General features: G+C 69.7%; 57 protein-coding genes, 1 tRNA gene and 1 pseudogene (1 of these 59 cut by a window edge). 30 read left to right on the top strand and 29 right to left on the bottom strand.

What is annotated here, in order from left to right:
- Window positions 1–686, bottom strand: the 5' portion of a protein-coding gene (locus Ahu01nite_RS28915) for a FadR/GntR family transcriptional regulator (protein ID WP_203839807.1). Its footprint begins 10 nt before the window's first position; 686 of the gene's 696 nt are visible here — the first part of the coding sequence; its start codon is at window positions 684–686; its stop codon lies beyond the left edge, outside the window.
- Window positions 687–749: 63 nt separating this feature from the next.
- Complete coding sequence (locus tag Ahu01nite_RS28910; RefSeq protein ID WP_239159222.1) at window positions 750–1139, bottom strand: hypothetical protein; 390 nt, start codon at window positions 1137–1139, stop codon at window positions 750–752.
- 53 nt (window positions 1140–1192) lie between these two features.
- On the opposite strand from Ahu01nite_RS28910, the gene Ahu01nite_RS28905 reads away from it, so the two are divergent.
- Window positions 1193–2143: a diacylglycerol/lipid kinase family protein gene (locus tag Ahu01nite_RS28905; RefSeq protein ID WP_203839806.1), complete on the top strand. Its 951-nt coding sequence runs from the start codon at window positions 1193–1195 to the stop codon at window positions 2141–2143.
- 430 nt (window positions 2144–2573) lie between these two features.
- Entirely contained in the window at window positions 2574–2828 is a 255-nt protein-coding gene (locus Ahu01nite_RS28900; protein WP_203839805.1) for a WhiB family transcriptional regulator, read from the top strand.
- A 244-nt stretch (window positions 2829–3072) separates the two neighbouring features.
- Here the strand turns inward: Ahu01nite_RS28900 and Ahu01nite_RS28895 are convergent, their stop codons facing one another.
- Window positions 3073–3645, bottom strand: a complete 573-nt coding sequence (locus Ahu01nite_RS28895; protein WP_239159221.1) for a TetR/AcrR family transcriptional regulator C-terminal domain-containing protein — start codon at window positions 3643–3645, stop codon at window positions 3073–3075.
- A 51-nt stretch (window positions 3646–3696) separates the two neighbouring features.
- Between Ahu01nite_RS28895 and Ahu01nite_RS28890 the strand changes: the two genes are divergently transcribed.
- Window positions 3697–4950 carry an FAD-dependent monooxygenase gene (locus Ahu01nite_RS28890; protein ID WP_203839804.1) on the top strand — a complete coding sequence of 418 codons (1254 nt, stop codon included), beginning with the start codon at window positions 3697–3699 and terminating at the stop codon, window positions 4948–4950.
- Here Ahu01nite_RS28890 and Ahu01nite_RS28885 read toward each other — a convergent pair.
- From Ahu01nite_RS28885 to Ahu01nite_RS28870, 3 genes are all read right to left on the bottom strand, one after another.
- The gene (locus tag Ahu01nite_RS28885) at window positions 4892–5740 is read right to left on the bottom strand and encodes a sirohydrochlorin chelatase (protein ID WP_203839803.1); all 849 of its coding nucleotides are present in this window, start codon (window positions 5738–5740) and stop codon (window positions 4892–4894) included. The two genes, Ahu01nite_RS28890 and Ahu01nite_RS28885, sit on opposite strands and share 59 nt — an antisense overlap.
- Complete coding sequence (locus tag Ahu01nite_RS28880) at window positions 5722–6486, bottom strand: phosphoadenylyl-sulfate reductase (protein WP_203839802.1); 765 nt, start codon at window positions 6484–6486, stop codon at window positions 5722–5724. Before Ahu01nite_RS28880 ends, Ahu01nite_RS28885 begins: the two co-directional genes overlap by 19 nt.
- A 151-nt stretch (window positions 6487–6637) precedes the next feature.
- Window positions 6638–8329: a nitrite/sulfite reductase gene (locus Ahu01nite_RS28870; RefSeq protein ID WP_203839801.1), complete on the bottom strand. Its 1692-nt coding sequence runs from the start codon at window positions 8327–8329 to the stop codon at window positions 6638–6640.
- Between the two features lie 438 nt (window positions 8330–8767).
- Here Ahu01nite_RS28870 and Ahu01nite_RS28865 point away from each other — a divergent pair, with 438 nt between their 5' ends.
- Together Ahu01nite_RS28865 and Ahu01nite_RS28860 are read left to right on the top strand one after the other, a co-directional pair.
- Window positions 8768–10138, top strand: a complete 1371-nt coding sequence (locus tag Ahu01nite_RS28865) for a glycosyltransferase family 39 protein (protein WP_203839800.1) — start codon at window positions 8768–8770, stop codon at window positions 10136–10138.
- Window positions 10139–10155: 17 nt separating this feature from the next.
- On the top strand, window positions 10156–11544 hold the full coding sequence (locus Ahu01nite_RS28860) for a glycosyltransferase family 39 protein (protein ID WP_203839799.1): 1389 nt from the start codon (window positions 10156–10158) through the stop codon (window positions 11542–11544).
- Here Ahu01nite_RS28860 and Ahu01nite_RS28855 read toward each other — a convergent pair.
- Both Ahu01nite_RS28855 and Ahu01nite_RS28850 read right to left on the bottom strand, forming a co-directional pair.
- The gene (locus Ahu01nite_RS28855) at window positions 11541–13088 is read right to left on the bottom strand and encodes a sensor histidine kinase (RefSeq protein WP_203839798.1); all 1548 of its coding nucleotides are present in this window, start codon (window positions 13086–13088) and stop codon (window positions 11541–11543) included. The genes Ahu01nite_RS28860 and Ahu01nite_RS28855 overlap by 4 nt on opposite strands.
- A 27-nt stretch (window positions 13089–13115) precedes the next feature.
- The gene (locus tag Ahu01nite_RS28850; protein ID WP_203839797.1) at window positions 13116–14150 is read right to left on the bottom strand and encodes an SIS domain-containing protein; all 1035 of its coding nucleotides are present in this window, start codon (window positions 14148–14150) and stop codon (window positions 13116–13118) included.
- 263 nt (window positions 14151–14413) lie between these two features.
- Here Ahu01nite_RS28850 and Ahu01nite_RS28845 point away from each other — a divergent pair, with 263 nt between their 5' ends.
- Entirely contained in the window at window positions 14414–16054 is a 1641-nt protein-coding gene (locus tag Ahu01nite_RS28845; protein WP_203839796.1) for a tetratricopeptide repeat protein, read from the top strand.
- A 5-nt stretch (window positions 16055–16059) separates the two neighbouring features.
- Here the strand turns inward: Ahu01nite_RS28845 and Ahu01nite_RS28840 are convergent, their stop codons facing one another.
- Complete coding sequence (locus tag Ahu01nite_RS28840; protein ID WP_203839795.1) at window positions 16060–16275, bottom strand: biotin/lipoyl-binding carrier protein; 216 nt, start codon at window positions 16273–16275, stop codon at window positions 16060–16062.
- Between the two features lie 117 nt (window positions 16276–16392).
- Between Ahu01nite_RS28840 and Ahu01nite_RS52060 the strand changes: the two genes are divergently transcribed.
- Window positions 16393–16467 carry a 50S ribosomal protein bL37 gene (locus tag Ahu01nite_RS52060; RefSeq protein ID WP_369814844.1) on the top strand — a complete coding sequence of 25 codons (75 nt, stop codon included), beginning with the start codon at window positions 16393–16395 and terminating at the stop codon, window positions 16465–16467.
- A gap of 67 nt (window positions 16468–16534) precedes the next feature.
- Here the strand turns inward: Ahu01nite_RS52060 and rsrA are convergent, their stop codons facing one another.
- The 5 genes from rsrA to Ahu01nite_RS28815 form a co-directional block, all read right to left on the bottom strand.
- Window positions 16535–16819 (bottom strand): mycothiol system anti-sigma-R factor, encoded by a 285-nt coding sequence (gene rsrA / locus Ahu01nite_RS28835; protein ID WP_203839794.1) that lies wholly within the window; start codon window positions 16817–16819, stop codon window positions 16535–16537.
- Window positions 16816–17649: a sigma-70 family RNA polymerase sigma factor gene (locus Ahu01nite_RS28830; protein ID WP_203839793.1), complete on the bottom strand. Its 834-nt coding sequence runs from the start codon at window positions 17647–17649 to the stop codon at window positions 16816–16818. The genes rsrA and Ahu01nite_RS28830 overlap by 4 nt, the downstream gene beginning before the upstream one ends.
- Before the next feature lie 70 nt (window positions 17650–17719).
- Window positions 17720–18328: an alpha/beta hydrolase family protein gene (locus Ahu01nite_RS28825; RefSeq protein WP_438874836.1), complete on the bottom strand. Its 609-nt coding sequence runs from the start codon at window positions 18326–18328 to the stop codon at window positions 17720–17722.
- Window positions 18329–18519: 191 nt separating this feature from the next.
- A complete protein-coding gene (locus Ahu01nite_RS28820) occupies window positions 18520–18915 on the bottom strand; it encodes a WhiB family transcriptional regulator (protein WP_203839792.1) in 396 nt (131 codons plus the stop codon).
- 756 nt (window positions 18916–19671) lie between these two features.
- Window positions 19672–20508, bottom strand: coding sequence for an SOS response-associated peptidase (locus Ahu01nite_RS28815; RefSeq protein WP_203839791.1), 837 nt, complete (start codon window positions 20506–20508; stop codon window positions 19672–19674).
- An 86-nt stretch (window positions 20509–20594) separates the two neighbouring features.
- Between Ahu01nite_RS28815 and aroA the strand changes: the two genes are divergently transcribed.
- The 6 genes from aroA to Ahu01nite_RS28785 all read left to right on the top strand — a co-directional run bounded on the left by aroA (window position 20595) and on the right by Ahu01nite_RS28785 (window position 26209).
- Window positions 20595–21962 carry a 3-phosphoshikimate 1-carboxyvinyltransferase gene (gene aroA, locus Ahu01nite_RS28810; RefSeq protein ID WP_203839790.1) on the top strand — a complete coding sequence of 456 codons (1368 nt, stop codon included), beginning with the start codon at window positions 20595–20597 and terminating at the stop codon, window positions 21960–21962.
- Window positions 21963–21964: 2 nt separating this feature from the next.
- Complete coding sequence (gene rsgA, locus Ahu01nite_RS28805; protein ID WP_203839818.1) at window positions 21965–23017, top strand: ribosome small subunit-dependent GTPase A; 1053 nt, start codon at window positions 21965–21967, stop codon at window positions 23015–23017.
- Between the two features lie 8 nt (window positions 23018–23025).
- Window positions 23026–23841, top strand: coding sequence for a histidinol-phosphatase (hisN, locus tag Ahu01nite_RS28800; RefSeq protein ID WP_203839816.1), 816 nt, complete (start codon window positions 23026–23028; stop codon window positions 23839–23841).
- A gap of 29 nt (window positions 23842–23870) precedes the next feature.
- Window positions 23871–24722, top strand: a complete 852-nt coding sequence (locus Ahu01nite_RS28795) for a hypothetical protein (protein ID WP_203839817.1) — start codon at window positions 23871–23873, stop codon at window positions 24720–24722.
- A gap of 147 nt (window positions 24723–24869) precedes the next feature.
- On the top strand, window positions 24870–25610 hold the full coding sequence (locus Ahu01nite_RS28790) for an ATP-binding protein (protein ID WP_239159220.1): 741 nt from the start codon (window positions 24870–24872) through the stop codon (window positions 25608–25610).
- A gap of 50 nt (window positions 25611–25660) precedes the next feature.
- Window positions 25661–26209 (top strand): DUF5709 domain-containing protein, encoded by a 549-nt coding sequence (locus Ahu01nite_RS28785; protein ID WP_203839788.1) that lies wholly within the window; start codon window positions 25661–25663, stop codon window positions 26207–26209.
- Here the strand turns inward: Ahu01nite_RS28785 and Ahu01nite_RS28780 are convergent.
- Window positions 26206–26835 (bottom strand): response regulator, encoded by a 630-nt coding sequence (locus Ahu01nite_RS28780; protein WP_203839815.1) that lies wholly within the window; start codon window positions 26833–26835, stop codon window positions 26206–26208. The two genes, Ahu01nite_RS28785 and Ahu01nite_RS28780, sit on opposite strands and share 4 nt — an antisense overlap.
- A 27-nt stretch (window positions 26836–26862) precedes the next feature.
- The gene (macS, locus tag Ahu01nite_RS28775; RefSeq protein ID WP_203839787.1) at window positions 26863–27963 is read right to left on the bottom strand and encodes a MacS family sensor histidine kinase; all 1101 of its coding nucleotides are present in this window, start codon (window positions 27961–27963) and stop codon (window positions 26863–26865) included.
- Window positions 27964–28028: 65 nt separating this feature from the next.
- Between macS and Ahu01nite_RS28770 the strand changes: the two genes are divergently transcribed.
- The 3 genes from Ahu01nite_RS28770 (at window position 28029) to Ahu01nite_RS28760 (ending at window position 30957) form a co-directional block, all read left to right on the top strand.
- The gene (locus Ahu01nite_RS28770; protein WP_239159219.1) at window positions 28029–28403 is read left to right on the top strand and encodes an ATP-binding protein; all 375 of its coding nucleotides are present in this window, start codon (window positions 28029–28031) and stop codon (window positions 28401–28403) included.
- 207 nt (window positions 28404–28610) lie between these two features.
- The gene (locus tag Ahu01nite_RS28765) at window positions 28611–29606 is read left to right on the top strand and encodes a carbohydrate-binding protein (protein WP_203839786.1); all 996 of its coding nucleotides are present in this window, start codon (window positions 28611–28613) and stop codon (window positions 29604–29606) included.
- Between the two features lie 109 nt (window positions 29607–29715).
- Window positions 29716–30957, top strand: coding sequence for a family 16 glycosylhydrolase (locus Ahu01nite_RS28760; protein ID WP_203839785.1), 1242 nt, complete (start codon window positions 29716–29718; stop codon window positions 30955–30957).
- Between the two features lie 10 nt (window positions 30958–30967).
- Here Ahu01nite_RS28760 and Ahu01nite_RS51440 read toward each other — a convergent pair whose 3' ends face one another.
- Window positions 30968–32200, bottom strand: coding sequence for a chitosanase (locus Ahu01nite_RS51440; RefSeq protein ID WP_275411787.1), 1233 nt, complete (start codon window positions 32198–32200; stop codon window positions 30968–30970).
- A gap of 24 nt (window positions 32201–32224) precedes the next feature.
- Entirely contained in the window at window positions 32225–32476 is a 252-nt protein-coding gene (locus Ahu01nite_RS28750; protein WP_203839784.1) for a hypothetical protein, read from the bottom strand.
- Between the two features lie 100 nt (window positions 32477–32576).
- On the opposite strand from Ahu01nite_RS28750, the gene malQ reads away from it, so the two are divergent.
- Together malQ and Ahu01nite_RS28740 are read left to right on the top strand one after the other, a co-directional pair.
- The gene (gene malQ, locus Ahu01nite_RS28745) at window positions 32577–34526 is read left to right on the top strand and encodes a 4-alpha-glucanotransferase (RefSeq protein ID WP_203839783.1); all 1950 of its coding nucleotides are present in this window, start codon (window positions 32577–32579) and stop codon (window positions 34524–34526) included.
- Window positions 34523–34702 (top strand): antitoxin, encoded by a 180-nt coding sequence (locus Ahu01nite_RS28740; protein WP_203839782.1) that lies wholly within the window; start codon window positions 34523–34525, stop codon window positions 34700–34702. The genes malQ and Ahu01nite_RS28740 overlap by 4 nt, the downstream gene beginning before the upstream one ends.
- Before the next feature lie 30 nt (window positions 34703–34732).
- Here the strand turns inward: Ahu01nite_RS28740 and Ahu01nite_RS28735 are convergent, their stop codons facing one another.
- Window positions 34733–35119 (bottom strand): hypothetical protein, encoded by a 387-nt coding sequence (locus Ahu01nite_RS28735; RefSeq protein ID WP_239159218.1) that lies wholly within the window; start codon window positions 35117–35119, stop codon window positions 34733–34735.
- Between the two features lie 180 nt (window positions 35120–35299).
- Here Ahu01nite_RS28735 and Ahu01nite_RS28730 point away from each other — a divergent pair, with 180 nt between their 5' ends.
- A complete protein-coding gene (locus Ahu01nite_RS28730) occupies window positions 35300–36253 on the top strand; it encodes an anti-sigma factor RsbA family regulatory protein (RefSeq protein ID WP_203839781.1) in 954 nt (317 codons plus the stop codon).
- Here the strand turns inward: Ahu01nite_RS28730 and Ahu01nite_RS28725 are convergent.
- The gene (locus tag Ahu01nite_RS28725; protein WP_239159217.1) at window positions 36216–37469 is read right to left on the bottom strand and encodes a DUF1501 domain-containing protein; all 1254 of its coding nucleotides are present in this window, start codon (window positions 37467–37469) and stop codon (window positions 36216–36218) included. The genes Ahu01nite_RS28730 and Ahu01nite_RS28725 overlap by 38 nt on opposite strands.
- 2 nt (window positions 37470–37471) lie before the next feature.
- The gene (locus tag Ahu01nite_RS28720; RefSeq protein WP_239159216.1) at window positions 37472–38917 is read right to left on the bottom strand and encodes a DUF1800 domain-containing protein; all 1446 of its coding nucleotides are present in this window, start codon (window positions 38915–38917) and stop codon (window positions 37472–37474) included.
- A gap of 83 nt (window positions 38918–39000) precedes the next feature.
- On the opposite strand from Ahu01nite_RS28720, the gene Ahu01nite_RS28715 reads away from it, so the two are divergent.
- The 3 genes from Ahu01nite_RS28715 to Ahu01nite_RS28705 all read left to right on the top strand — a co-directional run bounded on the left by Ahu01nite_RS28715 (window position 39001) and on the right by Ahu01nite_RS28705 (window position 43419).
- Complete coding sequence (locus Ahu01nite_RS28715) at window positions 39001–39852, top strand: spermidine synthase (RefSeq protein ID WP_203839778.1); 852 nt, start codon at window positions 39001–39003, stop codon at window positions 39850–39852.
- Window positions 39853–39911: 59 nt separating this feature from the next.
- Window positions 39912–41342, top strand: a complete 1431-nt coding sequence (locus Ahu01nite_RS28710; RefSeq protein WP_203839777.1) for a hypothetical protein — start codon at window positions 39912–39914, stop codon at window positions 41340–41342.
- Window positions 41343–41403: 61 nt separating this feature from the next.
- On the top strand, window positions 41404–43419 hold the full coding sequence (locus tag Ahu01nite_RS28705) for an MMPL family transporter (protein WP_203839776.1): 2016 nt from the start codon (window positions 41404–41406) through the stop codon (window positions 43417–43419).
- Window positions 43420–43663: 244 nt separating this feature from the next.
- Here the strand turns inward: Ahu01nite_RS28705 and Ahu01nite_RS28700 are convergent.
- A pseudogene (locus Ahu01nite_RS28700) lies at window positions 43664–44614 on the bottom strand (TerC/Alx family metal homeostasis membrane protein); the annotation flags it as partial.
- A 48-nt stretch (window positions 44615–44662) separates the two neighbouring features.
- Complete coding sequence (locus tag Ahu01nite_RS28695) at window positions 44663–45325, bottom strand: pentapeptide repeat-containing protein (RefSeq protein ID WP_239159215.1); 663 nt, start codon at window positions 45323–45325, stop codon at window positions 44663–44665.
- A 214-nt stretch (window positions 45326–45539) separates the two neighbouring features.
- On the opposite strand from Ahu01nite_RS28695, the gene Ahu01nite_RS28690 reads away from it, so the two are divergent.
- Window positions 45540–46535 carry a lamin tail domain-containing protein gene (locus tag Ahu01nite_RS28690; protein ID WP_203839773.1) on the top strand — a complete coding sequence of 332 codons (996 nt, stop codon included), beginning with the start codon at window positions 45540–45542 and terminating at the stop codon, window positions 46533–46535.
- Window positions 46536–46587: 52 nt separating this feature from the next.
- A tRNA-Met gene (locus tag Ahu01nite_RS28685) sits at window positions 46588–46661 on the top strand.
- A gap of 343 nt (window positions 46662–47004) precedes the next feature.
- On the opposite strand, the gene Ahu01nite_RS28680 is transcribed toward Ahu01nite_RS28685, so the two are convergent.
- The gene (locus Ahu01nite_RS28680; RefSeq protein WP_203839772.1) at window positions 47005–47214 is read right to left on the bottom strand and encodes a hypothetical protein; all 210 of its coding nucleotides are present in this window, start codon (window positions 47212–47214) and stop codon (window positions 47005–47007) included.
- An 88-nt stretch (window positions 47215–47302) separates the two neighbouring features.
- Here Ahu01nite_RS28680 and Ahu01nite_RS28675 point away from each other — a divergent pair, with 88 nt between their 5' ends.
- Window positions 47303–48115 (top strand): alpha/beta fold hydrolase, encoded by an 813-nt coding sequence (locus Ahu01nite_RS28675; protein ID WP_203839771.1) that lies wholly within the window; start codon window positions 47303–47305, stop codon window positions 48113–48115.
- A gap of 6 nt (window positions 48116–48121) precedes the next feature.
- Here the strand turns inward: Ahu01nite_RS28675 and Ahu01nite_RS28670 are convergent, their stop codons facing one another.
- A complete protein-coding gene (locus Ahu01nite_RS28670; protein ID WP_203839770.1) occupies window positions 48122–48646 on the bottom strand; it encodes a hypothetical protein in 525 nt (174 codons plus the stop codon).
- A 43-nt stretch (window positions 48647–48689) separates the two neighbouring features.
- Window positions 48690–49073 carry a helix-turn-helix domain-containing protein gene (locus Ahu01nite_RS28665; protein ID WP_203839769.1) on the bottom strand — a complete coding sequence of 128 codons (384 nt, stop codon included), beginning with the start codon at window positions 49071–49073 and terminating at the stop codon, window positions 48690–48692.
- Between the two features lie 136 nt (window positions 49074–49209).
- Here Ahu01nite_RS28665 and Ahu01nite_RS28660 point away from each other — a divergent pair, with 136 nt between their 5' ends.
- Window positions 49210–49554, top strand: a complete 345-nt coding sequence (locus tag Ahu01nite_RS28660; RefSeq protein WP_203839768.1) for a hypothetical protein — start codon at window positions 49210–49212, stop codon at window positions 49552–49554.
- Here the strand turns inward: Ahu01nite_RS28660 and Ahu01nite_RS28655 are convergent.
- Complete coding sequence (locus Ahu01nite_RS28655) at window positions 49512–50126, bottom strand: TetR/AcrR family transcriptional regulator (RefSeq protein WP_203839767.1); 615 nt, start codon at window positions 50124–50126, stop codon at window positions 49512–49514. The genes Ahu01nite_RS28660 and Ahu01nite_RS28655 overlap by 43 nt on opposite strands.
- Before the next feature lie 73 nt (window positions 50127–50199).
- Between Ahu01nite_RS28655 and Ahu01nite_RS28650 the strand changes: the two genes are divergently transcribed.
- The 3 genes from Ahu01nite_RS28650 (at window position 50200) to Ahu01nite_RS28640 (ending at window position 51612) form a co-directional block, all read left to right on the top strand.
- Complete coding sequence (locus tag Ahu01nite_RS28650; RefSeq protein ID WP_203839766.1) at window positions 50200–50670, top strand: GNAT family N-acetyltransferase; 471 nt, start codon at window positions 50200–50202, stop codon at window positions 50668–50670.
- Window positions 50671–50830: 160 nt separating this feature from the next.
- On the top strand, window positions 50831–51154 hold the full coding sequence (locus Ahu01nite_RS28645) for a zinc-binding dehydrogenase (RefSeq protein WP_203839765.1): 324 nt from the start codon (window positions 50831–50833) through the stop codon (window positions 51152–51154).
- A gap of 206 nt (window positions 51155–51360) precedes the next feature.
- A complete protein-coding gene (locus Ahu01nite_RS28640) occupies window positions 51361–51612 on the top strand; it encodes a MerR family DNA-binding transcriptional regulator (RefSeq protein ID WP_203839764.1) in 252 nt (83 codons plus the stop codon).
- A gap of 29 nt (window positions 51613–51641) precedes the next feature.
- Here the strand turns inward: Ahu01nite_RS28640 and Ahu01nite_RS28635 are convergent, their stop codons facing one another.
- Entirely contained in the window at window positions 51642–52064 is a 423-nt protein-coding gene (locus tag Ahu01nite_RS28635) for a hypothetical protein (RefSeq protein ID WP_203839763.1), read from the bottom strand.
- Window positions 52065–52261: 197 nt separating this feature from the next.
- On the bottom strand, window positions 52262–52477 hold the full coding sequence (locus Ahu01nite_RS28630) for a hypothetical protein (protein ID WP_203839762.1): 216 nt from the start codon (window positions 52475–52477) through the stop codon (window positions 52262–52264).
- A gap of 169 nt (window positions 52478–52646) precedes the next feature.
- Between Ahu01nite_RS28630 and Ahu01nite_RS28625 the strand changes: the two genes are divergently transcribed.
- Window positions 52647–54467, top strand: a complete 1821-nt coding sequence (locus Ahu01nite_RS28625) for a magnesium transporter MgtE N-terminal domain-containing protein (protein WP_203839761.1) — start codon at window positions 52647–52649, stop codon at window positions 54465–54467.
- Window positions 54468–54640 lie beyond the last annotated feature (173 nt).

Below are 54640 nucleotides of genomic sequence, written 5' to 3'. Positions count from 1 at the left end.
TTGGCCGCGGCGATGTAGTCGAGATGCCGGCGACTGGCCCCGACAGCACCCGCGGAATCCCGGTTCCGCACGCAGGCGAGCAGCTCACGATGGTCGGTGTCGATCCGCTCCCAGTAGCCCTCCGGCAGCGCCTCGACCACTTCCTCGCCGTAGGTGACGTGATAGAGCGGCCGCGTGACCAGCTCGAACAGCGGATTGTTGGTAGCCGACGCCATCACCGAGTGAAAAGCCGCATGCGCGCTGAGCATCGTCGTCAGCTCGTCCAGATGCGGGTCGAAGAGCGTGCCCCGCATCTCGGTGAGCTGAGCATCCGACCTCCGCTCGGCGGCCAGCCCGGCAGCGGGCACTTCGAGGGCGCGTCGCAGCTCGAGCAGGTCGGCGAAACCGATCTCGGCGGAGTTGGTGAGCAGGGTGAGCCCGGTGGATAGTGCCTCGGAGAGCTGTTCGGCGTCAGGATGCGCGACGAAGCTACCGCCCGTGACGCCGCGGGTGGTGACGATCAGGTGCTGGCTGGCGAGCAGACGGAGCGCTTCGCGGACGGTGCTGCGGCTGACCCCGGAGCGGACGCACAGCTCGGGTTCGGGTGGCAGTCGCTCGCCGGGTTGCAGCCGTCCGGACGTGATCTCCAGGCGCAGTTCGTCCGCGAGGAGCTGGTATGCCGGTGGGCGTACCGTCGATCCTGGCACTGCCCTCACCCCCTTGTGATCCGGCTCTCAGGGTAGGCCTTCCGGCAAGGGCGGGCAGCGTTGTCAGTCGAGACCAAGTGCCTTGTTGGTCGGCGGGAGTACGCACAGCAGCCCCACAAGGGCACTGATGGCCATCAACAGGACACCGAGCCAGACCGGTCCGACGTTGAGCAGAAAGCCGCCGGTGGCGAGGATGAAGAGCTGGATGACGACCGCGGGCCCGCGCGCCCGGCCGGCCCGGCGGGCCAGGGCACGGGCGACGAGATAGACCGCACCCGCGCCGAGGGCGGCGAAGACCGTGAGAGAGATCGCAACCCCGAGGGCATCCGGCGCCGCGGTCAGGTCCAGATATATGAGGTACGCGGTAAGCGCCGCCAACGCCGTGGCCTGCGCAAACAGCAGGCGAACCGCCCACAGCAAAGTCACGGGGGAAGCTACGTCAGCAGGGGTCACCGCTGTACGATACCGGCCAGCTCGCGGCGCTTCTGCGAGGTACAGTGCCGCCCATGCGAGCGTTACTGGTGGTGAACCCCAAGGCCACCACGACCACCGAGCGCAGCCGGGACGTGCTGGTCCGGGCGCTTGGCAGCCAGATCGACCTGTCGGTGGAGTACACCCTGAAGCGCGGGCACGCCGCGGCGCTGGCCCGCGAGGCCGCGGAGACCGGGGTGGATCTCGTGGTTTCGCTGGGCGGTGACGGGACGGTCAACGAGGTTGTCAACGGCCTGATGACCGCCGCGCCGGGTCTGGCGTCGCAGGGCACCTCGCCCGCGTTCCGATTGCCGGCGCTCGCGGTGGTGCCGGGCGGTTCCACCAATGTCTTCGCGCGGGCGCTGGGGTTGCCGCGGGACTGGGTCGAGGGCACCGGCGTGATCCTGGACGGGCTCCGCTCGGGACGGCACCGGGTGATCGGTCTCGGCCGCGCCGACGATCGCTACTTCACTTTCACCGCCGGGATGGGGCTCGACGCCGCCGTGACACGCCGGGTCGAACAGGCGCGGTTGCGCGGGCGTACGTCCACTCCGGCCCTTTATCTTCGTTCAGTCGTGGGTCAGGTGTTTTCGGGCGAAGACCGTAAGGCGCCACCGCTCTCGATCGAGCGCCCGGGTGAAGAACCAGAGGTCGGACTCGGCACCGTCATCATCCAGAACACAGCGCCTTGGACCTATGTGGGCGATCGTCCGATCAACCCCAATCCCCAGGCGTCCTTCGACCGGGGGCTTGACCTCCTGGCACTTCGCAGCCTAGGTGTGGCTAGCACAACACGCACAGTGACACAGATGGCATCCCGCAACGCCGACCCGCATGGGAAAAATGTGCTGCGCCTGCACGACCAGGCGGAGTTCACCGTAGTCGCCAGCAGGCCCCAATCGTTCCAGCTCGACGGGGACTACCTGGGTGAACGCCAGAAGGTGCACTTTCTGTCCGTTCCCGAGGCGCTGCGTGTGATCTGCTGAAGTCTGGGTACGCCGTTCGATGCACCCTTACGATCCGTCACAAAATCCCGGCCAAAAGCTCGGCAAAGCGGTCGGCACCGTACTACATTGATGGGAGCGTTCTTCCGCCGGTGTCGGGAAGTCCCCCGAAACCGGACAAAGGGGTCGTGAGCTAGCTCACCCGCCGGGAGAAAGTCCCAGCGCTACCCTTGACATCACGGGAGTTCGTGAAAGCATTCACAAGCGATATGAAGTAACCGGATGCCGCTCGCCCGCGTTCCTTATCAAGAAGGCGCTGAACGGCTTCCCGAACAAAAAGCTTGCTCACGCACTGGTGACCGGACGTTCGCTGTCCGTCTGTCATCACGCTGATGCAGATAAAAAGTATTAGTAGTTAGTAGTTAGTCCGCACCATTTCGTTACCCCATCCGAAACAAGGAGTGTTGCCGCCATGGACTGGCGCCACGATGCGATCTGCCGCGACGAGGACCCTGAGCTGTTCTTCCCGATCGGGACGTCCGGCCCCGCGCTCCTGCAGGTTGAGCAGGCCAAGGCCGTGTGCCGCCGGTGCCCCGTGACCGAGTCCTGCCTGCAGTGGGCACTCGAGTCCGGTCAGGACGCCGGCGTATGGGGCGGTATGAGCGAGGACGAGCGCCGCGCGGTCAAGCGCCGTGGCGGTCTGCGAATCACAGCTCCTATCGCCTGAACAATCCCTCACAGCATTCGCGCCCCGGGCCCTAGATCGGTGCCGGGGCGTTGTGCTGTCCGCTATCGATCTCCTGTTAACGCCCGATTACGGCGCGCGATGATCGCGGCAGCACTCGCACCCATTGATCACACACAGCTTGAATGAGATCACCGAGCACCCATCGGTGCCACGAAATGATCTCGAAATCAACGTCAACGTTGACACCATTGGTCGCTGAGTGCCCACGCTCCGTTGTGGACGGTCATAGCCCGAGAAGGCGTGACACACCGAACTCGAAGCGCTCATCGAAGGAATCGGCGAGAAGCGTGGACGCGACCCGCCGCAGCGCCGGCCGCTCCCCCAGATCGATGTCACCTTCGAAGCGTTCCGGCAACGACTGCTCCTCCTGCGTAAGCCCGAGCGCGAGATAGATGAGGCTCCAGCAGGTCCACGCCGCCTCCCGCGCGGGCAGGCCGGCATCGAGCAGCGCGTCCACCAGAGCCTCGGCCAGGTCCAGCGTCGCCGGCTCGGCCGCGTATGTCCCGGCCACCACCGCCGCGCCGTCGCGATGCGCCAGCAGGGCACCCCGGTAGCGCCGCACGATCTCCGCCGCCCGCTCCCGCCCCGGCGCAGGCAGCCCGTCGAGCGACGCACCGCCGATGATGGCGTCGGCCATCAACTCCTCCAGCCGGGCCCGCGACTTCGCGTGCCACTGGACCGTGTTCATCCGTACGCCCAGCCGCTCGGCGATCGTGCGCATCGACACTGCCGCGGCACCTCGCTCGTCCAGGATCTCGAGCGCGGTCCACACCACATCCACTTGACTCTTGGTCACTGACCTAGTCTACTAGTTCTACGTTTATTGGTCAGTGACCAAGGAGGCTTCATGGGCGACGTCCTCATCGTCGGTGCCGGGCCGACCGGGCTGTGGCTCGCCGCCGAGCTGAGACTGGGCGGGGCGAGTGTCACCGTCCTGGAAGCCCGCCAGGAAAGAGACCCGCACTCGAAGGCGCTCACGATCCACCCGCGCACGATCGAGCTGCTCGACTGCCGGGGGCTTCTGGAGCCGTTTCTCGCCGCGGGCCTGCGGATCCCGAGCGGCCACTTCGGCGGGCTGCCGGACCGGATGGACTTCTCGGTGCTCGACACGCCGTTCCCGTTCACGCTCGCGGTGCTCCAGGCGCGCACCGAAGAGTTACTGGAAGCCCACGCGATCGCCCAGGGCGCGACCGTCCGCCGGGGTTGCGCGGTCACGGGGCTCACCGCCACCGGAGTGGAGCTGGAGGACGGCGAGGTCGTCGAGGCGCGTTACGTCGTCGGATGTGACGGCACACGCAGCACCGTGCGCACCGCGGCCGGCATCGACTTCCCGGGCACCGACGCCACGACATGGGGCTGGCTCGGCGATGTCGTGCTCGACTCGCCACCAGCACCCGGGCAGGCGAACATCTCCGGGCCGGACGGTGGGCTCATGATCGTGCCGCTGCCCGGTGGCATCCATCGGCTCGTCGGCTCGGACCCCGGCTCGGACCGGCCCGGGACGCTGACCTTCGAGGAGTTCCGCGACGCCGTCTCCCGGATCGCCGGCACCGACTTCGGGATGCGGGACCCGGTGTGGCTCTCGCGGTTCGGCAACGCGACACGGCAGGCCACGGCTTACAGGAAAGGGAGGGTTCTGCTTGCCGGGGATGCCGCGCACATGCACTTCCCGGCCGGCGGGGTCGGGATGAACGTCGGGATCCAGGACGCGCACAACCTCGGGTGGAAGCTCGCCGCGGTCTGCGCCGGGCAGGCGGACGACACGCTGCTCGACACGTACCACGAGGAGCGGCATCCGGTCGGCGCCGAGCTGCTCCGGCATACGAGGGCGCAGACCGCGCTGCTCACGGCGTATTCAGCGGAGGGGCTGGCTTTGCGGCAGGTGCTCAGCGGTCTGATCGCGACCGCGCCCGACATGTCCCGGGAGCTGGCCGAGCGGCTGTCAGGGTTGAGCGTTGCCTACCCGACCGGCCGCCGGGTCGCCGATCACCGGCTCCCCGACGGCAGCACGCTGTTCCACCGGCTCCGGGGCGGCGGGCACGTCAGGACGGAACGAGGACTCGTGCGTCCGGACGGGCACCTCGCAGCAGAGCAGCCGTGACCCGGGAGGCGACCAGCGAAACGAGCGCGGGCGTGTCCGTGAGCGGCTCGGCGACCACCTGGACACCGGCCTCGCGTGCGGAGGCGACCGTCGCGTCCCAGAGCAGGCCGGGGGCGAGGAAGTAGGAAGCGAGCCCGATCCGTTCGTGGCCCGCGGCCCGGAGAGCACGCACGGCGTCACCCGAAAGGGGTGGGGCGGCCGAGGCGTAGGCCACCCGGCACGGCAGCCCCAGACGCGCGCTGAGAGCCGCTGCCGACTGCTCCACAGTCACCCGGGCGCCGGCATCACGTGTGCCGGCTGCGGCGAGCACCAGCGCGTCGAGGTCGCCGACCGCGTTCAGCGGCGTCACGAGCCCGTCGAGGTCGCCGACCGCGTCCAGTGGGGTCACGAGCCCGTCGAGGTCGCCGACCGCGTCCAGCCGGGTCACGAGCCCGTCGAGGAGCAGGTCGGGGACAGCCCCGCTGACCGGGCCCAGGACGTCGGCGAGCTCTACGTCGAGGCGGACGCCCGCGGCTCGGGCCGCGCTGATCTCCCCCGGCACGTCGACGCGCCCGTGGTAGGCGGCGGTCAGCAACAGCGGGACCAGCACCGCCCGCCGGTGCCCCTCGTCGTCGAACGACGCGAGCACCTGGCGGGGGCGGGGGCCGTTGTGGTCGAGATACGAGGCGCGGACATCCCATTCGGGGTGCCGGGCGCCGACCGCTCTGGTCAGCGCCTCGGTCGCCTGGGCGGCACGGGGGTCACGACTCCCGTGCGCGACCAGGACGACCGCTAGACGTGGAGGCCGCATTCGGTCTTCTCGAACATCGCCCAGCGGCCGGCGCGCGGGTCCTCGCCGGCCTTGGTGCGGCGGGTGCACGGCCAGCAGCCGATGGAGCCGTAGCCCTTCTTGAAGAGCTCGTTGACCGGGACGTTCCAGCGGGCGATGTAGGTGTCGACGTCGCTCTGGGTCCAGGCCGCGATGGGGTTGACCTTGACCTTGCCCTTTTTCTGGTCGAACGCGACGACCGGGGTGTTCGCCCGGGTCGGGGACTCGTCGCGGCGCAGGCCGGTGGCCCAGGAGTCGTAGTCGGACAGGGCGCGCTCGAGGGGCTCGACCTTGCGGATGAAGCAGCACTCGTCGGGGCTGCGGGCGAACAGGCGGGGGCCGAACTCGCCGTCCTGCTGGCCGACGGTCATCCGGGGGCGGATCGAGCGGACGTTGACGTCCATGGTCCGGGCCACGATGTCGCGGACCCTGAGTGTCTCGGGGAAGTGCAGGCCGGTGTCGAGGAAGACCACGTCGACGCCGGGGGCGGCCCGGGAGAACAGGTGGGCGACGACGGCGTCGGCCATCGAGCTGGTCACGCAGAAGCGCTCGCCGAACGTCGACGCGGCCCAGCGTGCGATCTCCTCGGCGGGGGCGTCCTTCAGCAGCTCGGCGCCCTCGAGGGCCAGCGCTTCGAGCTCAGCGCGTGAGCGGCGGGCCGGGTCGGCGGGGGTGGCAGGAGCCCCCAGGTTTATCAGGCCGAGATTGGCTGCGGTCACCACGGTCATCGGTTCACTCCCTTGGAAAGCAGCCCGTTGAACTTGACGGTGAACACGCGGGTGCAGGCATGGCACTCCCACGCTCCGTGCGAGGCCTCGTTCGGGTAAAGATCTTCTTCGCCGCAGTAGGGGCAGTAGAGCGGGGTGCTCCGGGCGTCGCTCATTTCAGCAACTCCTCGTCGGCGCGGACGACCCAGTCGGCGAAGGACTCGCCCGGGGTGCGCCCGTCCAGATAGCGAAGGGCGAGGCGCTCGACGTACGCCGGGAGCTCCTCCGCGGTTGCCTTGAGGCCCCGCAGTTTGCGGCCGAAGCCGGCGGTCTGACCCTGCGCCATGCCGAGCCCGCCGCCGAGGTGGACCTGGAAGCCCTCCACCTGCTCGCCGTGGGGGTTCATGACGAGCATGCCCTTGAGCCCGATGTCGGCGACCTGGGTGCGGGCGCAGGCGTTGGGGCAGCCGTTGATGTGGATGGAGATGTCGGTGTCGAAGTCCCGCAGGCGCTCCTCGAGCCGGGCCACCAGCTCCTCGCCCCGGGCCTTGGTCTCGACGATGGCGAGCTTGCAGTACTCGATGCCGGTGCAGGCCATCGTGCCTCGGCGCCAGGCCGAGGGGCGGGCCTCCAGCCCGATCTCGCGCAGCCCGGAGACGATCGGTTCCACCTGGTCGTCGGCGACGTCAAGAACGAGCAGCTTCTGGTACGGCGTGAGCCGCACCCGATCCGACCCGTGCGCCTGCGCGAGGTCGGCCACCTTGCCGAGCTGCGTCCCGGAGGAGCGCCCGACAACCGGGGCGGCACCGATGTAGTTGGCGCCGTCGAGCTGCTTGTGCACGCCGATGTGGTCGATCGGCTTCTCGGGCAGCTCGGCCGAGGGCCCGTCGAGCAGCGTGCGGCCGAGGTATTCCTTCTCGAGCACCTCGCGGAACTTCGTGATGCCCCAGTCGGCGATCAGGAACTTGAGCCGGGCACGGGTGCGCAGGCGGCGGTATCCGTAGTCGCGGTAGACGCCGACGACGGCCTCCCAGACGTCCGGGATCTCGTTCAGCGGGACCCACACGCCGACCCGCTCGGCGAGACGCGGGTTGGTGGACAGCCCGCCGCCGACCCAGAGGTCGAAGCCGGGGCCGTACTCGGGGTGGTCGACACCGAGGAACGCGATGTCCTGGACCTGGTACGGCGTGTCCGCCAGCCAGGAGATCGACGTCTTGAACTTCCGCGGCAGGTTGGAGTAGCGCGGGTCGCCGATGTAGCGCTCGAGGATCGTGTCGATCGCCGCTGTCGGGTCGATGACCTCGTCGGTCGACACTCCCGCGACCGGGCTGCCGAGCACGATGCGCGGGCAGTCGCCGCAGGCCTCGGTGGTCTCCAGGCCGACCGCTTCGAGCCGCCGCCAGATCTCCGGCATGTCCTCGACGCGGATCCAGTGCAGCTGGATGTTCTGCCGGTCGGTGAGGTCGGCGGTGTCGCGGCCGAACTCCTTGGAGATGTCCGCGATGACCCGCAGCTGCGCGACGGTGAGCGAACCGCCGTCGATGCGGATGCGGAGCATGAAGAACTCGTCTTCCAGCTCGTGCGGCTCGAGCACGGCCGTGCGGCCGCCGTCGATGCCCGCCTTGCGCTGGGTGTAGAGCCCCCACCAGCGGAAACGGCCGCGCAGGTCCTGCGGGTCGATGCCGGCGAACCCGGTGTGGGCGTAGATGTTCTCGATGCGGGCGCGAACGTTGAGCGGGTTGTCGTCCTTCTTGATCCGCTCGTTGGGGTTCAGCGGCTCGCGGTGTCCGAGCGCCCACTGACCCTCGCCACGCGCCTTGCGAGGGCGGGCGGCCGGGGTTGCGGGGGCGTTGCTGGGCGCCATGTCGGCGATCCTCCGGAGACTCGTGGGCGCGGCTCGACGCTCACGGCGGGTCTCAGGACTTCGGTGTCAGGAGAAAGCCGGGCGTCTTGCGCACCCGGACATAGAAGTCGGGCGGCGTCAGGAACCCGGACACATCGCGCTGCGGACACGGCCGTAATCCACGTGGCGGCGGGCCACGAAGCGGCGGTCAACTGCAGCGGTCATGTCCGCAAGCCTCTCACGCGGAGGCATTCTGGGCCAGAGGGGTCCAGATTTCGGGAGTGTGTCAGGTAACACCTGTCACAAGTGTTCACTCGCACGAACCCTCCACGGGGGCGCCGATTCACCCGGCCGGGCTACAACCGCTCGGTGATCGCCCCCATCGAGCCCAAGATCGAATCTTCGTCCCGATTTGCCTGGTGGCCGCGGGTCATCCCATGGCTGATTCCCGCTCTGGCCATGTTGATCATCGGCCGGATCGGGTGGGTCGAGCCGGCGCTCGGCTGGGACGAGCACGCGACCTGGTCGGCGGCGATGCGTACGCCGGCCCAGCTCATCGACTTCGCGGGTCACATGGACGGCGTCATCTCGCCGTACTACCTGTTCATGCACTACTGGACGAGCGTGTTCGGCGACTCGCTGGGCTGGTTCCGGCTGCCCTCCCTGCTGGCGGTCGCGATCGGCGTCGGGCTGGTCGGCGAGCTCGGACGGCGGCTCTTCACCCCCGGCGTCGGGCTCGTGGGCGGGCTCATCGTCGCGCTCGTCCCGCAGATGTCGCGTTACGCGCAGGACGCTCGGGCGTACGGCTTCTCGTTCCTGTTCGCGATCCTCAGCACGCTGCTGCTCTACGTGGCGCTGAGCAGGCCGTCCTGGTGGCGGTGGATCGCGTACGGCGCGGCGCTCACCCTGCTCGGCTACACCCACATGCTGGGGCTGCTGGTACTCAGCGGGCATGTGGTGGCGGTCGCCGTACGCTGGTCCGCCGACCACGACCGCAGGCTGCTCATCCGCTGGCCGGTCGTCGTGGCGGCCGCGATCGCGCTGGTCTCCCCGCTGATCCGGCTGGGCCTGACCCAGCGCGGCACCCAGCTCGAGTGGGTCCCCGAGATGGACCTGCACCAGGTCCTGATCGCGCCGGGCGTCATCTTCGGCGAACGGGTGGTCGGCCTGCTGGTCATCGGTCTGGCCCTCGCGGCACGGTGGGAGCGCCCCAAGCTGCTCGGTGAACTTGCCGCGCTGGCCGTCCTCCCGCCGGTCGTGCTGATCACCGTCTCGTTCTTCACGTCGTCGTTGTGGGTCCCCCGCTACGTCCTCTACGTGATCGCGCCGCTGGCCCTGCTCGCCGCGGTGGCACTGCGCGGCCTGCCCTGGCGCTCGCTCACCGCCGTGCTCCTGATCGCCGCGGTCGGCTTCGAGTTCCAGCAGAGCGTCCGCGACGACCGCTCGCACGGCGGCATGGACTTCCGGGTCGCGGCGGGCATCGTCGAGAAGCACCAGCAGCCCGGCGACGCGATCGTCTACGGCCGGATCAGCACCTGGTCCGTACGCTCCGGCCTCGACTACGAGATGCGCGACGAGAAGATCAAGCCCAAGGACGTCATGCTGCGCCGTACGGCAGCCGAGGTCGGCCAGCTCGACGCGGTCGAATGCCCCGACGTGACCTGCTTCGACAACCAGCGCGTCTGGTACGTCGGCGCACGCCAGGGCGGCGATGCCCTGTCCAACCTGGGCCCACAGCTGAAGGCGAAGTTCACCGCCGAGTACAAGCGCACCGGCTACTGGGTGATCCCGCTCGGCACAATCGCACTATTCGAGCGCCGCACAGGCTGACCTGTAACGGTGGTGGTGTGGTCACCCGTGCCGGTCTGCGCCCTTTGCTGTGCTGGCTGCTGCCCACGGTCCTGACGGGATTCGCGGTCTCCTATCAAGCGTCGAGGCCCGAGTTGTGGCGCGACGAGCTGGCCACTTGGAGTGCGGCCCGGCGACCGGTGTCCGAGATCGTCGCGCTGGGTCAGCACATCGACGCCGCCTCGGTGCCGTACTACGTGGTGGTCCACTTCTCGATGGGCCTGCTCGGCGACTCGCCGTTGGCGTTGCGGCTGCCGTCCCTGGTCGCCATGACCGCCACGGCGCTGGTCACCGCGTTGCTGGCCCGGCGCCTGCTGGGCCCGGGGCCCGCGCTGCTCGCCGGCCTGCTGGTCGCGGCGATGCCCGTCGTCTCCCGGTACGCGCAGGAGGCCCGCGGGTACGCGTTCGCCGCGCTGTTCGCCACCCTGGCCACGCTGCTGCTCGTCAAGGCGGTGGAGCAGGGGCGATGGTGGCGCTGGTGTGCGTACGGAACATGCGTTGTCCTGCTTGGTCTTGCGCATGTGATCGCCCTGCTGATCCTCGCCGGGCATCTGGTGATCGCCCGGCGCCGCCTGGTCGCCTGGATTCCGACCGCGGCAGTCGCGGTGGCAGCGCTCACGCCGCTTCTGCTGCTCGGCCTCGATCAGCGTGGCAAGCAGCTCGACTGGCTGCATCGCGCCACGCCCACGACGCTGGCGAACATCCCGGACTACCTGTTTCTCTCCGGCATCATCGGCGGCGCGATCCTGGCCCTGGCAGCGGTCGGCGGCAGTCCGCTCCTGCTGACCGCGGTGCTTCCGATCCTCGGCTTGTACGCGATAGACCAGCTGGTCACGCCCATGTTCGTACCGCGTTACCTGCTCTTCGTGGTCCCACTGCTCTGCGCGCTCGCAGCCCACGGCCTGTCCCGCGTCAGCCTCCCGCTCGCCCTCGTGGCCGTGCTCGTGCTCGCCCTGATCGGCCTCCCGAAACAGGCGGAGATCCGCCGCGAGCACAGCGGCGTCGACTACCGGGCCGCCGCCACCCTGCTCCGCGCCCATGCCCAACCCGGAGACGCCATCGTGTACGCCGACCGCGCCGGCTGGCAGCTCCCCGACACCGCCATGCACTACTACAACGGCGACAACCTGCCCCGCGACCTGCTGCTCGCCGCCACGGCAGAACAGAACAACTCGCTGTGGCCGACCGAGTGCCCCGACCCGGCACCCTGCCTCGCCCCCGCTACCCGCCTCTGGACCCTGAGCCCCGACAGCCTCACCACCGGCCGCAGGGCGAGCCCCACGGACCAGCTCACAAGCGCCGAGCAGGCCCTGCTCACCAGCGCCTTCGAGGAAACGGCGCGCTACCGCGTACCCGGAATCACACTGGCCCTCTTCACCCGCCGTTAGCGTTTGCCCAGCGGGACGACGAGGACGGCCTCGGTGCCGCCGCCTGCCCTGTTACGCAGCTCGATGGTCCCGCGCAGCTCGCCCGTGGCCAGGGCGCGCACGATCTGCAGCCCCAGCCGCTGGCTCGACTCGGCGTGGAACTCCGGGGGCAGGCCCTTGCCGTTGTCGGCGACCGTGACGTGCAGTTGCTTGCGGAAGCGGTGTGCCGACACCACGACCTCGCCGACCGGCTCCGGCGGGGTCAGCGAGAGCGGCGGCAGCTCCTCCGAGTCGTCCGGGGCGGGGAAGCCGTGCTCGACCGCGTTGATCAGCAGCTCGTTGAGGACCATCACCAGCGAGGTCGCGATCTCCGCGGGCAGCACGCCGAACGTGCCCTCGCGGCGCATCTTGACGGTGATCTCGGTGGCGGCGACCTCGGCCGCGGCTGAGGCGACCCGGTCGACGATGCCGTCGAACTCGACCGCCTCGTCGCTCGACATCGAGAGGGTCTCGTGGACCAGGGCGATCGACGCGACCCTACGCACCGATTCCTGCAGGGCCATTCTGGCCTCGGGGGCGTTCACCCGGCGGGCCTGCAGGCGCAGCAGCGCCGCCACCGTCTGCAGGTTGTTCTTGACCCGATGGTGGATCTCCCTGATCGTCGCGTCCTTGGTCATCAGGGCGCGGTCCCGGCGGCGGACCTCGGTGACGTCGCGGACCAGCACCAGCGCGCCGATGGGCACGCCCGCGGGCATCAACGGCAGGGCCCGCATCAGCACGGTCGCGCCGCGCGCCTCGACCTCTTTGCGCGGCGGCGCTTCGCCCCGTAGGGAGGTCAGGATCCGCTCGGCCGCGTCGGTGCCTTCCAGCGGGTCGGCGGCCAGGCGGCTCGAGAGCACCGACAATTCCTCACCCACGAGGTGGGCATTGAAACCGAGCCGACGGTACGCCGACTGCGCGTTCGGGCTCGCGTAGGTGACCTTGCCGACCGCGTCGAGGCGGATCAGACCGTCGCCGACGCGGGGCGCCGAGGTGGTCTCGCCGGTGTGCCGGGGCGGCGGGAACGTCCCGTCGGAGACCATCTGGGCGAGGTCGTCGGCGGTGGTGAGGTAGTTGAGCTCCAGCTGGCTGGGCGTACGCGCGGTGGAGAGGTTGGTGTCCCGCCCGATCACGCCGATGATCTCGACGTTCTCGTCGTCGCCGCGCAGCCGGACCGGGATGGCCTCGTGCCGTGCGGGGGTGTCGCCGTACCAGACCGGGTCGCCCTCGCGCCAGATGCGGCCCTGCGCGAACGCGATGTCCAGGTGCGCCACCTCCGGCCCGCCGACGATCTTGCCGACCTGATCGTCCTGGTACGCCGTCGGCGCCGTGGTGGGGCGCACCTGGGCGACGCAGAGGAAGGAGCGGGGCCGGCCCGGCTCGCCCCGGACCGGCACCCAGAGCAGCAGGTCGGCGAAGGACAGGTCGGAGAGCAGCTGCCAGTCGCCGGCGAGCCGGGTGAGGTGATCGATGTCGGCCGGGCCGAGGCCGGTGTGCTCTTCAGCGAGATCGCGCAGCGTGGACACGGACCAAGACTGCCACGCCGACATTTCTCAGAGGGTCGCGGTGACCTTCTTCAGACCGCGGGGTGCGTCGGGGTCCTCGCCACGGGCCAGCGCGAGCGAGAGCGCGAGCTTCTGCAGCGGCAGGATGTCCAGCAACGGCGCATAGCGCTCGTCCACCTCGGGCACGGCGAGCCGGCCGGAGGCTCCCGCGATGTCGTGGGCACCGATGGTCACGACGTCCGCGCGGCGCTCGCCGAGACGGGTCACCACGTCGGCCATGGAGCTTCCGCCCGGGCCGCTGCCCACGACGGCGAGCACGGGCACGTCGGGGTCGGTCATCGCGAGCGGTCCGTGCAGCAGGTCGGCGCCCGAGAAGGCCAGGGCCGGCAGGTAGGACGTCTCCATCAGCTTGAGGGCGGTCTCACGAGCCGTCGGGTACGCGTACCCGCGCCCGGTCGTCACCAGCCGTGACGCGAACCGGTAACGCTGAGCCAGCTCGTCCGCGCCGTGCTCACCGAGCGTGCGTTCGGCGAGCTCCGGCAGCTTGGCCAGCGCGTCCCGCTCCTCGGCGGCGGGGGTGCCGTCGCCGTTGCGGATTCCCTCGACGAGCAGCAGCAGGGCCAGCAGCTCGGCGGTGTACGTCTTGGTGGCGGCGACCGCACGCTCGTGACCCGCGGCGACGTCGACGGACAGCTCCGCGGTCGTGGCGAGCGTGGAGGCCGGGTTGTTCGTCACGGCGAGGGTCAGCGCGCCGCTCTCGCGGGCCACCTTGAGCACCTCGGTGAGGTCGGGCGAACCGCCGCTCTGGCTGACGCCGACCACGAGGGCGCCGGCGAGGTCGGGCCGCGCACCGTAGAGGGTGATCGCGCTTGGCGAGGCGAGCCCGACCGGGATCCCGAGCCGGATCTCCGTCAGGTAGGCGCCGTAGAGCGCGGCATGGTCGGAGGTGCCCCGGCCGACGAAGACGACGTGCTTGGGGCGGTGCTCGGCGACCTTGGCGGCCACCTCCGCGATCGCCTTGGCGGGCTCCCCCTCCAGCAACCGTGCGTAACCCCCCGGCTGCTCTGCGATGTCAGCAGCCATTCCCTGGCCTCGCTGCGTCACTGTTCCTCCCCATACTGCGCATTGACGCTCATTCGCTGCGCATTCTTGCACTTTTGAGTTTACAGAAGCAACGTTTCGAGCAGGACTGCGCATGGAATCGGGGACTGACAGATCGAGATCCGTCGCCTAGGCTCGCCTGCGGTGGCACGACGTGTGTCACCGAACGCGCGCAGCGCGGCGCGACCGGTAGGCGCGACCAGTTAGGTGCGACCGCAGCTCGCGCGGCAAGGGAAGGCACGGCGATGGACGATGCCCGGCGCTCGGCCGACAGCGACCTCGAGCAGGCCCGCGCGGCGCTCGAGCGTGGCGAGATGCACCACGCCGCCGGTTACCTGGCCGGTGCGATCGCGCACGCCCCGACCCTGCCCGAAACCCATGAGCTGCTCCGTCACCTCGCCGACCGCGCCGACGACGCCCTCGAGCTCTTCCCGATAGAGCAGCATGCCTTCGTCGGCACCGTCGTGGCGCGGGCCCACCTGCTCGCCGCCGCCGGTCACCCCGAGGACGGCCTGTCGCTGCTCGTGGCGGCCAGCGGCCACACCCCCGGTGCCGACTGGGCCGGCGTGCCCTGGGTCAGCGACCCCGACCTCGCCGAGCGCCTCGAGCCGGGCCTGCTCGCGCGCACGGTCATGCAGCTGTGCACCGCGATCGGCGACCCCGCGCCCGAGTCCAGCCGCCCCGCCCTGCAGCCCTACCTCACCCTCGTCAGCCGCGCGATCGAGGCGAACCCCGAACACGCGATGCTGCTCGGCGCCGGCTCAGCGCTGGCCCGTCGGCTCGGGGAGGCGACCCAGGCGGTGGAGTGGGCACTGCGGGGAGCCCGGCTGCGGCCCGCGAAGCTTTCCGAGATCTGGCTGGGGTACGCGTACCGCAGCGCCGGCCGCATCCCTGAATCCCTGGCCGCCCTGCGCCGCGCAGTGATGTACGACCCGAGCGACCTGTCCCTCTACGCGGACATCGCGGGCACCCTCGCCGACGCCGACCGCCTCGACGACGCCCTGAGCTGGATCAACCGCGCCCTGTCGATCGACCCGACGTTCGACTGCGCCGTGCACACCGGGCACCGCCTGCGGTACCGCGCCGACGGCGACCTCGCCCACCTGATCCGGCTCGCCGACTTCCAGCGCGACCACCCCGACGACAGCCACGAGCACACCGACCTGGCCGAGTGCTGCGCCGACCAGCCATGGCTGAGCCGGGTGCCGTCCGCGCCCGGGATGCCGGCCGACCCCACCCGCGCGCCCTATCCGGCACCGGGCCCCGGCGCGCCGCCCGGCTACCCCTCGATCGATGCCGTCGAGCGCCTGCACCGGGTCGCGCATCCGCTGTGGCCGAGCCCGCCGGCCGCGTACGACGCCGCCCTGGGTCTGATGCTCGTCGACCCGGATGATCTGCTGGCGCTCATAGCGCTCCCACCGGTGACACCCAGCACCGAGCTGGGCCGGGCGCTCGCCGCCCACGACCCGGCCCTCTGGGACCGTTGCGCGCAGGTCTGGGCGTGCCTGGGGCTGCTGCACCACGGCACGGACGAGCCATGGGCCGAATCCGCCCGCCGCCGCCACCTCGTTGCCCTCGCCACCGGCGGCCTCGACACGATCACCGAAGCGGCGCTCTTCGCGCTGATCACCTACGCCTGGGTCGACCCCTCAGCACGCGAGGACGTGGCCACCCTGGTCACCGCTCGCCTCGAGGACGCCGCGGACACCCCCGGGCTCGCCTGGTCGGTCGCGCACCTGCTGCTGGCAACGCCCGACGTGCCCGCCGCGGCCCGGTCACGGGCCACCGAGCTGGTGCAGGCCGAAGAGGAGCACGCGGTCTCACTCATCCCGCAGCAGCGAACGGGCCGCACCGGGCGGCTCCGTCGCTGGCTGTCCGGGCACTGACCCCGTCAGTCGATAACGGCGATCAGGTCACCCTCCTGCACCACGTCGCCCTCGTTGACGGCCAGCTCCTTGAGCGTGCCGTCGGACTCCGCGAGCACCGGGATCTCCATCTTCATGGACTCCAGGATCACCAGGGTGTCGCCCTCCGCCACCTCGGCACCGGGCGCGACCACGACCTTCCAGACATTGGCCACCATCTCGGCACGGATCTCGTCGGCCATGGTGTTGGTCCCCCTCCGCAGCGCTATCGGTGACTGCATCCAATCATGGCGGCGGGGGCCGGGCATCACGGGCCGTCTAGGATCGTCGGGTTGGTGTGCCAGCAGAGGGAGGCCGATATGGCTAAGAAGTCTCGCAAGAAGAAGGCTCGTAAGAAGAGCGCAGCGAACCACGGCAAGCGTCCCAACAGCTAGACCGTGGCAAAGCAGAGGGCCCGCAGCGTCAACCGCTGCGGGCCCTTCTCACGTCTCGACGCTGCCGTTACGGCAGGTATTCCCGGGTCTCCGACTCGATCACGTACTCGCTGAGCTTGATCTTCAACCGCTCGCGCAGCTCCGCCGGCGCCGTCTCGTCACCGCAGCAGCGGGCGACCAGCGCCTTCACCTCGTGCTCGATGCCGTACTCGCGCAGGCAGTCCGAGCAGTCGTCCAGATGGTCCTGGATCAGGGTCCGTCGATCGTCGCTGCACTCCAGATCGAGGTAGAGGTACACCTCGCTGATCACGACGCTGCAATCGGTCTTCTGGTCGTCGCTCACGTCGCTCACGCCTCCTGTGCGGCGGGAGCGCCGGAGTTACGGGTCACGCCACGGTCGGCGGCGTACTGCTCCAGCATGCCGCGCAGGTTGCGCCGGCCGCGGTGCAGGCGGGACATGACGGTGCCGATGGGCGTACCCATGATGTCGGCGATCTCCTTGTAAGAGAAACCCTCGACATCAGCGAGGTAGACGGCCAGGCGGAATTCCTCGGGCAGCGACTGCAGGGCATCCTTGATGTCGCTGTCGGGCAGCCGGTCCAGCGCCTCGGTCTCGGCCGAGCGCAGACCGCTGGACGTGTGCGACTCGCTCGACGCGAGCTGCCAGTCCGAGATCTCCTCCGTGGGAGCCTGCACCGGCTGGCGCTGCTTCTTACGGTAGGAGTTGATGTACGTGTTGGTCAGAATGCGATACAGCCACGCCTTGAGGTTGGTGCCCTCCTCGAACTGGTGGAACGCGGAGAACGCCTTCAGGAACGTCTCCTGCACCAGATCCTCGGCGTCGGCCGGGTTACGCGTCATCCTCAGGGCAGCCGCGTACAGCTGATCCACGAAGGGCAGCGCGTCACGCTCGAACCGCGCCCGGGCCTCCTCGGTCCGCACGCTGTTGCGCTCGGTCTTGCTAGTCCGCTCTGCTGGCGCCACCCGCACCTCTCCCCTCGACCCCGCCGAGGATACGGGTAGTGCCCCACCAGACGGCTCAAAAACCGCGGGTGTGCTGACACTCACCGATGATGTGGCGGGCGCGAGGGTCGCTGCGGGCCACTCCGGCGAGTGCAGCAACTCCTGCACCCTGCGGGCCTGCAGGCCATTGCGCTCTGCGAATCCGGTTGCGGCTTGCACTTCACGTGCCCCTTCCGACGTTCAGCCTTCCGGGTGGTGTAACGGCGCGGACCCCGTCAACATTCCACGCTCAGCCGGCCGATCCGCACCAACCGTGGCGCCCGAGCCACTCGGCCACCACAGCCACCGTCCCCGGCAGGTCGCGCCGCAGGTCGTGCGTCGCTCCAGGCCGCACGGCTACCTCTACCCGCCCCACTGCGACGGGTACGCCGAAAGCGTCCCGATCACCGTTGACCACCAGGGTCGGGAGGTCGGTAGGGAGTTCACCGGCGCGGCTCTTCTCGGGCTTTCCCGGCGGGTGCAGGGGGAAGGCGAGCGCCAGCACTCCCACGGCGCCGAGCGCGGTGGCCGTACGACAAGCGACCCTCGCCCCGCTCGACCGCCCACCCAGAATGAGCGGCTCACCGGCCTTCTTGATCTCCTCGACAACCGCCGTCCAGGCCTCATCGAGGTGTCCCGCAGGCGCTGGCGCCTTCCGCCCGGCGACCCGGTACGGCTGCGTGACCAGCGCGACTCTCACCTTGCGGGCGACGGCTGCATCGTGGACGGCCGTCAGATCCGGGGCGTCGACATCCCCGCCCGCACCGTGACCCAGAACCAGAAGTGAGGTCGCGTTATCGGGTTCGGTGATCTGCACACGCGCGGGGCCACGTGGAGTAGTTATCTCAAAACTGCGCACAGTTCCTATGTCTACCTGCTTCTCGATCTCCGCGTCCGGACGTCACGACGGCGGCCCATCGAATGATGAACCGCCGTCGTGATTGTCGCGACGCCCGCCCGCCGGTCTCGGGGCGCTACCTCCACCGGCTTCGGACGCTCATGTGCATTTTCGGTCAGCCGGCTTCTCGGTCAGCCCGCTGCAAGGTTGCCTCAGCCGGCTGCCGGCTCCAGCGTGAGCAGGCGGCGATCCTCCTCATCGGGACCATCATCAACAGCATCACCGTTGGCATCGACCCGCTCCCGCCAGGCAACGAGCATCGCCCGGCGCTCCCGGGGCGTGGTGCCACCCCAGACGCCGTGGCAATCGCCGACCTGCAGGGCCCAGGCGAGACAGGCGCCCTGAACGTCACAGGCCCCGCAGAGCGACGTCGCGCCATCGGTAGGCTCATTCGGCGCCGGGAAAAACGTCTCCGGATCGACCGTGCGGCAGGCGCCTCGAGTGCGCCAGGCCTCGTCGGACTGGCGTTCCGCGATAGCTCCCAAGAGCCTCGGATCCCGCCGAGCAATAGCAACTTCATGTGGACGCGGCATACGTGCGCGTGTCATCAGCCCACCTCCCCCGTGGGTACCGGTAGAGCCGTGGCGACAAGGTCCGCACCGTGCCAACCGTCACCACACCGGCGCTGGTTTCTATCGCACGAACCAAGATCAGAACAAGGGGCTTGTCTATCTCGTAACAAACCTTGCTATTTAAAATGCCTGCATATCCCCACGAAACGAACCCCGTCGTCCGACTTTCCGGGAAATTAGACACACCCCAAGTCGATCACGTCACAACCCCCGACGCGCCCCTTGCGGTATCCAGCAACGAGACTCCGCGCATCCCCAGCGGACTCCCACTCCAGCCCGACAAACCTACCGAACCGGACCGCCCCCCGAATTCCACCCCACCCACTGAACCGATCCCCCGGCCCGCCCCGTGTCTCCCACATGTCCCGCCGCATCCCCGACCGCTCGAACCCCCGCCCCGCCCACAGCCGTCGCGCGCTGACACTCCGCCGCCTGGGTGGGCACGGTCTGGGTGAGCACGGTCTGGGTGGGGGCCGCCCGGCTCGACGCGATCTGAGCGGGCACGGCCTGAGCGGGCACGGCCTGAGCGGGCACGGCCTGAGCGGGCACGGCCTGAGCGGGCACGATCTGGACGGGCGCGGCCTGAGCGGGGGACCCCACGCTCAGCGCGATCTGAGTCGACGCAGTCTGGCCCAACGCGATCTGAGCAGGCGCGGACTGGGGCGCTGCGAGCTGGGGCGCTGCGGATTGGGGCGCTGCGGATTGGGTGGGCAGGGTCGAGATGGGCATGGTCTAGTTCAGCGCGTTTTGGGCTGGGGCGGGACCGGTCGGTGCGGGCTGGCCGGAGGCGGGCTGGTCCGGGTCCGGCAGGAGCGAGAGTTGGGTGGGCTCGGATGGGGCGGGCCTGGTCGGTGGGGTCGAGGTGATCAGGTCGGGGTCGTTGTTGCGGACGTTGCCGACGCGGGGGCTGACCGGCCGAACCTCGATTGTTGCCAGGGCGTCATCCGGCATGGGCTGGAGCAGCTCGTCGGGGTCTCCGCCGCCGGCGAGCCAGGTGTCCCAGCGGTGGTGGGGCAGGATCAGGGGCATGCGGTCGTGGACCGTTTTCAACGTTCCCTGGGCGGCCGTTGTCAGGATGCTGCAGGTGAGGGTTTCGCCGTGCCACATCGTCCAGATGCCGGCGAAGGCCAGGACCGAGGAGTCCTGCGGCGTCATGTAGTAGGCCTGGCGTTGCTTGCCGGATCGGACCCATTCGTACCAGCCGTCGGCCGGGATCAGGCACCGGCGGCGCTGGAAGGACGGGGCGAAGGCTTTGGACGTGGCGACCGTTTCGGCTCTGGCGTTGATCATGCGGGCGCCGGCTCGGGGGTCTTTGGCCCAGGGTGGGAGGAAGCCCCAGCGGGCCGTGTCGACGACGCGGGCGGCCTGGCGTTCCGAGACGCGGATCACGGGGACCGGGTCGGTGGGTGCGACGTTCCAGCTCGGCGCGGGCCATTGCGGGGCGGCCTCGGCTGAGGCGGGCTCGCGTGGGTCTTGCCCCTTTTGAGCCATGGTTTCGGCAATGGGGACGGCGTCGAAGAGCTGGCCGAGGTCGGCCTCATTCTTCGTCGTCGCGTATCGCCCGCACATGAGCCCGACAGTACGCCGCACGCCGCACCCCCGCTGACCCGTCCGAGCCGCACCGCGCCGATTTCTTGTCGCACCCGACCGGCACAATGGGGGCCGTGACAGCAGCAGCACGTCCCTGGACAGCACCGGTTGCGACCGGGCCCGTTGTGTCGGCTCTGAGCCTGCCCGGCTCCAAGTCGATGACCGCCCGTGCGCTGGTCCTCAGTGCCCTGGCCACGGGTCCGTCCCGGATCGTCCGGCCGCTGCACGCCCGTGACACCACCCTGATGGCCGCGGCCCTGCGCTCCCTCGGCGCCTCCATCAACACCGCCGGCCCGGCAACGGACCTGCCGGCAGCGCCGGCAGCAGCAGGCGCATCAACCGGCATATCCGCCCACGGCTCAGCAAACGGGAGTGCGGTCTGGACGATTGAGCCGGGGCCTTTGCGGGGGCCGGCCACGGTGGACGTCGGGCTGGCGGGGACGGTGATGCGGTTCGCTCCGCCGGTGGCCGCGCTGGCTGATGGCACGGTGACGTTCGACGGGGATCCGCACGCGCGGAACAGGCCGCTGCGGCCGATCGTGGAGGCGTTGCGGTCGCTCGGGGTGGTGATCGACTCCAAGGGCGGGGGGTTGCCGCTCGTGGTGCGGGGCACCGGGGTCGTGGCTGGCGGCGAGGCCGTGATTGACGCTTCCGGGTCCAGTCAGTTCGTTTCGGGGTTGCTGCTGTCGGCGCCGCGGTTCAGCAAAGGGCTGGTGTTGCGGCATGAGGGGCCGCCGGTTCCGTCGGCGCCTCATCTGCGGATGACGACGCACATGTTGCGGGCGGCCGGGGCGGTCGTTGACGAGAGCGTGCCCGATGTGTGGGTTGTCGAGCACGGTCCGCTGGCCGGGCGGGATTGGGTGATCGAGCCGGATCTGTCGGGGGCGGCGCCGTTCTTCGCCGCGGCGATGGTGACCGGGGGCGCCGTGACGCTGGCCGGGTGGCCGCGGGAGAGCTGGCAGCCGGTCGGGATCCTGGTCGACCTTCTTACCCGGATGGGTGCCGAGGTGAGTCAGGACGATGACGGCCTGACCGTCCGGGGCACGGGGGTGCTGCACGGCATCAGGGCCGATCTGTCGGAGGTCAGCGAGCTGACTCCGGTGATCGCGGCTCTTGCGGCGCTGGCCGACTCTCCTTCCTCTCTTCGGGGGGTGGCGCACATCAGGGGGCATGAGACCGACCGCATCGCCGCGCTGGCCCGGGAGTTGGGCAAGGTGGGTGCCGGGGTGACCGAGTTCCACGACGGGCTGGACATCGCGCCGGGGCCGCTGCGGAGTGCGGTTTTTGAGACTTACGCCGATCATCGGATGGCACATGCCGCGGCTGTGATCGGCCTCGTCGCTGAGGGCGTGGAGCTGAGCGACGTAGCGTGTACCTCCAAGACCCTGCCCGAGTTCCCTGAACTCTGGGCCGGCCTCGTGACAGGGAGCTGAATCTGCCGGCGCGCCAACGGGAGTACGACGAGGACGACGTCCGGGTCCGACCGGGTAGATCGTCACGTCCACGTACGCGAACCCGGCCCAAGCATGAGGACGCGATCGACGGTCTGGTCATCACCGTCGACCGCGGCCGGTACGGCTGTGTGCGTGAGGACGCCGACAGCCAGGACGAGTTGATCACCGCGATGCGGGCCCGGGAGCTGGGCCGCAAGTCCGTGGTTGTCGGCGACCGGGTGGCACTTGTCGGTGACACGACGGGGGCGCCGGGGGCGCTGGCGCGGATCGTGCGGATCTCGGAGCGCACGTCGGTGCTGCGGCGCACGGCGGACGACGACGACACGACTCCCGAGGGTCGCCTCGAACGGGTGGTGGTGGCCAACGCGGACCAGTTGGTGATCGTGAGCGCGCTGGCCGACCCGCCGCCGCGGACCGGTTTCATCGACCGTTGCCTCGTGGCGGCGTACGACGCGGGGATCGAGCCTCTGCTCTGCCTGACCAAGGCGGACCTGGCCGGGCCCGCTCAGGTCCTCGACTACTACGCCGAGCTTGACCTTCCCTATGTGCTGGTGCAGCCGGAGAGCGACCTGGCCGAGCTGCGCGAGCATCTGGCGGACCGCATCTCGGTCATGGTCGGCCACTCCGGGGTCGGCAAGTCCACCCTGGTCAACCGGCTGGTGCCGGATGCGCTGCGGGCCACCGGCGTGGTCAGCGCAATCGGCAAGGGCCGGCACACGTCGACCAGTGCCGTGGCGCTCCGGCTGCCGCGGGTGAAGAAGAAGGGCGACCCGGGCTGGATCGTCGACACCCCGGGCATCCGCAGTTTCGGGCTGGCCCATGTGAGCGCCGACAGCCTGCTGCACGGCTTCCCCGACCTGGTCGAGGGCACCGTGGACTGCCCGCCCAACTGCGGTCACACGACCGCGGATGCCAACTGCGCCCTGGATGCCTGGGTCGCGGCGGGTAAGGCCGACCCGCGCCGGCTCGCGTCGTACCGGCGGCTTCTCAGCAGTCGCGCCGGAGATCTGGATCCCAGAGACCACATCGAGTGAGAGAGAACATGTACGCCGACGACCTCGCCCTGGCCCACCTGCTGGCAGACACCGCTGATTCGATCTCCATGGCCCGGTTCCGCGCCCTGGATCTGCGGGTGGAGTCGAAGCCGGACCTGACCCCGGTGTCGGACGCCGACACCGCGGTTGAGCAGGCGATCCGTGCGACGCTGGCCCGGGCGCGGCCGCGGGACGGCGTGATCGGTGAGGAGTTCGGGAGCTCGACGGCGCCGGCCGGGACGGGCAATCGGCACTGGGTGATCGACCCGATCGACGGGACGAAGAATTTCATCCGGGGGGTGCCGATCTGGGCCACCCTGATCGCGCTGGTGGAGGGCGATCGCCCGGTCGCCGGTCTGGTCTCCGCGCCCGCGCTGGGACGCCGGTGGTGGGGTGCCGACGGGCACGGCGCGTTCGCGGGCAAGCACCAGCGGTCGGCCACGCGGATCTCCGTGTCGGGCGTCAAGGATCTCAGCGACGCCAGTTTCTGCTACTCGAGCCTGGCGGGCTGGGAGGACGCGGACAAGCTCGAGCCGATGCTGGGCATCATGCGCGACACGTGGCGCAGCCGGGCGTTCGGTGACTTCTACGGTTACATGCTGCTCGCCGAGGGGTCGGTGGAGATCATGGTGGAGCCGGAGTTGTCGCTCTGGGATGTGGCGGCGCTGATCCCGATCGTCTCGGAGGCAGGCGGGAAGATCACCGATCTGACCGGGCAGCGCGCGCCGGGCGATGGCAGCACGGTGGGCACAAACGGTCACCTGCACGAGGAGATCTTGGAACGGCTGGGCGGCGGGCAGAACTGGTCTATCCTCGCCGGGTGATCTCCGCGGGCTGGTTCTTCCTGGCAGGGATGATCGCCGCTTACGGGGTGGCGAACCTGTTGCAGTCGATGGCGGCAGCGCGCACGACGGTGCATCACACGTTCGACCCGCAGTTACTGGTCCGGCTGGCCGGTCACCGAACGTATCTGCTGGGCGTGGGCTGCCAGGTGCTCGGGTTCGTGCTCGCCTTCCTGGCCCGCCGGGACCTGCCGCTGTTCCTGGTGCAGGCGAGCGTTGCCGCGGGACTCGGCGTGACGGCGCTGCTGGGCGTACTCATCCTGAAGTGGAGCCTGCCCGTCGCCGAGATCGCGCTGCTCACCCTGCTGCTGGCGGGGATCACCGCTCTGGTTCTGTCGGCGCAGCCGGCTCACTCGCGCCAGCTGGGGACGAGCGCGGTGGTCGGGCTGGGCGTGGCGGTCGCGGTGATCGGTGTGCTCGGTTTCTTCTCGGTACGCCTCCACGGCGCCCTCGGCTCGGTGGTGCTGGGTTCCCTGGCCGGCATCGCGTTCTCGGCGGCGGCCATCGCCGCCCGGCCGCTGGCGAACGAGCACTCCGCCGCCGAGGTCGGGGCCAATCCGCTGCTCTACCTGCTGGTCGTGCACTCGATCATCGGGCAGTTGCTGCTGGGCATGGCCATGCAGCGGGGTTCGACCACAGCCGCGGTCGCCGCGATGGACGCCGCCGGTGCTGTGCCGGCCGCGATTGTCGGGTTGTTGCTGCTGGGTGACCGGATCCATCCCGGGCGCGAGTGGCTGGCCGGGCTGGGTTTCGTGGTCACGCTCGCCGCCGTGATCGCGCTCACCCGTTACGCGGAGCCGCAGCACCATCACGCGTCCCGCACCCACGGTGAGTGTGCGCCTCTGCCTACCACCGCGCACTGACCCGTTGCTGTGCATGAGCTATGGGTGACTGGGTAAAGCATCGTCATGGACGCGCTTCACTTATCCGTCGAATGAGACTTTACGGCTGATACTTGCTCCGACCCGGGAAATGCGAGAATCTTCCACGTTATGCACAATGGAGCGATCATGCCGAGCGAGGTCCGACACCAGGTGGACGGCGGGCAGACCTATCCGGTCGTCCGGCTCGCCGGGGTGCTCGACTCCGGGTCCGCCCCCCTCGTGCGTTCCGCGGTCGTCAGCGTGCTCGCAGGCCAGCCCGAAGCGGTCGTGGTCGACGTCCGGGCGCTGACCCTGGGCCATCCCGACGCCGCCGACGTGCTCGAGGAGCTCGCCCGGGAAGCGGCCGACTGGCCGTGTGCCCGCGTGGTGCTCTGTGCGCGGGATGACGCGAAACTGTGGCACCTGCCGTCGTGGCCGACACCGGAGGACGCGTTCGCCGGGCTAGGTGAGCCACATCCGGGCAATTTTCTGAGCCTCGCCCTGGAGCCGGTCATGGGTGCCGCCCGGCGCTCGCGGGAACTGGTCGCCGAGGCGTGCGAGCGCTGGGACCTGCCCGATCTCGCCTCACCGGCCAGCATCGTGGTCACCGAGATGGTCAACAACGTGGTGGCGCACGCGCACACCGACATGACTGTGCTGCTGGGCCGGCACAGCGGGCGGATGACCGTGGCGGTGCGGGACAGGTCCGCCACGATTCCCCGGTTCACGAGGAGTCCGGTGCCCGTCACCTCGTACGGTGGCCGGGGCCTGCTCCTGATCAATTCTGAGGCCGGCGCGTGGGGCAGCTTGCCCCTGCCCGGCGGCAAAGTCGTATGGGCCGCGCTGAAAACGGGCGCCCCGCAAAACGGCTCAAAACCAGGCGAGTAATACCTCGAGCGCAGGCATGGCACCCCGCAACCGTGGGTAACCTCCGGAGCATGCGAGACGACGACTACCCGACCGAGGTCTCCGATCCCGAGGCGTCCGGCCTACCCGACACCGCCGACGACGACTCGAGCGCGTATGACGAGGTCGACAGCGTGCGCTGGGCCGACGGCGCCGACCCGGCAGCACTCGCCGGTGTGGGACCGGGCGGCTCCAACCGCTTCGGCGACACCGCGGAGGAGGCCCGCGAGGGCGAGTCCTTCGACGCCCGGCTGCGCCAGGAGGAACCCGACTTCGGCGCGGAGGACGAGCAGAGCGGTCCGTACGACGAGACCGTCGGCGACTCCGCCCAGCGCCGGCTCGACGCGGATGTCTGGGGTGAGAGCCCGACCTCGGACCCGAAGTCCGCGATCTCGCTCTACGACGACGGCCAGCTCGACGCCGACTCCCCGCGCACGGTGGGCCGCCTGGTGGAGACGGACGAGGGTTACGGCAACGACGACGAGGCCGACAGCATCGCGTACGACGCGGGTGCGGCGGGCGGCGGCGCGAGCGCCGAGGAAGCCGCCATGCACGAGACCAACGCGCCCCGCTACAGCTAGTCGAGCCCCTGCTCGATGGCGTAACGGGTGAGCTCCACGCGATTGTGGAGCTGGAGCTTGCCGAGCGTGTTCTGCACGTGGTTCTGCACGGTCCGGTGGCTGAGGACCAGCCGTTCCGCGATCTGGCGGTACGACAGGCCCTTGGCCACCAGCCGCAGCACCTCGGTCTCCCGCTCGGTCAGCTTGGGTGCCGCGTCGTCGGCGCCGGCGGGTTCGACGGCGAGGCGGCGGAATTCGCCCAGCACCAGGCCCGCCAGCCCGGGTGTGAAGACCGTGTCTCCCGCGGCCGTGCGCTCCACGGCGTCCAGAAACTCCGCCTGCCCCGCGGACTTCAGCAGATATCCCGAGGCCCCGGCCTTCACGGCGTCGAGCACGCTCTGCTGCTCCCCGCTGGCCGAGAGCATCAGGACGCGTACGCCCGGCACCGCGGCCAGCAGCCCGGTGATGACCTCGACCCCCGAGATGTCGGGCAGTTGCAGATCGAGCACCACGACCTCGGGCTTCGCCGCCGCCGCGATCCGGACCGCCTGCCGGCCCTCGCCGATCGTCGCGACGACCTCGTAGCCGGCCGCGGTCAGGTCCCGGGCGACCCCGTCACGCCACATCGGGTGGTCGTCCACCACCATCACTCTGAGTGCTGCCACCGGGACAGCCTATCGAGGCACGGACATCTCCACCTCGGTGCCCTCGCCGGGCGACGAGGTGATGCTGACGGTGCCCCGCAGGTCAGCGATGCGACCGCGGATCGACTGCGCCACACCGAGCCGCCCCTGGGTCTGCGCCTCGTCGAGGCGGTCCGCCGCGATGCCGCAGCCGTCGTCGCGCACACTCACCGTCACCGCCGTGGGCTCGTCCTCGACCAGCACCCACACCTTCGTGCCGGGGTCGCAGTGGCGGTTCACGTTGTCCAGCGCGGCAGCGACCGCGGCCGAGATCTCCGCGGCGACCCCTGCGGGCAGCCGGACCGCTCCGGCCGGTGCCGCTACCGAAACCGTCTCCGACGCGTACGGGTCGAGCAGCGCCATCAGATCCGTCTCGGCATGCTCGTCGACGGGCTCCGCGGCGCGACCGGTCACCAGCGTGCGCAGCGCTGCTTCCTGCTCCCCCGCGAGCCGCGCCAACTCCCCGGCCTCGCCGTCGAGCCCGGTCCCACGCCGCTTGACCAGCGCGAGGACCTGCAGCACCGAGTCGTGGATGTCACGGGCCAGCCGCTCGCGCTCGCGGGTCGCCGCCTCGAGCTGGATGGCTCGTTCGAGTCGCTGCTGAGCCACCTCGGCGACGTTCACCAGATAACCGACCGCCAGCGCCGCCATCAGCATCAGCACCGTGCCCGTGAACCCGGCCTGGTCGTAGTGGCCGCGGACCAGGATGTCGGTGGTGCCCATGGCCAGCGCGGCTGCGATACCACCCCGGCGGCCACCCGCGACCGCCCAGGCGATGACCGGCGCCACGTGCCACGCCACGGCGAGGGTGGGCCTGCCGGTGCGGAGCGCGTGCTCGCCCACGATGTAGGCGCTGGACGCCATCACGCCCATGACGACCAGCAGGTCGGCGACGAGCAGCGGCGGACGGCGGCGGGCCTGGTCGGCGTACGCATAGGTGGTGAAGAGCGTCCAGGCCGCCGTGAGGGCGAGCACCGGCCAGGCGAGCATGGGATGCGCGTAGAACCCGACGTTGCGCACGACCAGGATCGCCACGTAGATGAGGGCGGCGATGCGGTAGACCGCGATGGCGCGCCACAGCGATTCCGCCATGAGCTGACCCTACTCAGGCAGCGAATTGATCAGACGTCGCTTACCGTCGAAGCATAGGCACGGAATTGTTGATCTCCGAGGTGTTCGGCGCCGAGCGGGTTACCCCGCTGCGGCATGCCGTCGCGGGCCGGGCCGGCGAGGCGGGTCTGGGTGGTGACCGCCTGGACGACTTCGTCGTGGCGGTGAACGAGCTCCTGACCAACGCCGTGCGCCACGGCGGTGGGACCGGGCAGATCACGATGTGGTGCATCGACGACGCGGTGGTGTGCGAGGTCCGCGATCACGGCACCGGGGTGGGTCCGCTGCACGCGGACAAACCCGCGCTCGACGAGCCCGGCGGGTGGGGCCTCTACCTCGTCCGGGAGCTCACCGACACATTTGCCATCACAACCGGCCCGGAGGGCACGGCGGTCCGCATCTCCACGCACATCACCGCGTGAAGCCCGAATCCGCCGGGTGAGACCTCAATCCGCCGGGCTGAAACCTGAATCTTTTTTTAAGTCCGGGCTCTGGACTTGACGTTTCGACGCAGATCTTCTTAGGTCTCACTGACACATAAGCATCACCACGTTTCTCTGCGTGCTCCTTTCCGGGCACTTCGGGAGACATGGCGACACCTGAGCCTCACCGCCCCCGGAGGTTTTCCCGTGCCGCGACACAGCGCACCGCAGCAGCCTTCCCGGCTGCGTCCCCGACTCCTCGTGACGCTGGTCGTCGCCGCTACCGGCCTCGGTTTCGCCATCTACCTGCCCAGCCGCAACGACACCGCCGACGCCTCCGAGCGCTCGCGTGGCGCGGCCGGATTCCTGCGCGAGCGCAACCGTGAGCGCCCGCCGGTGGACGCCTTCGCCGACAGCTTCGACGGCAGGTCCGGCAGCACGGTCGACCCGGCCAAGTGGGCGTTCGCCACGAACCGCGCCGACAACGGGCTCGAATTCAGCGAGAGCACCCGCAACGCGAGCCTGGACGGCGAGGGCAAGCTCGTGCTCACCGCACGCGCCGACGACGGCAACCGCACCTCGGCCCGGCTCCTGACCAAGAATTCGTTCCAGCGCGAGTCCGGCGTGCTCGAGGCCCGCATCAAGGTGACCGGTGGCGACGGGATCGAGCCGGCCCTCGAGCTGGTCGGCACGGGCCGCAGCGATGCCGCGATCAACCTGCTGGCCGCGGCGGTGCCGGGTGACTTCCACACGTACGCCGTGAGCTGGACCCCCAGCACCATCACGCTCACGGTGGACGGGGCCGACGTACGCAAGATCGACGCGGCGGGCGTACAGACGGATCAGCAGTTCGGTCTGGCTCTGAGCCTGCGGGCCCGCAACAGCGCGACCCTCCCGGCGAGCATGGTCGTCGACTTCGTCAAAATTGCCGGAGCCGACGGCGACGGCGCAACGCCCGCGCCGTCCGAAAGCGCGACCGCGGCCCCGAGCGAAAGCCCGAGCGCGGAGCCAAGCGCCACGCCCAGCGAGAGCCCCAGCGCGACCCCGAGTGCGAGCACCCCGCCCTACTGGGAGCCGTTCAAGCCCTACACCGTCGGCCAGGTCATCTCGTTCGAGGGCGCGAACTACGAAGTCCTCGAGGCACACACCTCGCTGCCGGGCTGGGAGCCGACCGCGGTGCCCTCGCTGTTCAAAAAACTCTAGAAAAACGTTATCCCGGGGTGAAGAGGCAGTCTCCCTTGACTGAACGTAGTCAAACTGTAAAGACTGCGAACATATCAACGGTCCTCTTCCCCCCGGAGGCTCCATCCCCATGCGTAGAACACGCGTAATGCTCGCGGCGGCCGTCGTCGCCCTGACTCTCTCGAGTGGCCTCTGGGCCGCTTCCCGTAACGACTCCGCGGACGCCGCCATCGGTGGCATCACGTGGCAGGACGAGTTCAACGGCGCCGCCGGGTCCCCGGTCGACGGCTCCAAGTGGAAGTTCGACACCGGTGGCGGCGGCTTCGGCAACAACGAGCTGCAGTACTACACGACGTCGACGAGCAACGTGCAGCAGGACGGCCAGGGCCACCTCGCGATCACCGCCCGCAAGGAGAACCCCGCCAACTACCAGTGCCACTACGGCACCTGCCAGTACACGTCGGGCCGCATCCTCACGGCCGACAAGTTCTCGCAGACGTACGGCCGGTTCGAGGCCAGCCTCAAGATCCCCAAAGGTCAGGGCATCTGGCCGGCGTTCTGGATGCTCGGCGGCAGCAACTGGCCGACGACCGGCGAGATCGACATCATGGAGAACGTCGGGTACGCCCCGAACACCGTCTACGGCACCGTGCACGGCCCGGGCTACTCCGGCGCCGGCGGCATCGGCGGGAACAAGAGCCTCAGCGCTCCGCTCAGCGACGCCTTCCACACGTACGCCGTGGACTGGTCCCCGAACCTGATCGTCTGGACCGTCGACGGCCAGGAGTACTTCCGCGTCACGCCGGCCAACATCAACGGCAACCAGTGGGTCTACAACCACAACTTCTTCATGATCCTGAACGTGGCGGTCGGCGGTAACTGGCCCGGCAACCCGGACGCCAGCACGGTGTTCCCGCAGACCATGCTCGTCGACTGGGTCCGCGTCTCGGGCTACACCGAGGGCGGCACGACCCCGCCGCCCGCGACCGGTGCCACGGCGTTGAAGTCGAACCTGAACGGCCGCTGCCTCGACATCCCGAACGGCAACGCCTCGGACGGCGTACGCGTCCAGATGTGGGACTGCAACAACGCCACCGCGCAGAAGTGGTCGTTCGAGAGCGACGGCACGCTGCGGGGTCTCGGCAAGTGCCTCGACCCGGCCGGTGGTGCGCTGACCAACGGCACCCCGCTCCAGATCGTCAACTGCAGCGGCAACCCGGTGCAGCGCTGGACCCTCTCGGGCGCCGGTGACCTGGTGAACCTGTCGGCGAACAAGTGCGTCGACATCAAGGACAACAACTCCGCCAACAACGCGGCCCTGCAGCTGTGGGACTGCGCCGGCACGGCCAACCAGAAGTGGGCCAAGGCCTAGGACCCTCGGATCATCGCCCCGTTGAGAATTGGTCGCCGTAGACGCGCCAGCTCAGCGGGGCGTCGAGGTCGAGGTTGCTGGCCCGCAGGAAGATCCGCTGCGCGGTCTCGACCCGGCTGACGTCGCTGTGAGCCTCTTCCGTACGCATCTCGGCGACCCGCGCGTTCAGGAAAGCGCTCAGCCACACCGTCTCGTCGCCGCCCTGCTTCGGCGTCCTGGCGACCCGCATGGCGGCCGCGCGAATGCCCCGCAGCCCCGACACGCCGTGCATCACCGCGGCGTCGTAGTAGGCGAACTGCCCCAGCGCCCGGAGACCGTCCGTGGTCGCCATGGTCACCGCGGGATTGAAGTACATCCGGTCCCGCTCGTCCTCCTGGACCTTCTGGAAGACCGGGTCGGTCGCGGCCGATCTCCAGGCGCCGGCATAGCCCGGGTCAAGGCCCGCGTGCGAATCCGAGCCATCCACCGTACGCAGGGCGGGCAGATACTTCGCGAGCTTGTTCTCCGGCTTGCGGCGGGTGTACTCGCCCACCACCGCCAGCATGTCCGAGGTCCCGGAGCAGAATCCGATGATCCCCGCCGTGTAACCGCGCCCGTCCCCGATGTCCTCGATGTAACCGAACTGGCCACGCCAGTCGAGCGACGAGTTCTCCGCGCTGGAAACCAGCTGGAACGCCAGCTCCTTCTTGCGCGGATCGGTGAGCCCGGTCGCCGCGGCGGGCGAGCCGGTCGAGGCAGCTCCCGGCACGACCGGGCCGGGACCGTACACCTGGAGTTCGGTGAGGGAGAAACCCGAGGCCCGGGCCCGCTGGGTGGCGAGCAGCCGCAGGTAGCGCCCGGCGCTCTTGAGCCGTTTCACGTCGTCGACGCCGCCGTCACCGGAGGCGGTCGCATAGGCGTCGCTCCAGGCCGCGCCGTCGGCTGACATCTGGATGCGGTAGCCCCGCGCGTACGCGGCGGTCCAGTTGATCCGCACCCGGGTGACCTTCTGCGTGCGTCCCAGGTCGACCCGCAGCCACTGGCTGCCCGCGGCCGCCCCGGTGGTCCACCTGGTCTCCGCGATGCCGTCCACCGCCAGCGTGGCCGCCGTGCCGGGGCTCTGCACGCTCGACGCCAGCACGGGACGGCCCCGGGAGAGCAGCAGGTCCGGAGCCGCGTCCGCGGTCACCGAGATGACCAGGGGCACCGTGCAGACGAGGGTGATGCCCACCCCCAACGCGACGACGTTCGCCCTGATCCCCACCCTTGAAAAGGTAGGGGGGCGAGGTCATCGACGTTTGCGGTTCCGCGAAATCAGAACGATGGCCAGGACGATGCCGCCGACCACGAGCAGGCAGCACAGGCCACCGAAGATCGGGAGGAAGCCGCCCCGGCTGCGGCGGCGGTACTTCACGGCCTCGATGGCGACTCCGTCGACGCCCTTGCTCGCGGCCCAGGCGTGCACCGGGACGACCAGCGTCAGCGTCGCACCCGTCATCGCCGCAGCCATCCGGCCCCACCACTTCACAACAGCAGACATGTGACCCAGTGTGACCCGTCCCCGCAAGACCCGTGGCACTGGACTACGACACGGCACGGCAGGGTAGTGACTAACAGGGACTTTCTGATGAGGGGGCGGAGTGGACGCTGAGCTGACAGCGCTGGCCGAGGCGCACGGGGTGGCCACCTGGTACGAGGACTGGCACCGCGAGCGCAAGGACGTCTCGGCGGAGTCGGTGATCGGCGTGCTGGGGCTGCTCGGCGTCGACGCGGCCACGCCGGCGTCGGTCGAGCGGGAGCTGGCCACCATCCGCACCGCCCGTGAGCAGCGCAAACTGCCCGGCACGATCGTCGCGCGGCTCGGGGAGGCCCAGCCGCTGGCGACACCCGGTGTCGTGGTGCTGGAGGACGGCACCGAGCGCGAGGTCACCGCCATCCCGGCCGACCTGCCGCTGGGCTGGCACGAGCTGCGCTCCGGCGGGCAGGTCGTGACGCTGATCGTCGTGCCCACCGAGCTTCCCGAGCCGCCCGAGACGTGGGGCTGGATGCTGCAGCTCTACGCGCTGCACTCCGCGGCGTCGTGGGGCATGGGCGATCTCGGTGATCTGCGCACCTTCGTCGAGCACAGCCAGGGTGCCGGGCTGGTCCTGCTCAACCCGCTGCACGCGATCACGCCCACGCTGCCGGTGCCGTCGTCGCCGTACTCCCCGTCGAGCCGGCGCTTCTCGAACCCGCTCTATCTGCGGGTTGCCGACACCGACGCGTACCGCCGGGCGGATCCGCCGCTGAAAGAGCAGGTGGACGCGCTCAAGCCTGGGCCCGCACCGGACGGCCTGATCGACTACAGCGCGGTCTGGCAGGCCAAACGAGCCGCCCTGGAGCTGCTCTGGCCGCTCGCCGGCGAGATCGACCTGGACGCCGACCCGGGGCTCACGGATTTCGCGACGTTCTGCGTGCTGGCCGAGAAGCACGGCGCCAACTGGCTCGAGTGGCCGGCCGAGGTGCGCCGGCCCGACACCGCAGCGGTCGCGGAAGCCCGTAAGAGCGACCGGGTCGCCTTCCACGTCTGGCTGCAGCAGCTGCTCAACCAGCAGCTCGACGCCGCCAACGAGGTCGCCCGGGAGCACGGCATGCCGGTGGGCGTGGTGCACGACCTGGCGGTCGGCATCGACCCGAGCGGCGCCGACGGCTGGCTGCTGCAGGACGTGCTCGCCTCGGGCGTGCACGTGGGTGCGCCGCCGGACGCGTTCAACCAGCTCGGCCAGGACTGGGGGCTCGCCGCGTGGCGCCCCGACCAGCTGATCGAGACCGGGTACGCCGCCTACCGCGACATGCTGCGCCGCATCTTCCGGCACGCGGGCGGCCTGCGGGTCGACCACATCGCCGGGCTCTGGCGGCTCTGGTGGGTTCCGCCGGGCATGGGCGCGGCCGAGGGGACGTACGTCTACTACGACCCGGACGCGATGCTCGGCATCCTCGCGCTCGAAGCGCACCGGGCCGGCGCGGTGGTGATCGGCGAGGACCTCGGCACCGTGCAGCCCGTGGTGACCGAGACCCTCGAGCGGATGAACATGCTCGGCTCGGCGGTGCTCTGGTTCACGCGCGACTACAAGGACGATCCCGACGAGGGCTACCTGCCTGCATCCCGCTATCCCCGCAACGCCCTCGCCACGATCTCCACGCATGACCTGCCGACGGCCGCGGGCTTCCTGGTCGGCGAGCAGGTCCGGATCCGCGCCGAGCTGGGTCAGCTCGCCGGGCCGGTGGAGAACGAACGGGCGTACGCCGACAAGGACCGCGCCCAGTTGCTCGCCCGGCTGACCGAAGAGGGTCTGATCACCGCGGCGAGCACCCCCGACGAGATCGTCCTGGCGATGCACGCGTTCCTGGCGCGGACGCCGTCGCGCCTGATCACGGCGTCGCTCTACGACGTGCTCGGCGAGCTCGACCAGCCCAACCTGCCCGGCACCACCGACCAGTACCCCAACTGGCGGATGCCGCTCAAGCAGGGCCTGGAGGAAATTGTGGTGGACCCGCGGTTCGTGCGGGCCGCCGAGGTACTCAGCACGAGGAAAGGTGCGACACGATGAGCTTCCTGGACAAGGCGAAGGACTTCGTCGACAAGCATGACAAGCAGGTCGACCAGGCCCTCGAGAAGGTCGGCGACGAGGTCGACAAGCGCACCGGCCACAAGTACTCGAGCCAGGTCGACCGTGGGGTGGACGAGGCCCAGAAACGTACGGGCGACGGCGACACCCGCGTGTAGTCAACCCTCTTGCAGGTCTGCCGCCCCTGGTCAGACAGCCAGCGGTTCCGGCCCCGGTTCGTCGTCCATCGCGAAGAGCATCGGATGGACGGCGAGCCGGGTGTCGCGTTCCCGGCAGCGCGCCGGTGGCAGCAGCGACGAGCTGTGCCCCGGGTGCTCGGCACAGTGCCGCATCGCGCGATTGATCGCATCCGGGTGATGCCGCCCGCCGCCGTATTCGCCGCAGCCGGCGCAGTCCCAGCGCCAGTAGCCGGGCCCGTCCTCCGACTCGAAGCGGCGGATCCTCAACGGCGGCCCGGCCCGATGCTGTGCGGCCGCCAGGATGGCCGGCATCTCCCCCGTCGGCGGCGGATCCACCGGTCGCCTCGGCGCCGTGCCGATGATCTCGGCCAGCGCGCTGATTCCCGTACCTGACACCGCTTCACCCCCGCGTTCTTGATCCGGACCAGTGTGGACCGACGTGCGGGCCCCTGACCGGCACTTTCGCGGATCCGGGGGCACTGTTCACCCGCAGTGATGCACCCCATACGCATCGTTTCCACGCTGCGGCCGGACCGGTGTTACCGTGGTCGATCGGCGGTGCTCGGAGGTGGCTCGGTGGCGTTTTCCCACTCGGCGTTCCTCTATGACAGCGATTCCGCGTACGCGTCGACTCTGACCCGGTTTGTGCGGGAAGCCCTCGCCGATGACGAGGCCGTGGCGGTGGCAGCGGCGCCCGACCGCATCGGGTTGCTCCGCGATGCCCTCGACGACGACGCCGACGCGGTGCGCTTCCTGCCCGCGGACGAGTGGTACGTCCGTCCGGTGCGGACCATCGCGGGCTGGGCGCACATCCTGAAGGCTGCCGCGGCCAGCGGCCGTTCCTACACCCGCATGATCGGCCAGATTCCGTACGGTGGGCAGCCCGCGACCTGGGTCCGCTTCGAAGCCGCCCTGAACCGTTCCCTGGCCGGTTCCGACGCCCACCTGCTCTGCCCCTACGACCGGCGCACCCTGCCAGCCGAGCTGGTCGCCGCGGCCGGGCGCACGCATCCCCGGGTCCACGACGGCATCTGGCTCGACAGCGCCGAATATCAGCCGCCCGAGAACCTGCTCGCCGAGCTGCCCGAGCCGCCGTGGCCCGTGGCGGGCGAGCCGGCCCTGACCATGCCGATCGTGGACAGCGTCGCCGAGCTGCGCTCGGAGATCCGGGACCGGGCCGGTGCGGAGAGCTGGCTCCCGCCCGACCGGGTGGAGAGCCTGATGCTGGCGCTCAGCGAGCTGGCCACCAACGGCATCCGGCACGGCGGGATGCACCGCGAGCTGCGCATCTGGGTGACGCCGGAGGCGGTGATCGGCGAGGTGACCGATGACGGCGCGGCACCACTCGCGCCGCTCGCCGGCTATCTGCCGCCGGCACCGGGCGTGGCGGGCGGCATGGGCCTGTGGCTCGTGCACCAGCTGTGCGACTCGATGGCGATCCACCGCAGCGACGGCATCACCCGGGCCCGGTTCGCGTTGCGCCGCAGCGGGGTCAGCGCGGCTTCACCAGTCCCAGCGACGTCGGCGTGACCCCCGGGAATATCCCGGCGAGGTCCCCGACACCGCAGCGGGCCCGCACGATCTCGCCGATCACCCCGCGATAGTCGGTCGTCACCGCGAGGTCCCCGTCGATCAGCGCGCCGGCGGAGAGGCCGGGCCAGCGGCCGTACACCTTGCCGCCGTTGACCCCACCGCCCAGCAGGAGCATCGCGTTGCCGTAACCGTGGTCGAGCCCGCCCGAGCCGTTCTGCGCGACCCGGCGGCCGAACTCGCTGGTCGTGACGAGGGTGACCCGGCCGAGCCCGGCGGGTCCGAGATCGGTGGCGAAGGCGGCCAGCGCGGCGGCGAGATCCTTCAGGTGGTCGTACATCTTCATCCCCGCCACGGGCGCGCCGATGTTCTCGTGCATGTCCCAGTCGCCGGTGTCGACGCAGGCGCTCATCAGGCCGACGTTCGCCTTGACCAGGCGGGCCACGTCACGCAGCGCCTTGCCGAGCGTGGTGTCGGGGTAGACGGCCCCGTTCGCCGGTGTGTACCCGGCAGCCTTCAAGGTCCTCGTGGTGGCGAGCGCGGACGTCGTCATCGCCGTGGTCTGCGCCAGCGCCGCCGGAGCCCCCGCGTAGAGCGCCGCCATGGTCGCGGCGATCGGGCGGGTCCTGTCCTCGCCGGAGAGCTGGAACTCGTCCACCGAGGTCAGGGACAGGTCCGGCGCCGGGCCGGCTTGCACCCGGGCGGGCATCGCCGTGCCGACCGCGACGGCGTCGAACGCGGTCTTCGCCCCGAGGCCGCCCATCATCCGGTCCAGCCAGCCGGTGCGCACGCTCGTACCCGGTGCGGCGCGTTCCAGCTCCTCCATCGCGGAGAAGTGCGACCGGTTCGGCGCGGGCTGCCCGGCGGCCTGGATCGCGCCGAACGTGCCGGCTTTCCAGAACGGGAGCAGCGGTGCGAGCGCCGGGTTCAGCCCGAAGAACGAGTCGCCGCCGATGAGCTTCGACTTCGCGACGGCGATGCCGGGCCGGGCTGTGTAGTACGCGGGATCTCCGGCCGGCACGACCGCGGAGAGGCCGTCGAAGCCGCCTCGCAGCGAGAGCAGGACGAACACGTCGCCCGTGTAGCCCGGGGCGGCGAACGCCAGCTGGGTGGCGAGCTGATCGCCGGCCAGGCCCGCGAAGACCCCGGCACCCGCGGCCGCGAGCACCTTGCGCCGGCTGACCCCGCAATCGCAGTTCTCGATCGTCTCGGTCACGGTCACCTCAGGGCGAAGTAGGGGGAGTTGAGCAGGAGGCCGAGCAGGTACGGGAACGCCCATCCGGCGGCGTCGTCGCTCGACTTGAGCGGGCTCGCCGGGGTCTTGCCGTAGAACGCGGCGAGGGCCGTCGCGTGCTCCGGCGCCACCGCGCGGCCCACCAGCCGGGTGGCGACCGCGTTGATCAGTGCGCCGTAGGTGGCGGGGAGGCTCGGCCCGGCGTACGCGGAGATCAAAGAAGCCGGGCGTTGCAGCGAGTTGGGCCACCAGCCGGCCGCGACGTTGAGGTGGGTGTTCCAGCGGACGACCTGCCCGGACGGCGAGGCCCACGCGGTGGCGACGTCCGGGTACCCGTTCGGCGGCGCCCAGGCCATCGGCGCGTGACCGGCCGACTCGCTGGCCCAGTAGAGCGCCTTGAGCGCGTCGGTCCCGGACTTCTCCGGCCCGAACCCGAGGGTGCGCACGGTGGCGACGATGTCCTCGAACGGGGTCCGGGTCTTCGCCCCCACCGAGGCGGCGAACTCGGCCGACGTGAACAGGGCCTTCAGCACCGGGGCGATCGCCGTCCTGTTGTCGAGGTAGACCTTGACCAGCCGGGTCACCAGCGCGGCCGGTGGCTCGTCGGCGACGAACCTGACGCAGAGCTTGGTGACGATCCGCTGCGCGGTCGACGGGTGCGCGGCCAGGTAGTCGAGCATGGCCAGCGCGGCCGTCTGCCCGCCGGCGGTCGTGGCGTTCGCGTTGCTGAAACCGAGCACCTTGATCGGGCCGGTGGCGTGGTCGCTGGGCTCGTAGCGGTAGCGCCCGTTACCCCAGTCGACGGTCATGCCGGTCAGCATCCGGGACGCGTTCTTCACGTCCGACTCGCTGTAAACGAGACCGACGGTGTGGAGTTCGAGCAGCTCACGGCCGTAGTTCTCGTTCGGCGCCGTCTTCGTGGAGAAGCGGTTGTCGAGGTACGTCAGCATGGCGGGGTGTTTCGCGCTCGCCTTGAGCATGTCCGCGAACCGGCCGAACGCGTAGGCACGGATCACCGTACGGTCGTAGTCGGGGCGGTTGTCCCAGACGTCCCCGGACATGTTGGTGATGTTGAGGTGGTTCGACCAGAAGTCGACCATCACTTCGAGCAGCTGGCGCTCGCTCCAGGCCGCGCGAGCGACCGTGGCGCAGGACAGCTCGAACATCGCGTCCCAGGCGTAGAGCTTCATCGCGCCTGAGCTCACCTTGGCGTGCACGCCGTCGATGCTGAGCCCGCTCAACGGCAGCCGCGAGACCAGGTTGTCGGCGGTCGGGTCCGCGATCGCGGACGGTTTGAGCTGGCGATCCAGCCACGCGGTCGCTCCCAGGCGGCGGATCTCGGCGATGGAAGCCGGGGTCGGGCCGTAGGTCGCGCGGCGCAGCAGGTGCAGCAGCGGGTCGGCGGGCAGGAAGTCCACAGTCGCTGTCACGTTCCCGGTGTCGGCAGGCGGGCGGATGTCTTTCGGTTTCCCCGGCCGCCGCTCCCGTACGGCAACCGACATACTCTTCAGCCGTGGCACAGCGCAGGCGGGGCGAACGACGGGTCGAAGAGGTCGCCTCCGGCGTCGCCGAGTTGGTGCCTGACCCGGACCGCACGAGTGGCTGGACGTTGCTGCTGGACGGGGCCCCGCAGTCGCACGTGGACCTGGCCGACCCAAAGTATCTGGAGTTTGAGTATATTCGGCGCATAGCTGCCGCAATCGACCTTATTGCGACACCGGGAACACCCATACGGGTGTTACACCTCGGCGGCGGGGCGCTCACTTTGCCCCGCTATGTCGCCGCGACCCGGCCGGGCTCCCCGCAGCGGGTCGTCGAGATCGACGGCAAACTGGTCGACCTGGTCCGCTCCGCGCTGCCCTGGGACCCCAAGGCCAAGCTCCGTGTACGCGTCGGCGACGCCCGCGAGGCCGTCACCGGGATGCGTGACGCCGGCTACGACGTCGTGGTGGTGGACGTGTTCGCGGGCTCGCAGACCCCGGCCCACCTGGCTTCCGCCGAGTTCATGGCCGAGGTCGCCCGGGTGCTGGCCCCGGGCGGCTGGCTGATCGCGAACGTCGCCGACGGGCCGCCGCTGAACTTCGCGCGTACCCAGGTGGCGACGATCCGGACGGTGCTCCCGCAGGCGCTCCTGGTCGCCGACGCGTCGGTGCTGCGCGGACGGCGCTTCGGCAACCTCGTCGTGCTCGCCGGGCGCACCCCGCCGCCGGTCGAGGAGCTGCGCCGCCGGGCGTCCGGCGACTGGTTCCCGGGCCGCGTCGAAACCGACCTCGAGCGCTTCGCCGGCGGGCGCCCACCGGCCACGGACGTCGATGCGGTGCCCTCGCCCACACCCCCGGAAGGCCTGTTCAGCAGCCGGTCGTAGCCGCGATTTACCGGACCGTTGGGTTGTCGCAACGGCCGAATCTCGGATCTAATCGAGGCATGGCCGACGCGAACCCACCGGACGTCTTCGGGCCACTGCCGGACGGAGAGCGCCCGCTGTGGCACGGGCGATGTGCCGTCGCTGAGTACGCGTTCGACCAGGCGGCCTCGCTGCCGCGGTGGACCCTGCCGGAGACTACCGAGGTCCTCGTCACGAATCGTCGCATTCGTTACGCCCATACCTCCCGGGAAAACCCGGACGATCTTCGCGTTACGTCGGGTGAGGTCCTCTGGTACTACCCCGAGCACATTCGGGTACAACCCGGCCCGGTCGTGGACGGCAGGCCCGTTGCTGCCACCCAGCTCCAGCTCGTGTGCGCGGGGGCCGACGGGTCGTTCCCGGCCCTGGTCTTCGCCGGCGGTGAGCTCGGCGAGGTCAGCCACGCGGACAAGGTCGCCAACCTGATCCGGCACGCGATCGCCCGATTCCGGGTCAACCACGCCGGTGATCTCGGTCTCAGCGTCGAGGTGGCCCGGGAGCTCGCGAAGATGCTGGTCGGGCCCGAGTTCGTCAACGCCGAGGGCGGCGACGGCCAGACGGTGACCCTGATCGGCGCACTCTCCGTGCCACGCCAGGCCCCGGAGGCGACGCAGACCTTCGCCCCGGACGCCACCCAGCCCACTCCTCCAGCCGTGGCGGAGCCCGTCGTGGCGCCGACTCCTCAACCGCCTCCTGCAGCGGTTCCCCCACCGCCGTCCATCAGGCGCTCCGTGCCGGACAGCGCGGCCGGCTTCGAGGGTGCGGAGCGCCGGGCCTCGCGCGCCGCCGACGAGGAGCGCCGTGCCACCCGCGCCGCCGACGAGGCGCGTGCTCTGCAGGCCTCGGCGGCCGAGGTCGCGGCGACCGTGTCCCACCCCGACCTCGCCACTCGCGCCGCGAACATCGCCGCCCGGATCTCCGAGCTGGTCTCCGGGCGCCCCGACCCGGCCGAGCACGCACCGCACTCGCCGGCCGAGCTCACCGACGGCACCGACGGCGTCCTGCACGGCACGATCATCAACAGCTCCGGCCAGCCCGTCTCCGCCCCGCCGGTTTACGGCCGCCCGATCTCCGGCCCGCCGGCCTACGACGAGACGCCCGACTTCACGCGGCTGGCGTACGAGCGGCCCAACTACGACCGGCTGGCCTTCGACGAGCCGGTCACCGGACCGCCGAGCTACGACGGCCCGGCCCAGTACGGCCCGACCAGCTACAGCCCGCCCGACTACGAGACCCCGCTCTACGGCCGCCCGGTCTCCGGCGTGCCCGATTACGACGAGAGCTGGCCCACCTCAGGGGCACCCGTCGAGGGTGACGAGTCCGGGACAGACCTCACCCCGAGGGCCGAGCGGGTCCGCCGGGCAACCGCGCGCTTCAACGCCAACTCGGCCCGGGGCAAGGCGTCCGTCAGGCGCCCCGAACACGAGCCGGACGGCAACCGCACCTACTGACGATCTCCGGCCGCTACGCTTGGACAAAGCACCCCAAGCGTAATGATCGGACATTCCGCACGTGGCCACCCTGCTGTACCGGCTCGGTCGTTTCTCGTTCCGGCGGCGGCGCATGGTCGCTGCGGTCTGGGTCCTCGTGCTCGCCGCGCTCGCCGCCGGTGCGCTCACCCTCGGCGGCAGGACCGTCGACACGTTCACCATCCCGGGCACCGAGTCCCAGCGCGCCCTCGACGACCTGCGGCGGGACCTGCCAGCCGCGGCGGGCGCCGCACTGACCGTGGTGGTCAGCGCGCCGACCGGCCAGGCCCTCGACAGCGCGACGATGAAGGCAGCCGTCTCCGTCGTGGTTCGCAGGGCCGCCTCGCTGCCCGACGTCGTCGCGGCCACCGATCCGGTCCAGGTCGACCGTACGGGCCGGGTGGGCCTGCTCAGCGTGCAGTACGCGAAGAGCGACAGCGAGCTGACCGCCGCCGACCGGGACGCGTTCGCCACCCTGGCGACCGCCGGCACCAACGGGCTCGAGGTGGTGCCCGGCGGCGTCTCCGGCGGCCCGCCCGAGATCGGCGCCCGCGCGGCGATCGGGGTGCTGATCGCCGCCGTCGTGCTGCTGTACGCGCTGTTCCTCGGCTCACGGCACCGCGCCCAGCTCGCCGAGGGAATGGAAGTTGAGGAGTCGGCCGCCCGGGCCACCGCCACCGCGGGCTCGGCCGTCCTCTTCGCCGGGGCCACCGTGGTGATCGCGCTCGCCGCGCTCAGCCTGGCCGGCGTCCCCTTCCTCACCGCGATGGCACTCGCCGCCGCCGGCACGGTGCTGACCGCGGTGCTGGTCGCGCTCACCCTGCTCCCCGCCCTGCTCGGCTTTGCCGGTCTCCGGGTGCTACCCCGATCGCAGCGGCGGCGGGGCGCTCACGTACGCCCCGGGTTCGGGTTCCGCTGGGCACGCTGCGTGGTGCGCTTCCGGCGTTCCGTACTCGTCGTGCTGGTGCTCGGGCTGGGCGCGCTCAGCCTGCCGGCGCTGGACCTGCGGCTGGCTCTGCCCGACAACGGGACCGCGCCGGCGGGATCGCGGCAGCGGACGGCGTACGACCTCATCACCGCTGCCTTCGGACCCGGCGCCAACGGTCCCCTGCTCGTCGTGGTCCGGGGCCCCCGCGGCGACACGGTCTCGGCGCTCGCCAGCCGCGTGACCGCGGACGTACGCAAGCTGCAGAACGTCACCGCCGCAGGGCCCGGACCGGCGAATGCCGGCGGGACCACCCGGGTCGTCATCGTCACGCCGGGCACCGGGCCGACCAGTCAGGAGACCGCCGACCTGATCCGCGAGATCCGGGCCACGGTGGCGCCGCTGACCGGCGCGGACGACAGCGTGGCCGTCACCGGTGCCACCGCGGTCGGGGTCGACGTCTCCCGCACGATGACCGCCGCGCTGCCCGAATACCTCGGCGTCGTGATCGGACTGTCGTTCCTGCTCCTGCTGCTGGCGTTCCGGTCGCTGCTGGTGCCGCTCAAGGCCACCGCCGGCTTCCTGCTCACCATGGGCGCGACGTTCGGCCTCACCGCGGGTGTCTTCCAGCACGGGTGGGCGGCTGGGCTGTTCGGCGTGGACCGGCCCGGGCCACTGGTCAGCTTTCTGCCGATCATCATGTTGAGCGTGCTGTTCGGGCTGACGATGGACTACGAGGTCTTCATCGTCTCCCGGGTACGCGAGGAGTTCACGCACGGCAGCGACGCCACCGAGGCCACGATCGCCGGGGTCGGGCACGGCGCCCCCGTGGTGACCGCCGCGGCACTGATCATGGCGGCGGTCTTCGGCGGGTTCGTGCTGATCGAGGACCCTGCCATCAAGACGATCGGCTTCGGGCTCGCCCTGGGCGTACTGATGGATGCGTTCCTGGTCCGGATGACCCTCGTGCCCGCCGTGCTCACCCTGCTCGGCCACCGGGCCTGGGCTTTCCCCCGGTGGCTGGACCGGATCACCCCGCGCGTCGACATCGAGGGCGAGGGCCTGCGCCCGCCCGGCCCCGCACCGCGGCACGCCGCGCCGGAGCCCGAGCTGGTCAGGGCACGCGGACGCTGAAACAGCTCCCGGCGGCGACCCGCTCGTCGTGCAGCCGGTGCGCGCGGGTGAGCAGGGTCATCAGCTCCTCCTGCTGACGGACCCGGGCGCGGTATTTCTCCGGCAGCGACTTGATGTGCTCCTCCTCGTCGACCAGCCGGTGGTAGATCTCGTCGCAGTAGCGCGGATCGGTCTCGACGTCGAGGAATGCCGCCGCGTGCCGCCGGGCCGCCGCGGTGTAGGTCTGCGCGCGCCCCTTCGGGCTGAGCAGCGACGCCGCCACCGTGATGATCAGGACCACGATGATGACGCCGAGCGAGAGCCCGGTGCTGATCTCGGCGACGTCCACCGGGTCACCGCTGTTGATGAACGGCAGGTTGTTCTCGTGCAGGGCGTGCAGGATCAGCTTCACGCCGATGAACGCGAGGATCGCCGCCAGCCCGTACGACAGGAAGATCAGCCTGTCCAGCAGCCCGTCCAGCAGGAAGTAGAGCTGGCGCAGGCCCAGCAGCGAGAACGCGGTCGCGGTGAAGACCAGGTAGACGCTCTGGGTGAGCCCGAAGATCGCCGGGATCGAGTCGAGCGCGAAGAGGATGTCGGTGCCGCCGATCGCGACCATCACCAGCAGCATCGGGGTCATCACCCGCTTGCCGTCCTGGACCGTGAACAGCTTGTCCCCGTCGTACTCCTCGGAGGTCCGCAGGAACCGGCGGGCGATGCGGATGAGCACGTTGTCCGCGGTGCGCTCGTCGTCATCGTCGTCATCGCTCTTCAGCAGGTTTCCCGCGGTGATCAGCAGGATCAGCCCGAAGAGGTAGAAGACGAACGCGAACCGGTTGATCAGCGCGGAGCCCAGGAAGATGAAACCGGTCCGGGCGATCAGTGAGAAGACGATGCCGAAGAGCAGCACCTTCTGCTGGTCGGCGCGGGGCACCTTGAAGCTGCCCAGCAGCACGAGGAAGACGAAAAGGTTGTCGACCGACAGCGCCTTCTCGGTGACCCAGCCGGCGAAATACTCCGCGCCCATGTCCTGGCCGCCGAAGAGCAGCACGCCGAGGCCGAAGAGGATCGCGATGCCGACATAGATCGACGACCAGAGCCCGGCTTCCTTGAGTGACGGGATGTGCGCGCGCCGGACGTGGAAGTAGAAGTCGAAGGCGATCAAGCCCAGGATCCCCACCACGGTCAGGGTCCAGACAAGGCCGGGCACCTGCATGACCACACGCTCCACGAGCTCGATCGATCCGAGTGATCAGTTTAGGGGCTAGCGGACCGCGGCCTTCAGTTGGGAATCCGTCAGAAACAGCGCGCCGGTGAGGTTTGCCCCGCGCAGGTCGGCCCCGCGGAGATCCGCGCCGGTGAAATCGGCCAGCCGCAGGTCTGCCTCCCGCAGGTCCGCCCCGATCAGCAGGGCGCCCCGGAAACTCGCACCACGCAGGTCAGCGCCGCGCAGCTTGCGCCCGATCAGATCGGCACCGCGGTGATCCGCCCGGCGACCGCCGGACTTGGCCCGGGCCAGTTCGCTGGCTTTCTGCAGGAGCGGATTGACCTTTGACCGGTACGCGTCCAGGTCGAGCGAGAGCAGGGCTTCGGGCGTACCCATAGTCAATTCGACGGTCTCGTCCCTGGCCTGCTCCAACCGGGGGTGAATTTTCTGCGCCGCGGGCAGCGCCAGCGCCTCGATCAGATACCAGAGCAGCTCGTGCAGCTGGCGCATGACCGGCAGGGTCGCGAACATCTGCCCGGCGATCCCCGGGGTGTCGCGCCAGTTCCGGCCGCCGAAAGTCACCTGAGTGACCTGCTGCCCGGCGCCGAAACAGTCGAAAACGACGCAGCCCGGAAAGCCCTTCTGCGGCAACTGCTCATGAATGCCGCACCGGAAATCGTCACCCAGATTTTTGCAGGCCTTACCCGCGGGCTTGTTCACCGCGAAATCGGATGACTTGGCGAAAGCCGGAGCGACACAACACAGCCCGGCACAACTCCCGCAATCGGCTTGCAACACCCGCACACCCTACCTTCAGTGACACAGCGTCGCGTCCTGCACTCATCCGACCAGTCATCAACCAGGCCCGTCCGGTGGGCTGACTACTCATAGTGATTTTTTTAGGCTGGTGTCTCCCCCGCTTAGGAGAACCTTGATGCGTGCCCGCATGACGGCACTGGCCGCCACCCTCGGCTGCGCCGCCACCCTCGGCCTCACCGCCCCGGCGACCGCTGCCACCACCCCGACCATCTCGGTGCCGGCCAGCCGTCAGGGCTACGGACCGATCACCATCACTGGCACAGCCGCCCCCGGCGCCACCGTCGAACTGTACGAATCGGCGTACGTCTTCAACGACTTCTACCCGTCGCCCGACTACACCAACGGCGGCTACATCACCACGAAGGCCACCAGCGCCGGCAAATACACGCTGACCCGCATCCTCGACTCAGGCTTCCGCTTCTACGTCAAAGCCGACGGCCTGACCTCCTCGCACGTCGCCGTCGCCATGGGCATCGTCCCCACCCTGACGCTCACCACCAGCAGCGGCACAACCACCGCCACCGTCACGGCCAACCCGTCCCAGCCCAACCTGCACGTCCACGTCCAGAGCGGCTGGAACGGCGTCTGGACCGACCTGGCCGGCGGCTACACCTCAGACCCGGCAGCCACCTTCACCGCCACCCTGACGGGCCAGCACCCCTACCTCCGCGCCGTGATCGACGCCGACCCCTCGAACAACCTCCTCCGCGGCGCCACCCCGACCATCGTCACCGGCTCCCCCACCACCCCGACGATCTCCGCCGGCGCCGTCCAGTTCACGAAAATCCAGTACAGCTCCGCAAAAGCCGGCCTCAACAACGAATGGGCCCGCCTCACCAACAAGACCAAAACCACGATCAACCTCAAAGGCTGGACCGTACGCGACGCCGCGAACCACACGTACAAATTCGCCACGGACACCAAGCTCGCCGCGGGCAAGAACCTCTACCTCTACACCGGCAAAGGCACCAACAGCACCACGAACCGCTACTGGAAGAGCAGCGCCTACATCTGGAACAACGGAGGCGACACGGCGTACCTCCGCACCGCCGCCGGCAAAACAATCGACACCTGCAAGTGGGCCAAAGGCAGCGGCACCACCACCTGCTGACCCCACCCCCGAGGCCGCCCTTCACGCCGTGCTAGCTTTATGAAGCAGTCGGCGCGGGGTGGAGCAGCTCGGTAGCTCGCTGGGCTCATAACCCAGAGGTCGCAGGTTCAAATCCTGTCCCCGCTACAAAACAGGAAACCCCTGCCCACTTCCTTTCGGAAGGTGGGCGGGGGTTTTTTCGCATTTTGTTCCGGGGGCCGAGCCCCCGGACGCCCCGCGGTGCGGTGGGCGCTGTGAGGGAGTTGGCGGCGGGTTACTTCCGGTGGGTGCGGTGGGTGCGGTGGGTGCGGTGGGTGCGGTGGGTGCGGTGGGTGCGGTGGGTGCCGGGGGTGGGGCCCTTTGTGGTCAGGATGCCGCGGGAGTGTTCAATGCCTTCGTGCCTGCGTTGCGATGAGGGTGAGCCTCGTCGGCGGCCGTCGGCGGGAGCGCTGATACGGCGTCTTCACTGGCCCGTGCCGTGGGCCGGGGGTCAGCGGCGGCTGCGGAGTCCGGCGGGGAGGGCGACCTCGATGATGAGTTCGATCCAGGCGATGCCGTCGGTTTTCGCGACGCCCAGGGCAGCCGCGATGAAGGTGCCGGGGATTGTCATGACCCGTACGGGGGTGCCCTGATGCGCCGGGGCGGGAGTGGCGAACAGGCTGTGGGGCATGGGGATCACGTACTCACGTCGTCGTTTCATGGGGATAGCTGCCGGGGTCGGGGCAGGGGTGGCAGGGCTTGGCTCGGCCGGGACGGCTGCGGGAGCGGGGCGGCCGGGGATCGACTCGGTGCGGATCGCGACCGCTGTGGGCGTGTTCGATGCGGTCGCTGCGGGGCCTCGGGACGGGCGGAAGGTGTTGCTCCTGCATGGCTTCCCGGAGTTCGGTATCGAGTGGGTCGAGCAGTTGCGTGCTCTGGGTGCCGCGGGGTTCCGGGCTGTTGCCCCCGATCAGCGGGGTTATTCGCCTGGCGTACGGCCTGCCGGGGTGGCGAATTATCGATTGGATCACGCTGTTGCCGATGTGCGGGCGATTGCCGGGGTGCTCGGGTGGCGGCGGTTCGATCTGGTCGGGCATGACTGGGGTGCGGCTGTCGCGTGGATTGCCGCGGCTCGGTATGCGACTCAGGTGCGGTCGCTGACCGCGGTTTCGGTGCCGCATCCGGGGGCTTTCGCCGAGGCGCTTCGCACGGATCCCGAGCAGCAGGCGGCTTCTGGCTACATTGATTTCTTCCGGCAGCCGTCGCCCATTCCGGAGGATCAGATTTTGGCGAACGGGCCGCCGGTGCTGGAAGGGGTCGCGCCGGAGAAGTGCGCCGAGTATTTCCGGCGATTGTCGGAGCCGGGGGCGTTGACGGCCGCTCTGAACTGGTACCGCGCCAATGACTTTGAGGGGTACGAGGAGCGGGTCCGCGTGCCGACGTTGTTCGTGGCGAGCACAGAGGACCCGTTTGTTGCCCCCTCGGGGGTTCAGGCGACCCGGGATTGGGTCACCGGGCCGTACACCTTGCGGAATCTTTCCGGTGTGGGGCACAACATCCCCGAGCAGGTCCCGGAAATCATGAACTCGTTGCTGCTCGCGCACCTGGTGTCGACCGGGTGAGGCAGCTCAACGCTGGGTGGGCGGGCGGCGCAGGGGGTGGACGTTGGCCTCGATCGGGTCGCCCGCGGTCGCTACGCGCATGCCGTTGAGATAACCATCGGTTTCGCGCTGGTCGGCGTACTCCAAGAGGCGTTCTGTTATTGCTTGCCATTCGCGTTCGCGGTCGGCGGCCAGTTCCGTGCGGACCTCTTCGAGGAGGCTTCGGATCTGGGCCGGGTCCGCGGCGGTGGGGGCTTCGCCGGCGAGGCTGAGGCGTTGCAGGACGAGGTCGCGGGCCGAGACGATCAGGGCGGCCAGCCAGGCCAGCACGACGAGGCCGGTCAGCACGATGAGGACGGCGACGGGGCGTTCGTCGGGTGGTGGGCCCGGCATCACTCCGGGGGTGCCGGGCGGCGGGCCTGGTTTCTGGGGGAAGCCGACGATCAGGGTGACGACCAGCGCGCCGGTCGCCGCGATGGCGAGCACGATGGAACCGACGAGCAGTTTGCTCACCTGGAGATGGAGTGCGCCCGATCCGCCCCGCGCTGTCATGGTCCCGAGATTACGGACATCCGGCGCTTGATGCGAACAATCGTCATGCCGATCGCCTCCGGCGGAGGACTTTCCGGTAGGGGTCGATCATGCGGTCGAGGACCGTTTCCAGGGCCTGGCGGTCCGGCGCCGGGATCGGTGAGTCGTCGGCCAGCATCCGGGCCAGCTCGTGGACCAGCGGGTGGGTCGCCGGCGGCTCCGGTGCAGAGCCACCTACCCGATCCGGGTACGCCGCCACGACCAGTTCGTTGATGCTCTTGCCCAGCACCGGCGCGATCCGTTCGATGGAGCGGATCGTGGGCCGCTGCTCCTCACTCAGCCAGCGCAGCACGACGGAAGGGTCCATGCCGACCGCCCGTGCGAAGTGGGTGGGTGTCGGGAAACGGGCGGCCTGGATCGCTTCCTTGAGGTAGCCGCCGAAACTCATCCAAGAAGCATAAGTGGTGGTTGAGGCGGACGGACCATTGGTTGAAAGGCCATCCTTTGCTAGCGTCATTGGCTAGATAACCAACGGTACGGGCCGCCACCCGCCGCCGCGAGCCCCGACGGAAGGTCGTGCCCCCGTGCTGCTGGTGACAACCCTCATGGTTCTCCTGGCGGTGGCCGTGGTGGCAGTCCTGCTCAGGCTGCGGCGCACCCGCACGACCACCGGCCGGCACCCCGACGACCTCGGCGAAGCCGCCGTCATGGTGCCGGTTGTTCCCCTCCCACCCCTGCCGACGGTGGCGGCCGCGGCAGGGGTGGGGACACTCCCGGAGCCCGTCGTCATCGAGACCGCTCCGGTGCCCGCAACGGTGTCGCCCGAACGAGTGATTTCGTCACCGGTGCGGCGCTCGACGAGGAACAGCGCGTCGTCCCGATTCGCTCAGGGTGCGCCCCGGCGGCCGGTCCCCGCGTCGAGGCCGTAGGCGGCGAGCGCGTCGTCGAGCATGCGTTCCTGGTCAGCCACCGGATAGGCGACCGGGTCTGCCGCCCCGAAGGCCGCCATCCCCTCGGTCATGGCGATCAGCCCCAGGGTCACCGAGGCGACCCGCCCGCCCGGCCACTCCGGCGCGGCAGCCGCCACCAGACGTTCGACCCGCTCCCGCCATGCCCGATTGTTCTGCCGGTGCGTAGCGAGCAACTCTTCATCGGCGACGGCCGCGGCTAGAAACCCGGTCCACACAACACTCTCGCGCGCCGTAGCCGCATCTATCGCCATCCCCTGACGCAACACCGCCCGCAAGGCCTCGCGAGGAGAAGCCGCCCCGGCCTCCAGCGCCTCGACCCGGCCCCTGGTCGTCTCGTGCAGCAATTCCCGCGCATGCACGAGCAACGCCCGCCGATTCGGAAACCGATGCATGACCAGCCCGGTGGTGCACCCGGCGGCAGCCGCCACGGCCCGCACGGTCAGCCGATCCAACCCCTGGTCGGCCAGCACGTCCCAGACCGCCCGGGAAAGCGCCTCGCCCTGCGCCGGGCGATCAGCCGTACGTGACATCTGTCGCTCCCTCGATTCAGAACAGATGTTACCGTAACGCTTGTTACGAAGATCAGCCACCGGAAGGTACGCCATGACGTGGTCAATTGAGGAACGCGCCTGGAACGACCCGGCGGGAACCGCGCTCCGAGTCGCCCAGCGTGCCGAACTGGACGCCCGCTACGGCTCCGGCGACCACGAACCGGGCACCGCACCATCAGCCGCGGACATCGACGTCTTCCTGGTCGCCACCGCACCCGACGGCCACCCCCTGGCCTGCGGAGCCCTCCGCCGCCTCGACCCGACAACCGCCGAGATCAAGCGCATGTTCGTCACCCCGCCGGCCCGCGGTTCCGGCGTCGCAACAGCCCTGCTCCGCGCCCTGGAAACTGCCGCAGCCCACCGTGGATGGACGACCCTCAAACTGGAGACAGGTACGGCCCAGCCGGACGCAATCCGCTTCTACGAGCGAGAGGGCTACACAGCGATCCCCCTCTTCGGCGCCTACGAAGGCTCACCCCAGTCCCTCTGCTACGAACGCCACCTTCCGCGCAACCCGCGGTGACCTTGCGTTGGAGTGCACCCCAACGCTTAGCGTCTCGCCCCATGCGTAGAACAACGGGAATGGCCCTGCTCGAACCCGGTGGCCGCTGGGAAACCTTCGTCCGGGAGTCCTTCGCCTACGCCCAGCCGTCCGCCTCGACCCCGCGCGAGCGGCCCCGCTGATGTGCGCGGGCATCAGCACGTACGAGCCGCTGCGCCGCTGGGACGTCGGGCCCGGCCGGCTGATCGGGGTCGTGGGCCTCGACGGTCTCGGCCACCTCGCGGTCGAGTTCGCCAAGGCGCTCGGTGCCCGGGTCGCGGTCTTCACCACATCAGCGGGCAAGGAGACGCCGGCGTACGAGCTCGGCGCGGACGAAGTGATCATCTCCCGCGACACCGAGGCGATGGCAGTGCGGGCCGGCCGCTTCGGCTTCATTCTCGACACGGCCTCCGCCAAGCACGACCCGTCCCCGTACCTAAGGGCGCTCCGGGTCGCCGGCGCCTGACGGCCTCCGCCGGCGGTGGCCGTCCCCGCACCCGAGAGATGCTGGATTTCGCCGCCCAGCACGGCATCGTCGCCGACGTCGAGAAGGTCCGGCCCGCGAGGTCGGCGACGCGATGGCCAGGCTGGAACGCAACGACGTCCGTTGGCGCTTCGTACTCGTCATCAGCGACCTGGGGTGATGGCATGGCGGTGGGTAACCTGGGCCGGATGACAACGCCGGCCGACGTCCCTCTCGGCATTCGTGAGCTCTCGGAGCTGACCGGCCTGACTCCCGACACACTGCGCTGGTACGAACGCGAGGGCATCATTCCCGCGGTCCACCGTGCCCCGGAGGACAGCCGCCGCCACTACCCCGCCACCATCCGGGCAGTCCACCTCATCCAGGCGCTCCGCCTCCGCACCAAGATCGACGACTACAACGACATGATCGCCACCGGCCGAGCCTGCGAACACGGCTGACCACCACCGGTCCACTCAGGTGGGCAGGATCAGGGCAGCGCCACGTGCTTGCTCACGTGCGGCCCGTTCGGCCCGTTCCAGACCTCCACCTCGAGGGAGCTGACATCCTTCGGGCTGAACGTCATCGTCGAGAAATGGTCGCACGCCTCACCAGCCCCGCCGCTGCAGGTACTCGCCTCCACCCAGACCACTTTGCTGCCCTGGTAGTAAGAAATCCGACCGCGCGGAGCGTAGCCGTCCGCCTTCAGATCAGTGAGTTCATAGCTCGCGAAGATCTTGCCGGTACCGTTCTCGATCCAGACGTAAGCCTCGATCCGAGCACTCTTGGCCGCGTTGGTCACCGTCGAAGACGTATACCGAGTAGCACCGGCCGCCTGAGCAGGCGACGCCACCCCAACCCCACCAGCAACCACCGCGGCCGCCACCAACCCCGCCACCATCTTCTTGACCATGCGATCTCCCTCCATAACCCTGCCGAGCCACCCGAATCTAGACCACTCCCCACCCCCGCGCCGCCCCGTGATCCCTGCAGCGCCCCGGCAACGCGGGCTAACCCAGGGTTGGCTTCCCCACAGCTCCCGCCGCAAGCCAGTTCGCCGGTCCTCCCGGGCCAAATGCTGCGTCCACCGCGGCTCATCAGCGGCGCCGGTCACGAGGGTTTCCTGCCCAGGTAAACCTTGACCGCGGTCAGAGCGCTCGCTCCTACAGCTCCGGCCGCGCCATAGGCGGCTGTCGGTGCATCGGCAAGTGCCAGTCCGGCGATGGCCACAACGGTCGCCGCGCCGGTTCCGGCCGCAACAGCGACGATCCGGTCCCGGGCACTCCACCCCGCAGCGGGGCGGCGCCTTCCGTCTTCGTTCTGCATCGTGCTCTCCCCGCTGGGGCCGCGTCCTGTACGCGACATGTCCGAGAAGGACAGCACGACGGGAACCTTTGCGTCAGGGTTCGCGGACAGAGTCGGAGCAACCGGTGCACGCCAATTTCGGGTGGGAGATCATGGGACAAGATGGGATGGCGTCGGTCATCATCGGACCATGACGGATCCCGCATCGTCCTTCGACCGGGGAGCGGCCATCCAGCCCCAACCCACGTCGGTGCGAACGCTGGAGGACCTAGCCCACCATCTGACCCTACTTCGGTTGAGTGCGAAGGGATCCCGGCCAGGGCGCGCACCCACGCTGCGGGACCTCTCCGCCCTCAGCGGAGTCCCGCACAGCACCATCGGCAACGCGGAGTCGGGGCGAATCCTGCCCAGCGGAGAGGTGGTCTACCTTCTCGCGAAGGCCTGCGGAGTGCCGGGCCATCAGCTGGTGGAGTGGACTCAAGCACGACACCGGGTCTGGCAACTCCGCCGCCGGCCGCCCATCATGATCGCGGAGCCAGCGCTGGCCGCCATCCACATCGACGACACCCACTCATCAAGTCGAGCGGCGAGGAGCCTGATGGTTCTGACACCGCGGGCCGCGGCGGAGGTTTTGCTGAGCATGCCCCTGCTTCAGCGGGCAGGGACGCTTGGCAAGCTAGAGCCCCAGCGAGCCGTACCTGTGTTGCAGCAGGCCGACCAGGCGCGGGTGGCCGAGACTCTGACGGCGGTGGAGAATCCCGCTTGGGTGGCTGCGGCCCTGGACCGGATGGACCAGGAACAGGCGGCGTTCCTGGTCGCTGCGATGGACGTCAACCGGGCAGTCCCAGCGCTCGCTGAGATGGATGCCCAGCGAGCTGCCGCGCTGCTGACCGCGGCAGACCTGGAAGACGCGGTGGATTTGCTGAATGCCATGCACGCAGACATTTTGTGCAGGCTGTTGACCAGGGTGCCCCTCGATCGTGCTGGCGAGATGATCGCTGTCATTCGACCGGCGCAACTCGCCGAAGTCCTGTCCAACGTCGACGACGGCTGGTCTGCCGGAGTCCTGCGAACTGTTGAGAACACAAGCTGGATCGCCGAGGGGCTCAGCGCAATCGAGCTGTCGAAAGCGGCGGCATTGCTGGCTTGCCTGTCCCCGGACAAGGCGGCGACCGCACTGAGCGCTATGAAGACACGCGTCGCCGCTGATCTGCTGGCCACCCTGGACCCCGGCGTGGCCTCCGGTGTGCTCTCCGCCATGAAGCCGGACCGCGTCGCCGCGATCCTGACGTCGATTGCCCCCCAGCAAGCCGGCTCCCTGCTCGCCCTGGTGGAGTCATCGCGAGCTGCGGTGCTCGCGCTGGCTCTGATGGAGCTTCCGCAAGCGCGAAGGACACTGGCTGAGTTTCCGTCGGATCACGCGCTGGCTGCGCTGCTGACTGCGATGGAGCCCGGTCGTATGACGGAATTGCTGGCTGGGCTGCCACAGCGCGTGACCGGTCTGATGAAGGTAATGGGCCCGGATCAGACCGACGATTTTCTCGCCGGTTTGGAGCCCGATGTCACGGCGGAGCTAATGGCCGCGATGAACGATGCACAGGAAGCGGTCGAAGTATTGAGGGCGATCGGAGCGAACGAGATCGGGGCCGTCTTGACTCGGCTGCCGCCACCGCGCGCCGCGGCATTGTTGGAGAAGATGCCCCCAGACGAGGCAAACGCCGCGATCACCCGCATCCCTGTGGCTACGGCACTGGCCATTCTGGCTGCGGTAGCACCACGATCTATGGCCGCCATGCTCGAACTACAGCCCCCCGGACAGGTGGCCTTCATGTTGGCGGGAGTGAGCCGCGAGAATGCGGAGGCAGTCCTTGCCCAGCTCAGCCCCGAGACGGCGGCAACAGCTTCGGCGCAGATGGACTCGGGCACAGCATTGCGCGCCCGCGCGGCCATGGAGGCCGGCCAACCAATCGACGCACGGACGCTCTATCCCGCACATTTCGCGTCAGCCTGACAGTTGGCGTCACTCACACCACGACACAGCCCCCAAAAAGCCACACCTGATCGACTCATCGCGAAACTCGTCGACCCGAATGCCCCTACCGACGTCACCGCCAAGTTCAAAATCGCCCGTAGACCGCAACCTGTACAGAGCTAATGGCGACACCAATCCCCCCACAGCGCCCA

The sequence above is a fragment of the Winogradskya humida genome, assembly GCF_016862215.1.
Lineage (GTDB): Bacteria > Actinomycetota > Actinomycetes > Mycobacteriales > Micromonosporaceae > Actinoplanes > Actinoplanes humidus.
The sequence above is the reverse complement of the archived record's forward strand: the minus strand, read 5'-3'. Positions and strand labels throughout refer to the sequence as shown.

Bases quoted from the DNA above. Each gene is read 5' to 3' on its own strand.
- Ahu01nite_RS28635 (WP_203839763.1), bottom strand. From the start codon at position 52,064: ATGGTCAAGAAGATGGTGGCGGGGTTGGTGGCGGCCGCGGTGGTTGCT.
- Ahu01nite_RS28780 (WP_203839815.1), bottom strand. From the start codon at position 26,835: ATGGTGGTGGACGACCACCCGATGTGGCGTGACGGGGTCGCCCGGGAC.
- Ahu01nite_RS28820 (WP_203839792.1), bottom strand. From the start codon at position 18,915: ATGACACGCGCACGTATGCCGCGTCCACATGAAGTTGCTATTGCTCGG.
- Ahu01nite_RS28850 (WP_203839797.1), bottom strand. From the start codon at position 14,150: ATGGCTGCTGACATCGCAGAGCAGCCGGGGGGTTACGCACGGTTGCTG.
- Ahu01nite_RS28630 (WP_203839762.1), bottom strand. From the start codon at position 52,477: ATGCAGAACGAAGACGGAAGGCGCCGCCCCGCTGCGGGGTGGAGTGCC.
- Ahu01nite_RS28865 (WP_203839800.1), top strand. From the start codon at position 8,768: ATGTTGATCATCGGCCGGATCGGGTGGGTCGAGCCGGCGCTCGGCTGG.
- Ahu01nite_RS28905 (WP_203839806.1), top strand. From the start codon at position 1,193: ATGCGAGCGTTACTGGTGGTGAACCCCAAGGCCACCACGACCACCGAG.
- Ahu01nite_RS28815 (WP_203839791.1), bottom strand. From the start codon at position 20,508: ATGTGCGGGCGATACGCGACGACGAAGAATGAGGCCGACCTCGGCCAG.
- macS (WP_203839787.1), bottom strand. From the start codon at position 27,963: ATGGCGGAATCGCTGTGGCGCGCCATCGCGGTCTACCGCATCGCCGCC.
- Ahu01nite_RS28845 (WP_203839796.1), top strand. From the start codon at position 14,414: ATGGACGATGCCCGGCGCTCGGCCGACAGCGACCTCGAGCAGGCCCGC.
- Ahu01nite_RS28655 (WP_203839767.1), bottom strand. From the start codon at position 50,126: ATGTCACGTACGGCTGATCGCCCGGCGCAGGGCGAGGCGCTTTCCCGG.
- Ahu01nite_RS28750 (WP_203839784.1), bottom strand. From the start codon at position 32,476: ATGTCTGCTGTTGTGAAGTGGTGGGGCCGGATGGCTGCGGCGATGACG.
- Ahu01nite_RS28900 (WP_203839805.1), top strand. From the start codon at position 2,574: ATGGACTGGCGCCACGATGCGATCTGCCGCGACGAGGACCCTGAGCTG.
- Ahu01nite_RS28795 (WP_203839817.1), top strand. From the start codon at position 23,871: ATGATCGCCGCTTACGGGGTGGCGAACCTGTTGCAGTCGATGGCGGCA.
- Ahu01nite_RS28885 (WP_203839803.1), bottom strand. From the start codon at position 5,740: ATGCGGCCTCCACGTCTAGCGGTCGTCCTGGTCGCGCACGGGAGTCGT.
- hisN (WP_203839816.1), top strand. From the start codon at position 23,026: ATGTACGCCGACGACCTCGCCCTGGCCCACCTGCTGGCAGACACCGCT.
- Ahu01nite_RS28640 (WP_203839764.1), top strand. From the start codon at position 51,361: ATGACAACGCCGGCCGACGTCCCTCTCGGCATTCGTGAGCTCTCGGAG.
- aroA (WP_203839790.1), top strand. From the start codon at position 20,595: ATGGGGGCCGTGACAGCAGCAGCACGTCCCTGGACAGCACCGGTTGCG.
- Ahu01nite_RS28870 (WP_203839801.1), bottom strand. From the start codon at position 8,329: ATGGCGCCCAGCAACGCCCCCGCAACCCCGGCCGCCCGCCCTCGCAAG.
- Ahu01nite_RS28645 (WP_203839765.1), top strand. From the start codon at position 50,831: ATGTGCGCGGGCATCAGCACGTACGAGCCGCTGCGCCGCTGGGACGTC.
- Ahu01nite_RS28680 (WP_203839772.1), bottom strand. From the start codon at position 47,214: ATGAAACGACGACGTGAGTACGTGATCCCCATGCCCCACAGCCTGTTC.
- Ahu01nite_RS28665 (WP_203839769.1), bottom strand. From the start codon at position 49,073: ATGAGTTTCGGCGGCTACCTCAAGGAAGCGATCCAGGCCGCCCGTTTC.
- Ahu01nite_RS28890 (WP_203839804.1), top strand. From the start codon at position 3,697: ATGGGCGACGTCCTCATCGTCGGTGCCGGGCCGACCGGGCTGTGGCTC.
- Ahu01nite_RS28840 (WP_203839795.1), bottom strand. From the start codon at position 16,275: ATGGCCGACGAGATCCGTGCCGAGATGGTGGCCAATGTCTGGAAGGTC.
- Ahu01nite_RS28710 (WP_203839777.1), top strand. From the start codon at position 39,912: ATGGCCGACGCGAACCCACCGGACGTCTTCGGGCCACTGCCGGACGGA.
- Ahu01nite_RS28625 (WP_203839761.1), top strand. From the start codon at position 52,647: ATGACGGATCCCGCATCGTCCTTCGACCGGGGAGCGGCCATCCAGCCC.
- Ahu01nite_RS28785 (WP_203839788.1), top strand. From the start codon at position 25,661: ATGCGAGACGACGACTACCCGACCGAGGTCTCCGATCCCGAGGCGTCC.
- Ahu01nite_RS28790 (WP_239159220.1), top strand. From the start codon at position 24,870: ATGCCGAGCGAGGTCCGACACCAGGTGGACGGCGGGCAGACCTATCCG.
- Ahu01nite_RS28740 (WP_203839782.1), top strand. From the start codon at position 34,523: ATGAGCTTCCTGGACAAGGCGAAGGACTTCGTCGACAAGCATGACAAG.
- Ahu01nite_RS28880 (WP_203839802.1), bottom strand. From the start codon at position 6,486: ATGACCGTGGTGACCGCAGCCAATCTCGGCCTGATAAACCTGGGGGCT.
- Ahu01nite_RS28650 (WP_203839766.1), top strand. From the start codon at position 50,200: ATGACGTGGTCAATTGAGGAACGCGCCTGGAACGACCCGGCGGGAACC.
- Ahu01nite_RS28760 (WP_203839785.1), top strand. From the start codon at position 29,716: ATGCGTAGAACACGCGTAATGCTCGCGGCGGCCGTCGTCGCCCTGACT.
- Ahu01nite_RS28670 (WP_203839770.1), bottom strand. From the start codon at position 48,646: ATGACAGCGCGGGGCGGATCGGGCGCACTCCATCTCCAGGTGAGCAAA.
- Ahu01nite_RS28690 (WP_203839773.1), top strand. From the start codon at position 45,540: ATGCGTGCCCGCATGACGGCACTGGCCGCCACCCTCGGCTGCGCCGCC.